Below are 54127 nucleotides of genomic sequence, written 5' to 3' on the forward strand. Positions count from 1 at the left end.
AAAACGGCCTGCGTTTCGCCATCCGCGAAGGCGGCCGCACCGTCGGCGCCGGCGTCGTGTCGAAAATCGTCGAGTAAGTCGGTGGGCCGGGCTTCAGCCCGGCACATCGTCGACCTAAAGAAGGCCGCCCCTAACCGGGGCGGCCTTTTTCTTTTGGAAGAGTTCTAAGCACGCTGTTAAAAGTGAAGTCAACCTTTGGTGGATTGGAATGTCGAATGCTATTCAGGCTAAGTGCAGTTTTTGCATGGATTTTTGCTGCATCAGGAAGTGCTTGTATCGTTGCTGTGCCAATGGAATTGAGCGATGTCTTTCAAGCTGACGCTGTGATTGTAGGGAGCGTCATTAAATACGAGATCGTAGAAGTCGGAGATGGAGGTCCACTGCCAGACTACGCAAGGTTCGTGATTCGGGTAAAAAAACCATAAAAGGAGATGTTTCGTCGAGGTTGAAACTCGGAAATAGACTTACCATTACGTGGGACAACTCTACATTTGGGGAACCGGAAAGATTCAATCGAAGAAAGACCTTTGTATTTGCGCTTCGCGACCCGGCTTCTCCACCTCCGCCACTACGCGGACCAAGTGCAACGATACTTCCGAACCAAGAACCGGAACAACTTACAATTCTACAGGCCCCAGGTGCTGAAGCGTTCATATTTGACGCGCAGGGCCCAAGTGGAACGGCGATTCAGCAAGTTCTAGAAACCAGTCGCAACCCCAACATAGAACTCCAAATCCTTGAAGAGTTTCTGAGTAGGATGGCTGGTGGGGACGGTTCTCGTGGTGGGTTGTATTGATATCTCTCAAGCTTCTAAATTGTTACTTCTCGAGGTCAATTGAAATCCCCCTTGCCAAACCCCACCAACCCCTGTAGATCGCGCGAGTTCTCTATAAGAACATCAAGGCGGGGTGATTCCCGCCTTTTGGGTTCGATGAGGGTTGGCGATGCGCGCTTGTCCTCCTCTCAACCTCAACGCCTGATAAAAGGCTGTTATTATGCAAAGCCAAAACATCCGTATTCGGCTGAAGGCATTTGACTATCGCGTTCTGGATGCCAGCACGCAAGAGATCGTCAATACTGCCAAGCGGACCGGCGCGAACGTGCGCGGCCCGATCCCGCTGCCGAACAAGATCGAAAAGTTCACGGTTCTCCGTGGCCCTCACGTTGACAAGAAATCCCGCGACCAGTTCGAGATCCGCACGCACAAGCGTCTGCTCGACATCGTTGATCCGACCCCCCAGACCGTTGACGCGCTGATGAAGCTCGACCTCGCCGCTGGTGTGGACGTCGAGATCAAGCTGCAGTCGTAAGATCGGAGGGTATAGATTATGCGCTCTGGTATTATCGCAAAAAAAGTAGGCATGACTCGCCTGTTCATGGAAGACGGCAAGCAGATCCCTGTGACCGTTCTTCACCTGGACGGCCTGCAGGTTGTTGCACAGCGTACCGCTGACAAAGACGGCTACACCGCCGTTCAGCTGGGCGCTGGTGCTGCCAAGGCAAAACGCACCTCGAAGGCCATGCGCGGTCACTATGCCGCTGCAAAGGTCGAGCCCAAGCGTAAGCTGGCCGAGTTCCGCGTCTCTGAAGATGGCCTGATCGAAGTGGGCGCCGAGATTTCGGCAGAACACTTCCTGGAAGGTCAGAAGGTTGACGTTTCGGGTACCTCGATCGGTAAAGGCTTTGCCGGTGCAATGAAGCGCCACAACTTCGGTGGTCTTCGCGCCTCGCACGGTGTTTCGATCAGCCACCGTTCGCACGGTTCGACTGGCCAGTGTCAGGATCCGGGCAAGGTTTTCAAAGGCAAGAAGATGGCCGGTCACATGGGTGCTGCCCGCGTAACCACCCAGAACCTGGAAGTCGTCAAAACCGACGCCGACCGTGGTCTGGTCTTCATCAAAGGCGCCGTTCCCGGACCGAAATCGGGCTGGGTTACCGTCAAGGACGCCGTCAAGAAGAAAGCACCGGAAGGCCTGCCTTTCCCGGCAGCCGTAAAAGGTGCTGCAACTGAAGCACCTGCGGAAGAAGCTCCCGCGGAAGGTGGTGAAGCATGAAACTTGATGTAATCAAACTGGACGGCGGCAAAGCCGGCAACATCGAGCTGGACGCCGATCTGTTCGGCCTTGAGCCGCGCGCGGACATCCTGCACCGTGTGGTCCGTTGGCAGCGCAACAACGCGCAGGCTGGCACCCACAAGGTCAAGACCCGTTCGGAAGTGTCCTACTCGACTAAGAAAATCTATCGCCAAAAAGGCACCGGTGGCGCACGCCACGGCGCTCGCTCGGCACCGATCTTCCGGGGTGGTGGCGTTTACAAAGGTCCGGTCGTGCGTTCGCATGGTCATGACCTGCCGAAGAAGTTCCGTAAACTCGGTCTGCGCCACGCGCTGTCTGCCAAAATGGCAGCTGGTGAACTGGTTGTGATCGAAAACGCCGAAGCCGAAGGCAAGACCGCTGCACTGGCCAAACAGGTTGCAAACCTGGGCTGGAAACGCGCTCTGGTCATCGACGGGGCGACCGTGAACGAAGGTTTCCTGAAGGCGTCGCGCAACATCGAAGGTCTGGATATCCTGCCGTCGATGGGTGCAAACGTTTATGACATCCTCAAGCGTGACACTCTGGTGCTCACCAAAGCGGCTGTCGAAGCACTGGAGGCTCGTCTGAAATGAGCGCGAAGGCAGAACACTACGACGTGATCCGCAAGCCGATCATCACTGAAAAGTCGACCATGGCGTCTGAGAACGGCGCGATTGTCTTTGAAGTGGCGATCGACAGCAACAAACCGCAGATCAAAGAAGCGGTTGAATCGCTGTTTGGTGTCAAGGTGAAGGCGGTCAACACCACCATCACCAAAGGCAAGGTCAAGCGGTTCCGCGGCCAGTTGGGCAAGCGGAAAGACGTCAAAAAAGCATATGTGACCCTGGAAGAGGGTAACACCATCGACGTAAGCACCGGTCTCTGATCGGACCCGTCTTTGGGAAAAGAACAAAGGGCCCCTGTTGATGCAGGGGCTCTTTTTTTGTTGGCGCAGCTCATCTGGCCGCGTTGAACTTGGCCCGGACCTGTGCACAGTGACCTCTAGGCAGTGAGACGGGTGATATGCAGGCTGAACAGCAGGTTCGCGATTTCGGGAAAACCCGGGATGGTCAAATCGTCAGAAGCATCGAAATCGGGCAGGGGGCGCTTTCTGCGCGTATCCTGACTTATGGCGCAACGCTGCAGGATCTGCGTTTGCAGGATTTTGAGCATCCTCTGATATTGGGGTGGCCAGAGATTGCAGGCTATGAAGACAGCACGGCTTACCTAGGAGCCATGGTGGGCCGTTGTGCCAATCGGATCGCGCGTGCGTCATACAGTCTGGATGGCGCAGGCTACCAGCTGGATCGCAATTTTTTGGGCATTCATACGTTGCACGGCGGAACGCAGGGTATGGATTGTCTGGTCTGGGAAATTTCCAGCGTTACACCGAGCGCGGCTACTTTACTGCTGACGCTGCCAGATGGCCATATGGGCTTTGGCGGCGACTTGGCAACGACAGTGACCTTCCGAGTCGAGGCAGAGGCTACATTGAGTATCGAAATGGAAGCGCAGACAACGTCGGCAAGCCTCTGCAATCTGACCCCGCATATCTACTTCAACCTCGACGGTGGCGCAGACATCCGCAAACACGAACTAATGGTGCGCGCTGAACGCTACACCCCTGTTGACGGGGACCTCATTCCCATAGGTGAAGCGCTTAGCGTTGAGGGCACGCCCTTTGACCTGCGGTCACCGCGACCTTTGGGCGGTTGGGTATATGACCACAATTTCTGCCTGTCCGATCAGCGTCTGCCTTGTCGTCCTGTGGCGACGCTGACCGGATCGTCCTCAGGTCTTTCGATGCAGCTTGAGACGACCGAGCCGGGTTTGCAGGTCTATTCTGGTTCGTCTTTGGATGAAGGTCCACGCATTGGCTTGGGCGGCCGACCCTACGGCCCCTATTCTGGCGTCGCTTTGGAACCACAGGTCTGGCCCGATTCAATCAACCAGCAAGGGTTTCCAAGTGCGGTATTGCGCAAGGGTCAAACCTATCGCCATGTTTCGCGATACGTGTTTCAGAGCGAGGTTTAAGGTCAGGCGGTTCCATGGCCAGTTGGGTCGCCGGAAAAGGGACAAAAAAGCACTTTTTGATCTAGGCAGAGGGTTACACTATCGATGTGAGCACCTATCTCTGATCGGATCCGCCTACGGATAAGCGTGAGGGTCGCCGCGAAAGCGGAGGTTTTCTTGAGCAACAACACCAGAGAAAATGAGCGCGACACATTCGCCTCAACCAGAATTCGCTTGCTATGCCGGATCGGTAGTCTATGCGGTTTCTATAAACATAAGTGACATGGCAGGCGCATGACAAAACCCTATCTCTCGACCCCGGACAAACCGGATGTGACCGCCGCGCGGGATTGGGTTACGACACTTGCCAAATACCGCGAGCCGAACCAGTGGCGCAGCTCCTTTGAGCTGGGTGTCAGTATTATCCCTTTCTTCGTGCTATGGGCGCTGTCCTGGATGTCGCTTTCGGTCAGCTATTGGTTGGCTTTTGCGATTGCCGTTCTCAACGCGGCCTTCCTGCTGCGCTTGTTCGCGATCCAGCATGATTGTGGGCACGGAGCGTTCTTCAAGAACCGGTCGGTCAGCGACTGGGTTGGGCGGGTCATCGGTGTTTTGACCTTGACGCCGTATGACGTCTGGCGCCGCACGCATTCTAACCATCACAACAGTTCGGGCAATTTGGACAAGCGGGGAATGGGCGATATTCACACTTTGACAGTCGCCGAGTACCGGTCAAAGACGCCCATGAACCGGTTCTGGTATCGTGTTTATCGCAACCCCATTACGCTGTTTGTCCTTGGTCCCGGCTATCTGTTTCTGTTCCAGAATCGCCTCCCGCTGGGTTTGACGGGCAGCGTCAGGTTCTGGATCAGCGCGATGGGCACCAACCTTGCCATTCTGGCTGCGCTCGTGGCCGTATACTATTTTGGCGGCCTGATGCCGGTGCTGCTGATCTTTCTGCCTTCGACCCTGATTGCCGCGACTGCGGGCGTGTGGCTGTTTTACGTACAGCACCAGTTCGAAGACACGCACTGGGATGCTGATAAGGACTGGCAACTGCATGAGGCTGCCTTGCACGGCAGTTCGCATTACATCCTGCCATCTGTGCTGCAGTGGTTCAGCGCCAATATCGGCATCCACCACGTGCACCACCTGTACAGCCGCATTCCGTTCTATCGCCTGACCGAAGTGCTGCGCGATCATGATGAGCTGGCCAACAGCAACAAGATGACCATCCGTGAGAGCCTCGCGAACGCGCGGTTGCACCTGTGGGACGAAAATAACCGCCGTTTGTTGTCCTTCGCTGAGGCGCGTGCGCTGTATGGGTGAGGGGTGTTCCGTCGGGTGGAGCACGCCCGGAAAGACGTCAAGAAATCACATGTGACCCGTGAAAAGGGTAACACTACCGACGTGCCCACCGGCCCCTGATCGGAACTGCCCTTGGGAAAAGATGAAAGCCCCCACGCAAGCGGTGGTTTTTTGTTATTTGAATGTCTGTTCTGAACCTGTTCTGTCAGATTTGCTCCGCTAAGCTGCCGTTGCTTCGAGTGCACAGAGCAGATAGGCATACACCTATGAAACATGTCCCCAAAGAAACAACAGATGAGGCCCTTATTCAGGAGTTCCTGGATAAAGGAGGCAAAGTCAGCGTCGGCAAGACCAAACCCGCGCCTGCAGAGCTGGGTTTGAGCAAGAATGTCTGGAACGCCAAGTTGACCAAGGAAGAGAAGGCCGCGCGCGACAAGAAGTGATTGTGCGAGGCCGGTTGGGCAAGCGGAAAGACTTCAAATAGATATGTGCCCCTCGAAGAGGGGAGCACACATCGACGTGTCCAGCGGTCTCAGGTCGAATTCGTTTTGGGAGCGACAAAGGCCCCAACGCTAGCAGGGGCCTTACTTTGTGAGGATTGGTACCAAGCTGTTTTTGGCACGCTGATCGTGTTTAGTAGAGGTCGCCGTCCGAAGCCTGCAGGATGTTGACCACGCCTTCGTCGATCATCTCTTGCAGAACGCTGAGCCGGTCAAAGTCTTCAGGGCTGTTGTAGTTCTGAACATGAACCATGACGATTCCTTTGACGCCGCTGTCATCTTGTAACTTCTTCATGTCGCTGGGGAACATGTGGTAGGCGCCGATGACCTTCACTTTTTCTTCCTCGGAGTCACCGCCCCAAGGTGCGTACTTGATATTCTTGCGGGTAATGCCCTCGATAAATAGCAAGTCTGCATCTTTGGCTGCATTCACCAGGCCTTCCGAGTAGTGCCCGTCGCCGCCAAAGACGAGAACACGGCCGTCGGGTTTGGTCGTAAACCTGTAGGCGTGGGTATTCTCTAAAAACCCGTGCGCTGTCGGGAAGGCTTCGACCAGAACATTGTCATCTTCAAAAATCTTACGTCCGTTGACGTCAACATGTGGCCAGACCGGCACCCCAACTGCGGTTGCGCCGTCAAATTTCTGCACTGTCGATCCTTGTGCCATTTCGTTGCGGTCAATGCGCCATGCGTCGTTGATGCTGGCCATCATCTCGTCGACACCGGCGGGGCCGTAAACTTTCTTGTCGACGACGGCCAGGTTCGACCCGAATTTGAACGGATTCAAAATGAAAGACGGCAATCCAACGGTATGATCTTCGTGCAGGTGGGTCAGGAACATGTATTTGATGTTCGGGACGTTCATGATCGTTGCCAAATCCATTGCGTCCTGAGACTGAACCGATTTACCCAGCGCGCGCCACCAGCCTTCTCCAGCGTCAATGAAATAGGGATAGTCGTTTACTATTACCGCCAGAGCCGGGCCATAACGATAGGGGTTGGGATTCGGGTCGCCGCTTCCCATGACCAGAACTTTGGACGGCTTGTCGGTAGGCGAGCGATCTAGTGGCCCTCGGTTCTCAAATATTGGCCAGTTTCCGGGCGAACTGAAGGCCGTCTTCATATTCTTCATTTGCGTGAACGGCACATTGAGATGGTTCTGCTCTGTTGTTGCAGCACCGGCCGCAAGATTTTCTTCCCAGGTTTGCGCAGTTGCAGTTGCTGCAATGACGCAAGCTGTCGCGAGCGTTGCTGATAAAAGTTTCTTAGGCATCGTACATCCCCCTTGAGGTCTGAAAACCCTATCCATTCGAATATGTATATTGGGTACCTTTTGGTATGCTACATACCTAATAGTCTGTAAAGTACTTTTTGGTATGTATGTCTTGACGGAACGCAATTTTGGCTTAAAAACAAGGCATGCGCGACACTCAAAAATCACCGCCTCTTCCTCGATATGACCGCGAAAGATGGTTAGAAACAGCCCTTAATGTCCTTGCAACTGAGGGAGGTGCGCGGCTGCGAATCGACTCTCTCGTCAAAAACCTTGGCGTGACGAAGGGCAGTTTTTATCACCACTTCAAAAACCGTGATGAGTTTGTTCGGGCGCTGATCGACTACTGGTCCAAGGAGTTTACGGAGTCGGTCATCAACGATGTCAATACGTCCGAGGCTTCACCGTCAGAGCGCCTGTTGTCGTTAACGCAATATGTCGAGTCTGAAGGACTTGATCAATTTGATATCGCTTTCCGATCCTGGGCGGCTCAGGACCCCGTTGTGGCCGAAGCCCTGAAAGAAGTCGATCGCAGGCGATATGAGTTTGTGAAGGGGGTTTTTGAGGCTATTGGATTTGAGGGTGCCGATCTAGAAATGCGGGTCAGGTTGTTTCTTGTATTTGTAAGCGCGCGCCGGTCTGTGTACACGCCCCAAAGCTCGTACGATTCAGCAAGCGAAACACTCCTGAGGCATGAATTTCTCACTAAAAAACGCTAATTGGTGTAAGAACCAACAAGAGGTTCTAAAGGCGCTCTTTCGATCAGGGAATAAAGGGGGAGTGAGACACATACATAATGTTTTTGATTTCTGTAGACACCCATCCCCAACACTGCTAAATGCACCCAATCTTGCGGCCTCGGATTCGTTCCGGGGCCTATGATATTTGAAACCGGGGACCTTCGGGGCCCTATACCTTTGGCACCTACGGGGGCCTATCACATAGCGGGGAAATCCCTGCACTTGCTAAACGGAAGACAGAAAGCATGGCACTCAAGTCGTACAAGCCGACGACGCCGGGCCAGCGCGGGCTGGTGCTGATCGACCGTTCGGAGCTTTGGAAAGGACGTCCGGTCAAGTCTCTCACTGAGGGTTTGACCAAATCGGGCGGCCGGAACAACACCGGACGGATCACTTCACGCCGCCGCGGCGGTGGCGCAAAGCGTCTCTACCGGATCGTTGACTTCAAACGGAATAAATTTGATGTCGCGGCAACCGTCGAACGGATCGAATATGACCCGAACCGGACCGCATTCATCGCACTGGTAAAATACGAAGACGGCGAGCAGGCATATATCCTAGCTCCGCAGCGTCTGGCTGTTGGTGACAAAGTCGTGGCATCCGCCAAGGCTGACATCAAGCCGGGCAACGCAATGCCGTTCTCGGGCATGCCCATCGGTACCATCGTCCACAACATCGAGATGAAGCCTGGTAAAGGCGGTCAGATCGCACGTGCGGCTGGTACTTACGCTCAGTTCGTTGGTCGCGATGGCGGCTACGCTCAGATCCGTCTGAGCTCGGGCGAGCTGCGCATGGTCCGTCAGGAATGCATGGCCACCGTCGGTGCCGTGTCCAACCCCGACAACAGCAACCAAAACCTCGGTAAAGCCGGTCGTATGCGCCACAAAGGCGTGCGTCCGTCGGTTCGTGGTGTTGCAATGAACCCGATCGATCACCCGCACGGTGGTGGTGAAGGTCGTACCTCGGGTGGCCGTACACCGGTTACTCCATGGGGTAAGGACACCAAGGGTAAGCGTACCCGCAACAAGAACAAAGCGTCCCAGAAGCTGATCATCCGCTCGCGGCACGCCAAGAAGAAGGGACGTTAATCTATGTCTCGCTCTGTTTGGAAGGGTCCTTTCGTCGATGCTTATGTGCTTAAAAAAGCCGAAGCAGCGCGCGAGTCGGGCCGCAACGAAGTCATCAAGATTTGGTCGCGTCGTTCCACCATTCTGCCCCAATTCGTGGGTCTGACCTTTGGTGTGTACAACGGCCATAAGCATATCCCCGTCAACGTCTCGGAAGACATGATCGGTCAGAAGTTCGGTGAATACTCTCCGACTCGTACCTATTACGGTCACGCCGCTGACAAAAAAGCGAAGCGGAAGTAAGTCATGGGCAAGGAAAAGAACCCCCGCCGCGTGGCTGAAAACGAAGCAATGGCGAAAACACGCATGCTTCGCACTAGCCCGCAGAAACTGAACCTGGTTGCGCAAATGATCCGCGGCAAGAAAGTTGAGAAGGCTCTGACCGACCTGACTTTCTCGAACAAGCGTGTCGCGCAGGACGTCAAGAAGTGCCTGCAGTCCGCAATCGCCAACGCCGAGAACAACCACAACCTGGACGTTGACGAGCTAATCGTCGCCGAAGCATGGGTTGGCAAGAACCTGGTCATGAAGCGCGGTCGCCCGCGTGCCCGCGGTCGGTTCGGCAAGATTATGAAGCCGTTCTCGGAGATCACCATCAAGGTGCGTCAAGTTGAGGAGCAAGCCTAATGGGTCATAAAGTAAATCCGATCGGCATGCGCCTGCAGGTGAACCGCACCTGGGACAGCCGCTGGTACGCCGACACCAAGGACTACGGTGATCTTCTGCTGGAAGACCTCAAGATCCGTGAGTTCATCAACAAAGAGTGCAAGCAGGCCGGTATTGCCCGTGTGATCATCGAACGTCCGCACAAGAAGTGCCGCGTTACGATCCACACCGCGCGTCCCGGTGTCATCATCGGCAAGAAAGGTGCAGACATTGAAGTGCTGCGCAAAAAGCTTGCTCACATGACTGACAGCGAACTGCACCTGAACATCGTCGAAGTGCGCAAGCCCGAGCTTGACGCGCAGCTGGTTGCCGAGTCTATCGCTCAGCAGCTGGAGCGCCGGGTTTCGTTCCGTCGCGCGATGAAACGGTCTGTTCAGAACGCCATGCGCATGGGCTCTTTGGGTATCCGGGTGAACGTCGCTGGCCGTCTGGGCGGCGCCGAAATCGCACGGACCGAGTGGTACCGCGAAGGCCGTGTGCCTCTGCACACACTGCGCGCCGACATCGATTACGCACAAGCCGAAGCGATGACCCCCTACGGGATCATCGGGATCAAGGTCTGGATCTTCAAAGGTGAGATCATGGAGCACGATCCGCAGGCACGTGACCGTAAAGCACAGGAACTCCAGGACGGCCCTGCACCTCGTGGTGCTGGTGGCGGTCGTCGCTAAGGAGGGAAAGATATGCTTCAACCAAAGCGTACTAAATTCCGCAAGATGCACAAAGGCCGGATCAAGGGTGAAGCCAAGGGCGGCTCTGATCTGAACTTTGGCACCTATGGTCTGAAAGCTCTTGAGCCTGAGCGTGTAACTGCACGCCAGATCGAAGCTGCACGTCGTGCCATGACGCGTCACATGAAGCGTCAGGGCCGTGTCTGGATCCGCATCTTCCCCGACACTCCGGTCACTGCAAAGCCGATCGAAGTTCGTATGGGTAAAGGTAAAGGTTCGGTCGACCGCTGGGCATGCAAAGTCAAGCCTGGCCGCGTGATGTTCGAGATCGACGGCGTCAATGACGACATCGCCCGTGAGGCCCTGCGCCTTGCCGCGATGAAGCTGCCGATCAAGACCCGCGTCGTGATCCGCGAAGACTGGTAAGCGATTGGGCGAAAGCCCTTCGTAACAAGATTAACCCCCGTCGGGACACCGGCGGGGGTTTTCTTTTTCGTCAGCCTATTGTGATCCATCCCATCGTTTCGTGAAAGAAGTCGACGATTGTCCATGGCCCCCATAGGCTGACAATTGTGAATGGGAGGGTCATATGTTTCAGCTGCGCAAGAAGGTATTCATCAAAGAGGTCATAACCACCGATCAATTGGGGCAACAATGTGCTCCGGTCTGCCGGGTTGCAGCTTTGGCAGTCATACAGAACCCACTCGCCGGTAAATTTTCGGAAGACTTGTCCGAGCTGTTTGAAATAGGTGGTGCGCTCGGCGCTGACCTCGCGGCCGAGGCTGTTTCTCAACTCGACGGTTCTCCGATTTCGTATGGTAAAGCAGCGATTGTTGGCGCGAATGGCGATCTCGAACAAGGCGGCGCACTGATCCACCCGAAACTTGGCGCTCCTATGCGTGCTACAGCGGGTGGGGGTGAAGCTGTCATTCCGTCTAATGCCAAGCTCGGGGCAACGGGATGTTCAATCGATCTGCCGCTTGGGCACAAGGACAACCCGTGGTCCTTTGACCATTTCGATACCATGACTTTGAATATACCGGATGCGCCGAAACCGGACGAGATCGTCATGTGTCTGGCCTACGCAGATGGCGGACGCCCGATCCCGCGCTGCGGTTCGGGACCGGTCAAAAACTGAAGGCTGGCCGGGGCTGGTCTTGGGTCAGGGCTTGGGCTATGCCCGACCCATGGCACAGATTGAATCACTCTTCGTTACCCGTCTTTATCGCGCAGCCCTTTCCGAATTCGATCCCAAGATCGATCCCGAGGAAATGGAAAACTCCTGTCTTGTTATCGCCGAGGATGATGAGGCCGGGCAGGAATGGTGCGAAGAAAACGGCTATCCCGGCTACACCAGCTATGCCTCGCTGACCGATCTGCCCTGGCGGTTCCCGATCTTTGCCGATCTGGTCAAGGCGTTGGATCTGCACGTTTCAGCCTTTGCCAAGGATCTGGAGTTCGATCTGGGCGAGGGCGAACTGAAGCTTGAAGACCTGTGGATCAACATTCTCCCTGAAGGCGGAATGCACTCCAGCCACCTGCACCCGCACAGCGTGATTTCCGGCACGACCTATGTGGCGATGCCCGAAGGGGCGAGCGCGCTGAAACTGGAGGACCCCCGCTCGGCCCGCATGATGGCGGCACCGACGCGGCTAAAGGGCGGGCGGCGGGATTTGCAGCCGTTCATCTATATGAAGCCGCAGGTGGGGGATCTCCTGCTGTGGGAAAGCTGGCTGCGACATGAGGTGCCGATGAATATGGCCGAGGATGAGCGGATCAGTGTCAGCTTTAACTACAAGTGGGAGTGAGCCGCGGGTCACGACACAGCAATTTTACTAATGCAGCGATTGCGGGACGAATGGGCGGCGCCCCCGCCAATCACTTTTCACTTCGAGTTGTCGAAAAACCTTGCAATATGTGTCGTCATGAACCATGTGAGGCACGCTTACGTTTTTCTTTTTCGACCACTGTCTCCCGAATCTTCGGCGTTCAGTCTCTCGATCCAGACCTACAACGCCGCGCTGTCGCAATTCCGCGGACAGCAATTTAATAGGAGACTACGGATATGGCCAATGGCACCGTAAAATGGTTCAACACAACTAAAGGTTTTGGCTTCATCGCACCGGAGACCGGTGGCAAAGACGTGTTTGTACACATCTCTGCTGTTGAGCGCTCGGGTCTGACCGGCCTGGCTGACGACCAGAAAGTAACATTCGACATCGAGCCCGGCCGTGACGGTCGCGAGTCGGCTGTGAACATCGCTCTGGCGTAAGTCACTCAGACTTAGACAGTTGAAGACGCGGTCTCGTGCAAACGAGGCCGCGTTTTGCGTTTGTAGAAGGTAGTGCCGAAATTGCATTGACTGCACTGCGACGAACTGATGAAGATCGCCGCGAAGGAAGTGATCGGTGTTAGCTTGGACAACAAGTGGTATAAACCCGTGCCTCAGGCAGGCCATGGAAACTGCTACTCCAGTATTTTGGGGGGCGTTTCGGTGCTGTTTCTGCTGATACTATACCGAACGGGTTGGAACGTGAGGGAGAGCATTCTGGCGATCATAGGATTACGCGGAATGCGAAATATCACCCCGGTTGAAATGGTTGTTTCTGCGGTGACGATCAGCGCAACGTTTTATGTCCTGCTTCAAGCTTTGGAAGCCTGCAAACAGATATAGTTTTTACTTGGTTTGTTTGCTTGCATTCCTATGCGCCAAACTTTCCCTTGCCACCCACTGCTGAACCCCCTATAGAGCGGCATCTTGCGTTCCCCCGGCCGAGTCGGGGGATTCGTATGTCTATCATTCATCCACCAGGTCAAAGGTGACCCTGTAAGGGGCCTTCTGGTGTTTTGAGCAAAGGAAAAAGGCGATGAACGCCCAAGAACTGCGTGACAAGACCCCGGACCAGCTCCGCGAGGAACTGGCCAACCTGAAGAAAGAAAGCTTTAACCTGCGCTTTCAACAGGCAACCGGTCAGCTGGAAAGCACCGCCGGCATCAAAGCGGCCCGCCGCAACGCTGCCCGCGTCAAAACCATTCTGAACGAAAAGGCCGCTGCTGCGGCATCGGAGGAGTAATCCTATGCCCAAGCGTATCCTGTCCGGCACCGTAACCAGCGATGCCAACGCACAAACCGTAACCGTATCCGTCGAGCGCCGCTTTACGCATCCGGTTCTGAAGAAAACCATCCGTAAGTCCAAGAAATACCGGGCTCACGATGAAAAGAACGCCTTCAAGGTCGGTGACTCTGTTCGCATCATCGAATGCGCGCCGAAATCGAAGACGAAACGTTGGGAAGTTCTGGAAGCGTAAGCTTTCAGGATTTTTCCATTTGTCGAAACCCTGGGGGATCTAACCAGACCAGCCCCCACAGGTCGGGAGAAACCACATGATCCAGATGCAGACCAATCTGGATGTCGCTGACAACTCCGGCGCACGCCGAGTTCAGTGCATCAAGGTCCTGGGTGGTTCCAAGCGTAAATACGCCTCCGTCGGCGACATCATTGTCGTCTCGGTGAAGGAAGCCATCCCGCGCGGCCGCGTAAAGAAAGGTGACGTCCGTAAGGCCGTCGTCGTACGCACCGCCAAAGAAGTCCGTCGCGAAGACGGCACCGCGATCCGTTTTGATCGCAACGCCGCCGTCATCCTGAACAACAACAACGAGCCCGTAGGTACGCGTATCTTTGGCCCGGTTGTTCGTGAACTGCGTGGCAAGAACTTCATGAAAATCATCTCGCTCGCTCCGGAGGTGCTGTAATCATGGCTGCTAAACTCCGCAAAGGCGACAAGGTCGTCGTGCTGGCCGGCAAGGACAAGGGTAAAGAGGGAACTATCACCTCGGTTAACCCATCTGCCGGAAAAGCTGTTGTTGACGGTATCAACATCGCCATCCGTGCCACTCGCCAGACCCAGAACTCTCAGGGTGGTCGTCTGCCTCAGGCAAACCCGATCGAGTTGTCGAACCTGGCTCTGCTGGACAAGAACGGCAAAGCAACTCGCGTTGGCTTCCGCATGGAAGGTGACAAGAAAGTGCGCTTCGCCAAGACCACGGGGGACGTGATCGATGCTTGATACCGCAAACTATACCCCGCGTCTGAAAGCTCAGTACGCTGAAACCATCCGTGCCGCTCTGAAAGAAGAGTTCGGCTACAAGAACGACATGCAGCTGCCCAAGCTGGACAAAATCGTTCTGAACATCGGTTGTGGTGCCGAAGCGGTTAAAGACTCGAAGAAAGCGAAAGCTGCTGTCGAGGATCTGACTGCGATTGCTGGTCAACAGGCTGTTTCCACCAAGGCGAAGAAGTCGATCGCTGGCTTCCGCGTCCGTGAAGACATGCCGCTGGGTGCGAAAGTGACCCTGCGCGGTGACCGGATGTACGAATTCCTGGATCGTCTGATCACCATCGCGATGCCACGTATTCGTGACTTCCGCGGCGTGAAGCCGTCTTTCGATGGTCAGGGCAATTTTGCCATGGGCATGAAAGAGCACATCGTGTTCCCGGAAATCGACTTCGACAAAGTTGACGAAGTCTGGGGCATGGACATCGTAATTGCCACCACAGCGAAAACCGACGCTGAAGCAAAGGCACTGTTGAAAGCTTTCAACATGCCGTTCAACGCGTAAGCGCCGGGAGGATTGAGACATGGCTAAAAAAGCAATGATCGAACGCGAGAAGAAGCGCGAACGCCTGGTGGCCAAATATGCCGCAAAGCGTGCCGAGCTGAAAGAAATCGCGAATGACGAGAGCAAGCCGATGGAAGAGCGCTTCAAAGCGCGTCTGAAACTGGCGAAACTGCCGCGCAACAGCTCGGCTACTCGTCTGCACAACCGCTGTCAGCTGACCGGTCGTCCCCACGCTTACTACCGTAAGCTGAAGGTCAGCCGTATCGCGCTGCGCGAGCTGGGTTCTGCTGGTCAGATCCCCGGCATGGTGAAATCGAGCTGGTAAGGGAGAGAATGATATGAACGATCCTATCGGCGATATGCTCACCCGTATCCGCAACGCGCAAATGCGTGGCAAGTCCACCGTTTCCACCCCGGCTTCCAAGCTGCGTGGTTGGGTTCTGGACGTGCTGGCGGACGAAGGTTACATCCGTGGCTACGAAGCGACGACCGGTGAAAACGGTCATCCGGCCATCGAAATCAGCCTGAAATACTACGAAGGCACCCCTGTCATTCGCGAACTGAAGCGGGTCTCTAAGCCCGGTCGTCGCGTATACATGGGCGTCAATGACATCCCGCAGGTCCGTCAGGGTCTGGGTGTGTCGATTGTCAGCACTCCGAAAGGTGTGATGTCGGACCAGAACGCACGCTCCAACAATGTTGGTGGCGAAGTGCTCTGCACCGTCTTCTAAGGAGGTCTGTCAATGTCTCGTATTGGTAAACGTCCGGTCGAATTGCCCAGCGGCGTAACTGCCTCGGTTTCCGGCCAGACAATCGAAGTCAAAGGCCCAAAAGGCGCCCGCAGCTTCACTGCGACCGACGACGTTACGCTGTCGGTCGAAGATAACGTGGTTCAGATCAACCCTCGCGGTATGTCCAAGCGCGCGCGCCAGCAGTGGGGCATGAGCCGCACAATGGTCGCAAACCTGGTGACCGGTGTGACCGAAGGCTTCAAGAAAGAGCTGGAGATCCAGGGTGTTGGTTACCGGGCTCAGATGCAGGGCAACACCCTGAAGCTGAACCTGGGCTACAGCCATGACGTTGATTTCGTCGCTCCGGAAGGTGTCACCATCACCGCGCCGAAGCAGACCGTGATCATTGTGGAAGGTAACGACCAGCAGCAGGTGGGCGAAGTCGCGGCGAAAATCCGTGAATGGCGCCGTCCCGAGCCCTATAAGGGCAAAGGCATCCGCTATAAGGGCGAGTTCATCTTCCGCAAAGAAGGCAAGAAGAAGTAAGGACGCAAACAATGGCAAACAGCAAAAGAACCCTGTTTCTGAAGCGCCGCCTGCGCGTTCGGAACAAACTTCGCAAGGTCAACGCGGGTCGTCCGCGTTTGTCCGTGCACCGTTCGAACAAGAACATCTCTGTTCAGTTGATCGACGACGTACGTGGCGTGACCCTTGCTTCGGCCTCGACCCTGGAAAAAGATCTGGGTGTTGTTGGCAAGAACAACGTCGAAGCGGCCACCAAAGTGGGCGCGGCCATCGCCGAGCGTGCCAAGAAGGCAGGCGTCGAAGAGGCCTATTTCGATCGTGGCGGCTTCCTGTTCCACGGCAAAGTGAAGGCTGTCGCCGACGCTGCGCGTGAAGGTGGTCTGAAGATCTAAGACTTGCGGGCGGGTTTCGATCCGCCCCGATGATCCGGGGGCCTTGGCAATGCCGGGGCCCACTTGGATTGAACAAACGACGCCGCAAGCGTCACCAAAGAAAAGGGATGCCAAAATGGCAGAACGTGATAACCGCCGGGGCCGTGGACGTGACCGCGACGAAACTCCGGAATTCGCAGATCGTCTGGTTGCGATCAACCGCGTATCGAAAACCGTAAAAGGTGGTAAGCGCTTTGGCTTCGCTGCTCTGGTGGTCGTAGGCGATCAGAAAGGCCGCGTAGGCTTTGGCAAAGGTAAAGCGAAAGAAGTACCTGAAGCCATCCGCAAAGCGACTGAACAAGCCAAGCGTCAGATGATTCGCGTGCAACTGCGCGAAGGTCGTACCCTGCACCACGACATCGAAGGCCGTCATGGCGCCGGTAAAGTGGTTATGCGCAGCGCACCTGAAGGTACCGGTATCATCGCCGGTGGTCCGATGCGTGCCGTGTTCGAAATGCTGGGCGTAAAGGACGTTGTGTCCAAGTCGCTGGGCTCGCAGAACCCGTACAACATGATCCGCGCCACCATCAACGGCCTGCAGAAAGAGCAGAGCCCGCGTTCGGTTGCCCAGCGTCGTGGCAAAAAGGTTGCTGACATCCTGCCCAAGCGGGACGAAGCACCAGCTGCTGCTGAAGCAGAAGCATAAGGAGAGCGACCCATGGCAAAAACCATCGTCGTCAAGCAAATCGGTTCCCCGATCCGTCGCCCCGCTGAACAGCGCGCAACTCTGATCGGCTTGGGCCTGAACAAGATGCACAAAACCCGCGAGCTTGAGGATACCCCCTCGGTCCGCGGCATGGTCAACAAGATCCCGCATCTGGTTGAGATCATCGAAGAGCGCGGCTAAGCGCCTTGCTTCTAAGAGCTAGAAACGCCTCCGATCAGTTCGGGGGCGTTTTTTTTGTTTAAGGGCAGTGTTGGCTGTCGCCTCACCCGATGTGGTTTTAGTTCAACTTGTACGTATTCCGCTTATTACCCGCCGCATATAGTCCATGAACTGCGCCCGCTCAGGCTCAGTCAGAACTTGCAAGGCTTGGGAATTCACGTTCTGGGCCGACTCATAGGCGCTGTTTCTAAGCGCGGCGGCCTTTTCGGTTAACCAGATCAACTGAGCCCTGGCGTCAGCGGGGTTTTTCGTTCTTTTGATCAAGCCGTCGCGCTCCATACGGTTGAGCGTGTTGGCCAGGGTCGCTTGTTCGACGTCAATCTTGGCCAGCAGATCCTTTTGGGTGACCCCGTCTTTGAGCCAAAGCTCCAGTAAGACTGGGAACTGTCCAACAACGATGCCCAAAGGCGCAATGTGGTGCTGCAGCTCTTTCGCGAACAATCGCGCCATGTGATTGACCAGATATCCCGCCGAGTTCTCTTTTTCGAAATCCATGCGTGAGATTTACACTTGAATAGCAAGCTATGCAATAATATATAGCAAGCTATGCAGTAATATATAGCAAGCTATACAAATGAAAAAAAGGAATCGAAATGGCTCATATCGAAGAGATGGATGAGGTCGTCACATTGGCTGATCAGATGCAGGCCGAGGAAGGCCCTGTAGTGCTGATCAACGTGTTTACGGTGGACGCGAAAGACGAAGAGGCACTGTTGAAGGCCTGGGCACATGATGCGGACTTCATGAAATCCCAGCCGGGATATATCTCGACCCAGCTTCATCAGGGGATCGCTGGCAGTTCGACCTTCGTGAACTATGCGATCTGGCAGGACGTCAAAAGCTTTCGCGACGCCTTCACCCACCCAGAGTTCCAGCGTCGAATTGCAGACTATCCCGAAAGCGCCGTGGCGCGTCCACATCTTCTAAGAAAACTCACAGTCGAAAACCACCGCGTCGCCTGATGCCAAAAGCGGAGTAGGCACATGATAAAATCAATTCACCCCATCGCCGGTACAATAGGATTCCTGACAATATTCATGTTCTGGACATCCACTTTGTACAGCGAATTGTTTGCGACCCATGCGACTGTCGCGGCCGTAAAGTCCATGATCGTCAGTGGGCTGTTTATCCTTGTGCCCGCGATGGTGATCGTGGGTGCATCCGGCATGTCCCTTGGGCGTCGACGCAAGGACGCACCGGCGCTAGCCAAGAAGAAGCGAATGCCGATCATCGCGATGAACGGTCTGTTGATCCTTGTTCCCGCTGCAATCTTTCTGAACGCAAAAGCGAGCGCTGGGTCCTTTGATATCAGTTTCTACGCTGTGCAGGTCGTTGAGTTGCTCGCTGGTGCCACTAACCTCACTTTGATGGCGTTGAGTATACGCGACGGCCGGGCGATGACTGCCCGCAGAAGACGCGCGGGAAAGTAGCTGCACCAGTAGCAGCCGCTTACTCCCATGCAATTGGTCTCACAGCTGCGCGACCTGCTGCTCAGCTATTCAACAGATGCATAACGGCTAGACCGAAACTTCGGTTGTTAGCGATATCGCCCGAGCCTATCTCAGCCCTGTCCAAACAAGGAACGCAAACAGTTTCCGGGGAATTCGCCCCGGGCAGAGAAAGGAAATACATCATGGCTCACACAGCTACATATTCCCGCGACGGCTTTGGCCTGAGCGCCCGCATCGCGAACTTTTTCGAGCGCGTCAAAGAGGCAAATGCCCTGCGTGCTCAGTATGATCAGACTTATTCAGAATTGCAGAGTCTGACAGATCGTGAACTGGACGACATCGGTGTTCGCCGCTGCGATATAAAGGACATCGCTCGGGACCACGTTTATTGTTCGTGACCTTACCGACAACCTGATCAAGAGACGCCTGAGGGCGTCTCTTTTGATTCCGGGGTGCTCTTGGCACAGTCGACAGGAATTTCGCCCCAACCGTTGCGACCTAGCAGGAAATGGGCCAAATACGCGATAGGGCACCTGTCGGCGCCGTAACCAGGAACAACACGAAGGGCCGGAGCCGGTGAAAGAGTATCAGGTTGGCATGCTTTGGATTGAAGGCCCACTTAGCTTTCTCGAGCAGTTGTGCATCAAGTCCTTTCTGGATGTCGGCCAACATGTCCGCCTTTATACTTACGGGCCGGTCACAAACATCCCGGAGGGTGTCGAAGTGCGTGACGCGCGGGAAGTACTGGCAGATGATGAGGTGATCCTACACAAGCGCACGGGCAGTCCCGCTCTGCATTCCGACAAGTTTCGCGTCCAGATGTTGGCGAAAGTGCCGGACATAATCTGGGCCGATACCGACGCGTATTGCGTCAAACCCTTTACAACTGAAAACGGTCATTTGCATGGCTGGCTGGCAGCACATGAAATCAACGGTGGAGTGTTGGCTTTGCCTGCGGACAGCGCAACGCTGTATGATTTGATCGACTACACCAATCACCCCTATCGCATTCCGCATTGGCTGTCGCCCAAGCAACGCCGACCTCTTATTGACATGGCTTTGGTTGGTGAAACGCCGCATGCAAGTGATATGCCGTGGGGTATTTGGGGCCCACGCGCCCTGACCTGGCTATTGAGGGAAAATAACGAGGCTCGTTTTTCCCAGCCCCAAGACGTTTTGTACCCTGTAACCTACAGGGATCGGCGGGCAATGGTACGATCCAACGGAAATGCCGAGCGGTTCCTTACCGAGAACACCATGTCGATCCATTTTTATGGCCGTCGCATGCGTTCGTTCATACTCAATCGGTTCAACGGAATCCCACATCCGGAAAGCATGGTTGGCCGGCTGGTCGAAAAGCATGGGATCGACCCGCACGCAGCGCCCTTGCAGAAAAAAGCCGCAACGGAAGACCTTGCCGACGTGTCTGACGAATGACGTATAGGGGCTGCGGGCTTGCCAACTTGTCCCAACAGTCCTATACGCCTGCGGTGGCTTTGCGCCATACGAATCAAAACCAAGAAATGCCGTGTCTGACCCATCACGCTTCGCGGGTCATTTCCGGCTTAGGAGAAGCGAAATGAAACTGAACGAATTGCGCGACAATCCTGGCGCCACACCGAAACGCACCCGCGTTGGCCGTGGTCCGGGTTCCGGCAAAGGTAAAATGGGTGGCCGTGGTATCAAAGGCCAGAAATCCCGTTCGGGTGTGGCCATCAATGGTTATGAAGGCGGCCAGATGCCTTTGTACCAGCGTCTGCCCAAGCGTGGCTTCAACAAGCCGAACCGCAAGGCATTCGCCGTTATCAACCTGGGCCTGATCCAGAAATTCGTCGACGCCGGCAAGCTGGACGCCAAAGCTGCGATCACCGAGGATGCGCTGGTTGCCTCCGGTCTGGTTCGTCGCAAGCTGGACGGTATCCGCGTGCTGGCCAAGGGCGAAATCAGCGCCAAATTGAACCTGGAAGTTACCGGTGCTTCGAAGGCTGCTGTAGAAGCAGTTGAGAAAGCGGGCGGCTCACTTACGGTCACAAAAGCTGCTGCGGCAGAGTAAGCGCTTGTGAGCGGGCCAAGACCCGCTTACATAGACCTCAGAGTTTTCCAAGACGCCGCCCGAGCCGGAAAACGGTTCCGGGCGGTGTTTTCATAAGAGAGACCGATTTATGGTATCAGCAGCAGAACAAATGGCAGCCAACACAAGCTGGTCTGCCCTTGGTAAAGCCACCGATCTGCGCAACCGCATCCTGTTCACGCTTGCATTGCTGATCGTCTATCGTCTGGGCACCTTCATTCCGGTGCCGGGGATTGACGGACAAGCACTGCGCGAGTTCATGGAGCAAGCGGGGCAGGGCATCGGCGGCATGGTTTCGATGTTCACCGGCGGGGCGCTGGGGCGGATGGGTATCTTTGCCCTCGGCATCATGCCTTACATTTCAGCCTCGATCATCGTGCAACTGCTGACATCCATGGTTCCCGCGCTCGAACAGCTCAAGAAAGAGGGCGAGCAGGGGCGCAAGAAAATCAACCAGTACACCCGTTTCGGCACCGTGGCCCTGGCCACTGTTCAGGCCTATGGTCTGGCGGTTTCGCTGGAATCGGGCGATCTGGCCACCGATCCTGGGCTTTTCTTCCGCATGTCGACCATGATTACTCTGGTTGGCGGTACGATGTTCCTGATGTGGCTGGGTGAACAGATCACCGCGCGCGGCATCGGCAACGGTATTTCTCTGATCATCTTCGTCGGCATCATTGCCGAGGTTCCGGCTGCTCTGGCGCAGTTCTTTGCGTCCGGTCGCTCGGGTGCAATCAGCCCCGCCGTGATCATCGGTGTGATCGTCATGGTTATCGTGGTCATTACCTTCGTGGTGTTCATGGAACGCGCGCTGCGTAAGATCCACATTCAATACCCGCGCCGTCAGGCCGGTATGAAGGTATACGAGGGCGGCTCCAGCCACCTGCCGGTCAAAGTGAACCCGGCGGGTGTTATCCCGGCGATCTTTGCCAGCTCGTTGCTGTTGCTGCCGGTGACGATCTCGACCTTCTCGTCGGGTGCCACGAACGGCCCGGTCATGTCGTGGCTGCTGGCCAACTTTGGCCCCGGCCAGCCGCTGTATCTGCTGTTCTTCGCGTCGATGATCGTGTTCTTCGCCTATTTCTACACGTTCAATGTCTCGTTCAAACCGGATGATGTTGCGGACAACCTGAAAAAGCAGAATGGTTTTGTGCCTGGCATTCGCCCCGGCAAGAAAACCGCCGAGTATCTTGAATACGTGGTGAACCGCGTTCTGGTTCTGGGTTCGGCCTATCTGGCGTTGGTATGTTTGCTGCCTGAAATTCTGCGGAACCAATTCGCCATCCCGTTCTACTTCGGCGGCACCTCGGTTCTGATTATCGTCTCTGTGACCATGGACACGATCCAGCAGGTGCAGAGCCATTTGCTGGCGCATCAATACGAAGGGCTTATCGAAAAGTCCCAGCTGCGCGGTAAAAGCAAGAAACGCGGCAGGAAGGGACCCGCTCGTCGATGAACATCATTTTATTGGGCCCGCCGGGTGCGGGCAAAGGAACGCAAGCGCGTCATCTGGTTGAAACGCGTGGTATGGTGCAACTGAGCACCGGTGACATGCTACGAGAAGCCAAGGACAGCGGGACCGAAATGGGCAACCGCGTGGCCGAGGTGATGGCCAAGGGTGAGTTGGTAACCGACGAGATCGTCATCGGCCTGATCCGTGAAAAAATGGAACAGGGTGCCAAGGGCGGTTTCATCTTCGACGGTTTCCCGCGCACGCTGGCGCAGGCTGACGCGTTGGGAGATCTGCTGAACAGCACCGGCGAAACGCTGGACGCGGTCATCGCGATGGAAGTCAACGATGACGCGCTGGTCGAACGGATCACCGCACGCTCGACCTGTGGTGGCTGCGGCGAGGTCTACAATGACGTCACCAAGCCAATCCCGGCGGACAGAAAATGCACCAACTGCGGCAAAGAGAACGACTTCAAACGTCGCGCAGACGATAATGAGGAGAGCCTCAAGACCCGTCTGATGGAGTACTACAAAAAGACCTCGATGCTGATCGGCTATTACTATGCCAAGGGCAACCTGTCCTGGGTTGACGGCCTGGGTGAAATTGACGCTGTTCAAAGCGAGATTTCGCAGGTTTTGGATGGTGGCGTCGGCGTCGGAAACGGCTGATCCATTTCTGCCCTTGACCTGAGCGGGAAAAGCCCATATCGACCCCCATCCCTAACGGGAATCACGACCGCATGCGGGATTCGTTCCCGGATGCCCCGACCACCTCGTATAATACTGGATCCTCTGGCGTCACTGCCAAGATCGAGTGTTGTGAAAAAAGGTTCCGGAGCTACGGAACCGCAACAAAAAAGGAAAGTGACACGTGGCACGTATTGCCGGCGTAAACATCCCGACTGCAAAGCGGGTACCTATCGCCCTCACATATATCACCGGTATCGGAAACACCTCGGCCAAAGCGATCTGCGAAGCCGTAGGCATCGACGCGACCCGTCGCGTCAATGAACTGTCCGACGCCGAAGTTCTGGCCATCCGTGAACATATCGACGCAAACTTCACCGTTGAAGGTGACCTGCGCCGCGAAGTTCAGATGAACGTCAAGCGCCTGATGGACCTGGGCTGCTACCGCGGTCTGCGTCACCGTCGTAACCTGCCCGTTCGCGGTCAGCGTACCCATACCAATGCTCGTACCCGCAAAGGCCCCGCAAAGGCCATTGCTGGTAAGAAGAAATAAGGAGGGTCTGACTGATGGCACGCGAAAAGACTCGTACCAAGAAAAAAGAGCGCAAGAATATCGCATCGGGCGTCGCCCACGTGAATTCGACCTTCAACAACACCAAGATCCTGATCTCGGACGTGCAAGGCAACGCCATTGCATGGTCGTCGGCCGGGACCATGGGTTTCAAAGGTTCGCGTAAATCGACACCTTACGCCGCTCAGATGGCTGCAGAAGATGCAGGCAAGAAGGCGCAGGATCACGGTGTCAAGACGCTGGAAGTCGAAGTTCAGGGCCCCGGCTCTGGTCGTGAATCGGCTCTGCGCGCGCTGGCTGCTGTGGGCTTCAACATCACGTCGATCCGTGACGTGACACCGATTGCTCACAACGGTTGCCGCCCGCCGAAGCGCCGCCGCGTCTAAGCGATTTTGAATTGAGCTGGGGCTGTGTTTTCACGCGGCCCCAGCACGTCATTTTGAACCTCGGGCGTCTGCACCTTGTTGGTCATGGGGCGCGGACAGGAATGGAGGGATTACATGATCCATAAGAATTGGGCTGAATTGATCAAGCCGACACAGCTGGATGGCAAGCCGGGCAACGACCCCGCGCGTCAGGCTACCTTGGTTGCTGAACCGCTGGAGCGTGGCTTTGGTCTGACCTTGGGCAACGCGCTACGCCGCGTCCTGATGAGCTCGCTGCAAGGTGCGGCCATCACCAGCGTCCAGATCGACAACGTATTGCACGAGTTCTCGAGCGTCGCTGGCGTTCGCGAAGACGTCACTGACATCATCCTGAACCTCAAGCAGGTTGCCCTGCGTATGGAAGTCGAAGGCCCCAAGCGCCTGTCGATCAATGCCAAAGGCCCTGCAGTTGTTACCGCCGGTGACATCAGCGAAAGCGCTGGTATCGAGGTTCTGAACCGCGATCACGTCATCTGTCACCTGGACGATGGCGCCGACCTGTTCATGGAACTGACCGTCAACACCGGTAAGGGCTATGTTTCGGCTGAGAAGAACAAGCCGGAAGACGCGCCAATCGGTCTGATCCCGATCGACGCGATCTATTCGCCGGTCAAAAAGGTTGCCTACGACGTTCAGCCAACCCGTGAAGGTCAGGTTCTGGACTATGACAAGCTGACCCTGAAGATCGAAACTGATGGTTCGATCACGCCGGAAGACGCGCTGGCTTTTGCCGCACGCATCCTGCAGGACCAGCTGTCGATCTTCGTCAACTTCGACGAGCCCGAAGCGGCTGGTCGCCAGGACGAAGACGATGGTCTGGAGTTCAACCCGCTGCTGCTGAAAAAAGTAGACGAGCTGGAACTGTCGGTCCGTTCGGCAAACTGCCTGAAGAACGACAACATCGTTTATATCGGCGACCTGATCCAAAAAACCGAAGCCGAGATGCTGCGCACCCCGAACTTCGGCCGCAAGTCGCTGAACGAGATCAAGGAAGTGCTGTCCGGCATGGGTCTGCACCTCGGCATGGATGTCGAGGACTGGCCGCCCGACAACATCGAAGATCTGGCAAAGAAATTCGAAGACGCGTTCTAAACGCGTCTTCCCAAATGCCCGGGTTTCCGGGGACAAAATGGGCACATCCGCCCCAAGGAGAGCCGGTGACACGCATCGCCGGCCAGACAAAGCAAAACGCTGAAGAAGGAACTAGAAAATGCGTCACGCACGTGGTTACCGCCGCCTGAACCGTACTCATGAGCACCGTAAGGCTCTGTTTGCAAACATGGCTGGCTCGCTCATCGAACATGAGCAGATCAAAACAACTCTGCCCAAGGCAAAAGAACTACGCCCGATCATCGAAAAGCTGGTCACTCTTGGCAAGCGCGGCGACCTGCACGCCCGCCGTCAGGCCGCATCGCAGCTGAAAGAAGACAAAGACGTCGCAAAGCTGTTCGAAATCCTGGGCCCCCGCTACGCCGAGCGTCAGGGCGGTTATGTCCGTATCCTGAAAGCAGGCTTCCGCTATGGCGACATGGCCCCAATGGCGATCATCGAATTCGTTGATCGTGATCTGGACGCCAAAGGCGCGGCTGACAAAGCCCGCGTTGCCGCCGAAGAGGCCGCAGACGAAGAATAAGAAAGCCCGGCTTTCTGAATTCAATGCCCCGCGTTTCTGACGCGGGGTTTTTTTCTTTTTGGTCCCTTGGTGTCGCGGTTAGGGCATTTTCGGCGATATCCGTTGATGAATCCCCGAACCTCACGGATCATGCAGCACGATGAGCGTGGAGGACGGATGATGGCAATCCCAACTAAATTACCGAACGAACTCACGGGGCCGTCTGTGTGGACCGGTCGGGACATGCGTGCGCGTCGGAGTGAATGGATCATTGATCTGACGGCGGACGACATCGAGGATCTTGAACAAGCTGCCCGTCACTACCTGAGCCTCGAAAGAGATATCGGTGAGATCACAAAGCCCGCTTTCCCCCTAAAGCGGTTTGACCGGCATCTGGCAAGCCTGCGAGAGAAGCTGATCAACGGGATCGGTTTCGAAGTGATCCGTGGCCTTCCGGTGCAGAATTATACGCAACAGGTCGCAGCCACGATTTTCTGCGGTGTCGGTGCTCATCTGGGCTCGGCCCGGTCACAGAACGCGCAAGGACACATTCTGGGGCATGTGCGCGACATCGGGGCAGATGCGAACGATCCGAATACTCGGATCTATCAAACGCATGAGCGCCAGACATTTCACACCGACAGCGCCGATATCGTCGGCCTGCTGTGCCTGCGCGAGGCTAAGGAGGGCGGAGATTCGCTGCTGGTCAGTGCCGAGACGATCTTTAATAGGATGCGGTCAGAATGCCCGGAATTGCTGGAACGGTTGTTTGACCCAATAGCGACCGACAGACGAGGGGAAGTGCCGGACGGGATGGAACCTTTTATGTCGATCCCGCCGTTCTCCTGGCACGATGGTAAGCTGACGGTGTTCTACCAAAGGCAGTATATCGACAGTGCGCAACGATTTCCTGAAGCGATGCGGCTGACACCGGATCACATTAAGGCGCTGGACCGATTTGATGAGCTGGCGAATGATCCCGACCTCTGTCTTTCTATGCGGTTGCAACCGGGCGACATGCAGTTCGTGTACAACCATTCGCAACTGCACGACCGGACCGGGTTCGTGGACTGGCCTGACCCGGTAGAGCGCCGCCATTTGCTGAGGCTTTGGCTGTCGCCGGAAGGAGATCGCGAATTGCCCGAAGTTTTCAGGCAACGTTACGGCACCATCGAGGTGGGCAAGCGCGGGGGGATCATCACGGAAGGCACGCGGCTGCACGCTCCGTTGGATTGAGGCCTCCAACGCGCAGAACGGATGCTTGCATTACGGCACGTGTAGACGCATATCCGATAGGCGATTAACCGACGGATGGATCATGCGGAAAGTTCTCTGTTCTCTGATGCTGGCGACACTTGCAGTGTCAGCAAATGCTGAAACAAAGGTGCCAACATCGCAGGCCGAAATCAGCCTTGGTTTCGCCCCGGTGGTGAAACAGGCCTCACCCGCAGTCGTCAATATTTATGCCAAGATCGTAAGGCAGGGCGGGGCCAATCCGTTTTTCTCGGACCCATTTTTTGAGGAGTTCTTTGGCAGGGGGTTTGCCGAACCGCGCCCACGGGTTCAGAATTCGCTGGGCTCTGGCGTCATTCTGTCTGCGGACGGCTATGTGGTGTCGAACTACCACGTTGTTGGCACGGCTACCGAAATCCGCGTGGTTACAACCGATCGACGCGAATTTTCAGCGCAAGTGGTGCTGGGCGACAAGGAAAGCGATATTGCCATCCTGCGGTTGGAAGACGCCAAGGACTTACCGCATCTGAACTTCCGCGATTCCGACCAGATCGAGGTAGGGGAACTGGCACTTGCGATCGGTAACCCTTTTGGTGTGGGACAAACCGTATCTTCCGGGATCATCTCCGGATTGGCGCGGACCGGGACGGCCACCGGCAACGCGCGTGGGTACTTTATTCAAACCGATGCCGCTATCAATCCGGGCAACTCCGGCGGAGCGCTGATCGACGTGAATGGTGATCTGATCGGGATTAACACCTCAATCCTGACGCGATCCGGCGGCTCCAACGGCATCGGGTTCGCGATCCCGGCCAATCTGGTTGCCGAATTTCTGCGCCAGGCCAAGGCTGGGAATGACAGTTTCATCAGCCCTTGGGCCGGGGTCGCTGGTCAGCACATGAGCGCAGATATCGCTGAATCTCTGGGGTTGGTATTCCCTATGGGTGTTGTGATCTCGGACCTGCACACCCTGAGTCCGCTGGGTGAGGCAGGGCTGCGCGTGGGAGACGTGGTGACCCATGTGGATGGCGATGAGGTGAATTCCCCAGCCGAGATGAAGTTCCGCATGTCCGTCGCCGGCGTCGGTGGCACTTCGGTGCTGACCCGTCTGCGGGGTCAGGACAGTGCGGATATCGAGGTTGCCTTGATCAAGGCCCCGGAAACTCCACCGGCTGATGAGACCGTTCTGAACGATGACACCGTGATGCCGGGCCTGAAGGTGTCGCGCATCAACCCGGCGATCATTACCCAAATGGGGCTTTTGCTGTCGCAAACTGGCGTGGTGATTGTGGATGCAGGCCGGTACGGTGGACGATCCGGATTGCGCGCGGGTGACGTGGTCCTAAGCATCAACGGAACGGAAGTCCGACATCCTGTGGACGTGGTGGATGCGATGAGCGATCCGGGGCGCAGATTGAATTTGGATGTTCTGCGGGGCGGACGGGCCGTATCTCTGCGGTTCCGGCTGTAACTCCATGAGCGACCTGTTCGATACCGGGGCGAGCGAGCCTGCACCATCCCCGCACCGCCCGTTGGCGGACCGGCTGCGCCCGCAGTCGTTGGCCGAGGTCATCGGACAGCAGCAGGTACTGGGCCCGGATGCTCCGCTGGGGGTCATGCTGGCCTCGGGCAGTCTGTCCAGTTTGGTTTTTTGGGGCCCGCCGGGTGTTGGGAAAACCACCATTGCACGCTTGCTGGCGCAGGAAACCGATCTGCATTTCGTTCAGATCAGTGCGATTTTTACTGGCGTGCCGGACCTGAAGAAAGTGTTTGAGGCGGCCAAGATCCGTCGGCAGAACGGGCAGGGTACGTTGCTGTTTGTCGATGAGATTCACCGCTTCAACAAAGCGCAGCAGGACGGGTTCCTGCCGCACATGGAGGATGGGACGATCCTGCTGGTCGGGGCCACGACCGAGAACCCGTCCTTTGAACTGAACGCCGCTGTGCTTAGCCGAGCACAGGTTCTGGTCCTTGAACGGCTCAGCCTCGCCGACCTTGAACGTCTGACACAGCGCGCAGAGAAAGAGCTGGACCGCGCCCTGCCGCTGACGGGCAATGCCCGCGAAGCTCTGCAAGAGATGGCGGATGGCGACGGGCGCGCTCTGTTGAATCTGATCGAACAGGTTGCGGCTTGGAAGGTGGATGCACCGCTGGACCCTGATGCGTTGTCGAAAAGATTGATGCGCCGCGCGGCCAAATACGACAAATCCGGGGACGAGCATTACAATTTGATCTCGGCACTGCATAAGTCAGTGCGCGGATCTGACCCGGATGCGGCGCTTTACTGGTTTGCGCGGATGCTGACGGGTGGGGAGGATCCGCGCTATCTGGCGCGGCGGATCACGCGGATGGCGGTCGAAGACATTGGTCTCGCCGATCCGCAGGCGCAGACGATTTGCCTGCACGCGTGGGAAACCTATGAACGATTGGGTAGCCCCGAAGGTGAATTGGCCATAGCGCAGGCGCTGGTTTATCTGGCGTTGGCCCCGAAATCGAACGGTGCCTATGTCGGGTACAAGGCGGCGATGCGATTGGCCAAGCAGTCAGGCAGCGAACCCCCGCCAAAACACATCCTGAACGCGCCGACATCGTTGATGAAAGATCAGGGCTATGGCACGGGCTATGCCTATGACCATGACGCCGAAGATGGCTTCTCCGGACAAAACTATTTCCCTGACGGCATGAAGCGACCGGAATTGTATAAGCCCGTGGAGCGTGGGTTCGAGCGTGAGTTGAAGAAGCGTCTGGATTACTTTGCCAAGCTGCGGGCACAGAGGAACGAGTAGAACACCGTTGCGTGATACGCTGAAGAACGAATGCGCAAGAGAGCAAGAGGTGATCCGACGCCGAGACAACGCAGGCGCCTGCGTTTCCCGGGCATTTGACCGGCTTGACTCTTGGCCTTTTGCACGGCACAGACGCGCATGTTTTCTAGGGCACTTACACACTTGTTTGGCGGGCGGATAATCCGCGCGACGCAGAGGATATCGGCATGAGCGGCGTACAGATGATCACCGTAGCAGAGGGTGACGGCGACCAGCGATTGGACCGCTGGCTGCGCCGCCTGTTCCCGCATGTCAGCCACGGCCGCATCGAAAAGATGTGCCGCAAAGGTGAGGTGCGCGTGGAAGGCGGGCGGGTCAAAGCCTCCACCCGGCTTGAGGTCGGGCAGGTTGTACGTGTGCCGCCGTTGCCGGATGCCGATCACAAACCGGTCGCGGTCAAACGTGGCATCTCGGATGCCGACGCCAAGATGATCCAGTCTTGCGTGATCTATCGCGACGATCATGTTCTGGCCCTGAACAAGCCACAAGGTCTTCCAGTGCAGGGCGGCAGCGGCCAGACCCGCCACGTGGACGGCCTGTCCGAGGCGTTGCGCTTTGGCTATGACGAAAATCCGCGCCTCGTGCACCGCTTGGACAAGGACACATCGGGTGTACTGTTGTTGGCCCGCACCCGCGAGGCGGCTAAAGGGCTGACGGCTGCTTTTCGTCACCGCGACACCCGCAAGATTTACTGGGCGCTTGTGGCAGGTGTGCCGACGCCATATCTGGGTGAAATCAAGACCGGGTTGGTAAAGGCCCCCGGTCACGGCAAGCACGGCGAAGGTGAAAAGATGATACCCGTGCATCTAAATGAAATTGATGAAACCCCCGGTGCGAAACGAGCGCATACGCTCTATTCAACGCTTTATCGGGTCGCGGGCCGCGCCTCGTGGGTGGCGATGGAGCCGATTACCGGGCGCACACACCAGTTGCGGGCGCATATGGCGGCAATTGGCCATCCAATTGTCGGGGATGGGAAATACGGTGGCTCGGGGCAAGAAAACTTGGGCGATGGCTGGGGCGCGCAATTGGGCGGGATTATTAGCAAAAAACTGCATTTGCACGCGCGGCAGGCTTCTTTCCAGCATCCGGTCACGCGCAAGACCATTACCGTTAAGGCGCCCTTGCCTGAGCATATGAAACACAGCTGGGACACGTTCGGCTGGACCGAAGATCTGGCCGCGGAAGATCCGTTCGAGGAACTGCAATGAGCGCACCCTTGCGTTTGGTGCTTTTTGATGTGGACGGAACCCTTGTCGACAGCCAGGGCAGCATTGTCGCGGCGATGACCGCCAGTTTTGGGGCCCTGTCCCTGACGGTCCCCGACCGCAAGGCGATTTTGTCCATCGTCGGTCTGTCCTTGCCCAATGCAATGGCCCGGCTTGTGCCCGAGCAGAGCGAAACGGTTCAACACAACCTTGTCGAGGGCTACAAACAGGCCTATCACGCAAATCGTTTGGAGCAGGGGGCTGCAAACTCGCCGCTCTACCCCGGTGCGCGGGACGCAATCGAAACCCTGCATGACATCCCCGAGGTGCTGCTGGGTGTGGCCACCGGAAAATCCCAACGCGGTCTGGATGCCTTGATCGAAGCACATGACCTGGAGCGCTATTTCGTGACCCGGCAGGTTGCGGACCATCACCCCTCGAAACCGCATCCGTCGATGATCGACACGGCCCGTTCTGAAACCGGCGTTGATGCGGCGGATACGGTGATGATTGGCGATACCCGGTTCGACATGGATATGGCGCGGGCTGCCGGAGTAACAGGCATCGGCGTATCCTGGGGATATCATGACCGATCAGCCCTGAACGGCGCGGCCTGTATAATTGAAAATTTTGGCCAGTTGCCCCGTGCGCTGGATAATATCTGGACCTGAAGACATGAGTGACTGGAAGCCCAAGCGATTTTGGACCGCCTGCGCGGTTGTCCAAGCGGAAGACGGATACACCGTCGAATTGGACGGTCGCCGGGTCAAGACCCCGGCCAAGGCCGCATTGATCCTGCCGACGCAGGCAATGGCCGACGCGGTTGCTGCAGAATGGGATGCGCAGAAAAAAGAGGTTGATCCGACCCTGATGCCGTTTACCCGGTCTGCAAATGCGGCCATCGACAAAGTGCGTCATCAGCACGCCGAGGTTGCGGACATGCTGGCCGATTACGGCGATTCGGATTTGTTGTGTTACCGGGCGACACACCCGCAAACGTTGCAGCAGCGACAGGCAGATCAGTGGGACCCGGCCCTGGATTGGGCAGCTGAAACCCTAGCCGCGCGATTGGTTCCTGTGGTTGGTGTGCTGCATCAGCCACAGTCTGCAGAAGCGCTCAGCACACTTCGAGGCCGCGTACACGAATTCAACGACTTCCAGCTCGCCGCCTTTCACGATCTGGTCAGCCTGTCCGGCTCACTGGTACTGGGATTTGCCGCCGCCATGGACTGGCGCGCGGCGGACGAAATCTGGGACATCTCAAGGCTCGACGAAGCCTGGCAAACCGAACAATGGGGCCACGATGACGAGGCGCACGCGGTTGCCGAGATCAAAAAAGCTGCGTTTCTACACGCCAAACGGTTCATTGAAATCTCTATCTGAGCCTATTGGGCATTAATTTTTGACACAGATCCGGTCATCGCTGAGTTGACTCATCGTTTTCCCTGATCCGACCCTTGACGTTTGTTTATGAATGCGAGCAAACTCATGCCCACTAAAGGGGAGACACCTTTGGAGTAACCTTTCTGGTGCCAGAGGTGCCGGACAGAGCCGTCCCGGAATAGGGGCGGGTAAACAGGAAGAGGTAAAAATGAAAAAATCCGTAATTTTGGGCGTGGCCACAGTTGCCGGTCTGGCTGCTGCGGCAGCGACAGCGGGCACTGTTGACGACGTCAAAGCGCGCGGCAAGCTGAACTGTGGCGTGTCCTCGGGACTGGCCGGCTTTTCGCTGCCTGACGCGAATGGCGAATGGCAAGGTTTTGACGTCGCGGTCTGCCGTGCCGTCGCCGCGGCCGTTCTGGGTGATTCCAGCGCTGTTGAGTTTGTACCGACCACCGGTAAGACGCGCTTCACTGCGCTGGCTTCGGGTGAGATCGACATGCTGGCACGTAACACCACATGGACCTTCAGCCGCGATGTCGACCTGAAGTTCGAATTTGCTGGCGTCAACTACTATGACGGTCAGGGTTTCATGGTTCCGAAAGCGCTGGGCGTAAGCTCGGCCAAGGAACTGGACGGCGCGACCGTCTGCATCCAAACCGGCACCACCACCGAGCTGAACCTGGCCGATTTCTTCCGTGCCAACAACATCAGCTACGAGCCGGTTCCGATCGAAACCAACGCCGAAGCGCAACAGCAGTATCTGGCTGGCGCATGTGACGTTTACACCACCGATGCATCGGGCCTGGCTGCAACCCGCGCCACGTTTGAAAACCCCGGTGATCACGTCCTGCTGCCTGAAATCATCTCAAAAGAGCCGCTGGGCCCGCTGGTCCGTCATGGCGATCACGAGTGGGGCGACGTTGTCCGCTGGACTCTGAACGCACTGGTTTCGGCTGAAGAGCTGGGCGTGACCTCGGCAAACATCGACGAGCTGAGCGCTGGCACCGACAATCCGGAAGTGAACCGTCTGCTAGGTACCGAAGGTACTCTGGGCGAGATGCTGGGTCTGAACGCAGATTGGGCAGCAAACGCCATCAAAGCGGGTGGTAACTACGGCGAAGTGTTTGCCAAGAACATCGGTGAAGAAACTCCGATTGGTCTTGCACGCGGCCTGAATGCCCAGTGGACCGATGGTGGTCTGCTGTATTCGCCGCCGTTCCGCTAAAATCCACGGGAAAGGGCGCGGGGCAACCTGCGCCCTTTTTCCATAAATAAGAAACACTCCCGGATGGATTGAGCGAAGATCAACTTCGCCGGCAAAAAACGGGATGCACGGGGAAAAACATAGGTCATGACGACTCTCACTGACCCGCCGAAGGAGCAGTTCCGGCTGTCCATGCTCCTTTACGATACGCGGTACCGATCAGCGACCATTCAGGTCATTGCATTAATCGGTTTCATGCTTCTGGCAGCCTGGATCATCTCAAATACCATTCAAAACCTTGAAGGGTTGGGAAAACCGGTCGAATTCGGTTTTTTTGCAGAATCCGCAAGTTATGACATTAACCAGCGATTGCTGGAATACACCTCACAGGACAGCCATCTTCGCGCCGCGTTCATCGGTTTGCTGAACACGCTTGTCGTTGCGGTTCTCGGGTGTATCACGGCGACGATAGTCGGCGTTTTTGTCGGCGTGCTGCGTCTGTCGAACAACTGGTTGGTCGCGCGCATCATGACCTTCTATGTCGAGATTTTCCGTAACGTGCCCGTCCTGCTTTGGATCGTTCTGGCCATGGCCATTTTGATCGAAGGCTTGCCGGCACCCAATGCGTTCCGAGGTGATAACCCAACGGCAACGATGGATCTGTTCAACACTGTCGCCGTTACCAATCGGGGTGTTTACATCCCTGAGTTTCTGTTCTCGCGTAGCTTGGGTGACATCCACTTGTTCGGTACATCAAGCCTTCGGTTTGATATATCGCTGGATCTGGTCGCGTTTCTGGTCGTTCTGGGTGGCAGCATCTTTACCATGCGCAAAGTGTCCGCCTGGGCCGCCGCCAAACAGGAATCAACCGGCGACCGTCCTAAGATCTGGCATATCCAGCTGGGCATTCTGTTCGTCCCGATGATCATACTGATGACTGCACTGGGCTTACACCTTGGATACCCGGAATTGAAAGGATTCAATTTCAGAGGCGGCACGCATATGCGCAACTCTCTGATCGCGCTATGGCTGGCTTTGTCGCTATATACGGCGGCCTTCATCGCCGAGATCGTACGCGCCGGCATTCTGGCTATTTCCAAGGGACAGACCGAAGCTGCGTCTGCGCTGGGCTTGCGTCCGGGTCGCACCATGCGGCTGGTTATCCTGCCTCAGGCGCTGCGTGTGATCATCCCGCCGATGATCTCGAACTATCTGAACCTGACCAAGAACTCGTCACTGGCGATTGCGGTCGGATACATGGACATCACGGGGACCCTGGGTGGCATCACCATGAACCAGACCGGCCGCGAGCTGGAATGCGTTCTGCTGCTGATGCTGGTCTATCTGGCCATCTCGCTGAGCATTTCAGCGGTGATGAACTGGTACAACAACCGTGTCAAACTGGTGGAGCGGTAATATGAGTGATGTTTCATTTGTCCGCACGGAAATGTTGCCGGAACAAGCCCCGCCAGCGTCCGAAGTCGGAGCAATCGGGTGGATCAGGCACAATCTGTTCTCAGGCTGGTTTAACTCGATCCTGACGTTGGTTTCGCTTTACGCGATCTGGTACGTTTTGTCGGGCGTTCTGCCATGGATCTTTCAGTCTGTCTGGAACGCCAACTCGCTGAACGAATGCCGCGAGATCATGATTGCCACTTGGGGTTCAACCCATGGCCATGCCTGCTGGGCGGTGATCAATGACCGCTGGTTGCAGTTGCTGTTCGGGTTCTACCCGAGCCACCTGTACTGGCGTCCGATTGTATCGCTGATCCTGCTGTTGGTCGCATTGGCCCCGGTTCTGTACTCGGATCGTGTGCCGTCCAAGATGCTGATCGTCACGGCGATCTATCCGTTCCTGATGCCATTCCTGATGTGGGGCGGCACCATTTGGGGACCGATCGCGGCAGCGTTGGGGTTTGTTGTCGGCTGGGGTGCCTACACCCTTGTCAGCAAACAACTGAGCGGTCTGTTTGGCTTGATTGCGGGCGTCGCAGCGTCGGTTATCTGGTGGCTGGTTCTGTCCAGCTATTTCGTCGGTGCCCTGGACTCGATCCTGCCAATCGGTATCGAAGCCGTACAAAGCCGCCAGTTCGGTGGCTTCATGCTGGCGATCCTGCTGGGTGTCGTGGCCATTGGTGTCTCGTTGCCGATCGGAATTGTACTGGCGCTGGGCCGTCAGTCCGACCTGATGATCGTCAAGTACCTGTGCGTGGGCTTTATCGAGTTCATCCGCGGTGTGCCGCTGATCACGCTGTTGTTCGTGGCCTCGCTGCTGCTGAACCTGTTCCTGCCGCCGGGCACCAACTTTGACATCATCCTGCGGGTGATGATCATGATGACCCTGTTCTCAGCCGCCTATATGGCCGAGGTGATCCGGGGTGGTCTGGCTGCCCTGCCACGGGGTCAGTATGAAGGTGCCGACAGTCTCGGCCTGAACTACTGGCAAGCACAGCGACTGATCATCATGCCGCAAGCCCTGAAAATCTCAATTCCGGGCATCGTGAGCACATTCATCGGGATCTTCAAAGATACGACACTGGTGTCGATCATCGGATTGTTCGACGTGATCGGACTGGCATCTGCCATCCGCGCCGACACCGCCTGGAACGGCATCTACTGGGAACTGTTCGCGTTTATCGCTGCGCTGTTCTTCGTCGTCTGCTTCTCCATGTCCCGTTACTCCATGTATCTGGAGCGCAAGCTTCAGACTGGCCACCATTAAGGAGTTCAACATATGTCTGAACTTGCAATTGACCGTCAAATCGATCGCTCGAAGATGCAGGTGAGCGACGAGGTCGCCATCGAAATCAACAACATGAACAAGTGGTACGGATCTTTCCACGTGCTGCGCGACATCAATCTGACCGTCAATCAAGGCGAGCGGATCGTGATCGCGGGGCCTTCCGGTTCCGGAAAGTCCACACTGATCCGTTGCTTGAACGCGCTGGAGGAACACCAGCAGGGCACGATCATGGTGGATGGGACCGAGCTGTCGAATGACCTCAAGAACATCGACAAGATCCGGTCCGAGGTTGGCATGGTGTTCCAGCACTTCAACCTGTTCCCGCATCTGACCATTCTGGAGAACTGCACGCTGGCCCCGATCTGGGTGCGCAAGACGCCCAAGAAAGAGGCGGAAGAGCGCGCGATGCACTTCCTGGAGAAGGTGAAAATCCCCGAGCAGGCGGATAAGTATCCCGGTCAGCTTTCAGGTGGTCAGCAGCAGCGTGTGGCAATTGCCCGCTCGCTCTGCATGATGCCGCGGATCATGTTGTTCGATGAACCGACATCGGCGCTGGACCCCGAGATGATCAAAGAGGTGCTCGACACCATGATCGAGCTGGCCGAGGAAGGCATGACCATGCTGTGCGTCACGCACGAGATGGGCTTTGCCCGTCAGGTTGCCAACCGAGTGATCTTTATGGATGCCGGTCAGATCGTGGAGCAGAACGAACCGGAAGAGTTCTTCAACAACCCGCAGAGCGAGCGGACCAAGCTGTTCCTCAGCCAAATTCTGGGTCACTGAACCCGGTTACCAATTCAGGAGAAGGCGGGGCTTTGGCCTCGCCTTTTTCTATTCCAGCAACTCGCGTGGAATAACAAACCCCTGCACATCGCCGCTGTGCCACCGGACGTCGGACCAATCCCCAATGTCAAAGCGGATCACAGTCGTTGCACAGGTCGGGTAGTCGTAGAACCGGGCGTGATCCGGTGGGTGCTTAACGATTTGGTTGGCAAAAGCGGCAATGCCGGGATTGTGCCCTAGCATCAAAACGGTTTGTTTCGTCGCGCCCGATAATTCAAGCAGCATATCTGCGGAGTCCGCATGATAAAGTGTTCGGTGAAAGCAAACGCTATCTGCCTGCAGACCCATCCTCTCCCACGTCTCGCGGGTTCTGACCGAACTTGAGCTGAGAACTTCATCCGGCAGCCAGTCGTTTTCACGCAGCCACGTCGCAATCGCCGGGGCCGACTTGCGCCCGCGCTTGTTCAGCGGGCGATCATGATCGGCAAGGGCCGGACTGTCCCAACTGGATTTCGCATGGCGTGTCAGGATCAGAGTGCGGGTCATGACGGGTGAAACGCTCTCATGTGATGTGCAGATTGTTCGGGATCACGCGCGGCGCCCGAGCTGAGAGGACAGGACAGCCGCACAAGACAACCGCCGGTCATGCAGGTTTGCCCTTCAGGAGTGGACAGGTGTCCATGGCACGTCGACACATCATAAAAATCCCGACTGTTCAGAGCGCCGACAGGGCATGTCTGGGTGCAGGGGGCGGCGCAGGTGGTGCAGGGGGACGCGTCAGGTGGAGCGGGTATGGGAATTTCGTTGATGAAATGCAACGCACCCCGGAACGAGATCATCATGCCGACCTCATCGTGCACCAAAGCGCCCACCGGGCTGCTGAACGTGCGTCCCGATTTCAATGCCCAGTCGATAAAGGGCGTATAGGGCGGGCCGCCAAACGGAAAATAGGCTGTTGCGGATAAGTCCTGTGCCATCTGCCCCACCACACGCGACGACCAGCGGTCGACCGGGTCCTTGCCTTGCCATTCAGGCGAGGATTTCAGGGCGGGCCAGAAAGCCCCCCCTGCACCCAACAGGATCAGCGTGCCGTCTTCCAACTGCTTGGCGTCTGTAACGCGAGGGTGCAGCACGCCCATGATGATCAGGCCAACGTCCTGTGCAGCCTTTTCGATATCAGCATAGCTAAGCGCTGCCGGGTCAGAGGAGGGGGGATGGCGTTTGGTCATGTCTCCTCCGCCAAAGGCTCAGTCCGGTCGGATCAGCGACCCTGCGCCGTGTTCCGTATAAAGTTCAAGCAAGACGGCATTGGGCGCGCGTCCGTCAAGGATAACCACGGCACGGACCCCGCTGTGCAGCGCGTCCAGAGCCGTTTCGGTCTTGGGTATCATGCCGCCCGCAATGGTGCCGTCCAGCGTCATCTCGCGGATCTGACCCGCCTTTAGTTCGGTCACGACGTCCCCGGCTGCGTTTTTGACGCCCGAGACATCGGTCAACAGCAGCAGTCGATCCGCCTTTAGCGCGGATGCAATAGCACCAGCGGCAGTATCCCCATTGACGTTGAAGGTTTCCCCGTTCCGGCCCGCACCCAGCGGGGCGATGACAGGAATTACATCATGGGCAAACAGGTCATGCAGGATTTTCGGGTTCATCTCTGCGGGACTTCCGACAAAACCCAGGGATTCATCGGTCTGATCACAAGTCATCAACTGCGCATCCTTGCCCGACAAGCCCACGGCCGAGCCGCCCTGGCCATTGATCGCCTGCACGATGCGCTTGTTCACGAGGCCGGACAGCACCATCTCAACTACTTCAACGGTTGCTTTGTCGGTGACACGCTTGCCGTTTACGAATTCGGACTGGATATCCAGCTTATCCAGCATCGCGTTGATCATTGGACCGCCGCCGTGCACGACAACCGGGTTCACCCCGACCTGACGCATCAGGACGACATCGCGGGCGAAGCTTTCCATGGCTTCGTCACTGCCCATGGCGTGGCCGCCAAGTTTAATGACGACAATAGCGCCGTCGTAGCGTTGCAGGTATGGCAGTGCGCTGTTCAGCGTTGCGGCGGTGGCGATCCAGTCCCGGTTCATGTCTCTTGTCTTCATGGCTGCAGTCCCTCTGGGAACCCGTGTTAGGGCCTTTGTACAGCTCTGCCAAGACCGGATCGCGCATAGGGCCGCACCGGTTGCCCGGATGCGGCTGTTTGTGTGTCAGCTTATCGCGCGTTTCATCGCCGGGATGTTGCTGATCAGCAGCAAATCGAAGGCCAGTACGGTCAGCAAGGTGAGGCCCACCAGCGGGAACGCCATCGCGGTGAACAAGCCGATCAGGACGGCCCCTTTCCACAATGGCAGTTCCGCTGGCATCGGCGGCGCGGCCAGACGTCCGGCCCGTTGGGGACGACGCTTTACCCACAACACAACGCCCGAGACGCAGACGAAGATGACAGACAGGCAGAACACCAGGTTCAGGACAAAGTTCCACATGCCCATCAGACCCATGTGAAACGGGATCCCAATGGCCATGGATTTTCCCATCAACGAGTAATCTTCATACCGGACATCCGCCAGAATCTTGCCGGTAAATTGGTCCACGTGGACAGTGCGGTCGTTCACCGGATCGGTCGAGTCGCTGCTCATGCTGTCGCGGTTCAGGGTCCAGACACCGTCCTCGCCGTTGGGATAGGCCACACGGAACCGGCCTGTCATGTCCAAAGCGGTGCCAAGGGCCACAAGCGCGTCGATATCGACCTGCGTGCTTTGTGGGACACCGTCGATCCCGGCCTCGGACCCAGAAGCGGGCATGGGCGTTTGTTCCAACGCCCATGGGACATCATTCTGGTGGCCGTGGTTCATGCTGGCGTGGATGTCATCGGACAGGGGGACATTGTCCCATTTTTCGGCTGGAAAGCTGCTCCATGGCTGAACGATCATACCGCCCCAGACGCCCGCCTAGGACAGGCCCGAGATCAGGAAGACTACCAATAGCCCGGACATCCAAAACCCAATCACAGCGTGCAGCGACCGCCACAATGCGCGGCCGCGTGCGCGCAGATTGGGCACAAAAGCGGCCAAGGTGTTTCCACGCGGCCACCACATGTAAAGACCGGTAATTACCAAAAGCAGGCTCAGCCCCGCTGCGATTTCAATAATGCGGTCTCCGGTCGTGCCAATCAGAAGGGTCGAGTGGATGTTGTCGGCCAGATCATACCATCCGGCGCGACGATCCCAGACCTGCAGAACCTCTCCGGCGTAAGGATCGACGGCGACAAGACGCTGACCTTCTTCGGTTTTGATGCGAAACACAGTGGCCAGATTATCAGCTTTCGGACCAATCCACTCGGCAACCGTGCCAGGCACCTCGTCAAGGGCGATAAGGGCCTGTTGCGAGGCCGGTAACGCTTGCCCGTGGACATCCACGGCGATTTTTTCGCCGTCGCGACCATCGAACTGAGTGATGAACATCATCATTAGTCCGGTTACTGCCAGAATGATCAGGAACGGGATAACGAAGATCCCGGCATAAAAGTGCCACCGCCAGGCGGCGAAATAGAATTTTTGCGCAGCAGTGTTCTGCGCCGGGGTATCCCCCAGGTTTTGGCTATCCAGTGCCATTTTTGTTCTCCGGATTCGATTACTGCCCCGCGCAGAGTGTGCACGGGTTCAAAAGTGTTGAGGTGAATCAGGAAGAGAAGGGTGGCCCCCGCGCATCATAGCGAGCGTAAAACCCGGCACTGCGATGGGTGAAATCACGATGGATCCAGCGTGGCTGGATTTTCGCCGTAAAGGGGACAATCTCGCCGACTGACGGCAGGTGTGTATCCGCCGTTAGGCCCGCGAATGGGCACATCGCGCGCGAATCCGTGTCATCGTGCACAGGATCGCCGGGGTTCAGGTCAACCCATTGTTCGACCGTTCCATCGCCAGTACAGATCACCAGCAGCACTTTCCCATCACTGCCCATCGCGGGCATCCAGCCCTGCGGGATCATGCCGGTCAGCACAACTGCCAGCAATGTAAGGATTGGGAAAATGCGGCCGATCTGGATCATTCCAGATGTGCGATGATCGAACGAAGGGTCGGAATACCGTCACCCTTTTCGGACGACGTCAGCACGATCTCCGGATATGCCGCCGGGTGCTTGGACAATGCGCCGCGAACCTGATCCAACACCTTCTGCCGGTCATTGGCCTTGACCTTGTCCGCCTTGGTCATCACGCACTGAAATGTAACAGCGCTGGAATCCAGCAGCCTCATGATCTCGGCATCGACCGGCTTCACCCCATGGCGCGAGTCAATCAGGACAAAGGCCCGTCGCAGGGTCTGGCGGCCGCTTAGATACTGTTTCAGCAGCCGCTGCCATTTTTCAACAACCTTCACCGGGGCGTTGGCGTAGCCGTACCCGGGCAGGTCAACCAGATAAAGCTCGGGACCTTGCGTGAAAAAGTTGATCTCTTGCGTGCGGCCCGGAGTGTTGGACGCGCGTGCCAGACCTTTGGTGCCGGTCAGTGCATTGATCAGGCTGGACTTGCCTACGTTTGAACGTCCGGCAAAGCAGACCTCAAGCCGGTCAGGGGTCGGCAGGCCGTTCATTGCGACCACGCCTTTGACAAACTCGGATTGTCCCGCGAACAATTTTCGACCACGTTCCAGCGCGAACTTGTCCGGGTCTTCGACCAGTGGGAAGGGAAGGGTGCTCATAACGCGTGAACCTTATCGCCAACTGAAATTGCGCCGCCCCGGACAACCTCGGCATAAACGCCGAAATCCTGATGACCCCAGCTGTTCAATGTGCCCAGCGTATCCGCATCGCGCACGCCGGTTTTCGGATTTGCCGTTGTCGCCAAACAGCGTCGGATTCGTTCTTTGACATGAAACACGGCCTCACCGATCTGTACTTCGCGATCCAGCCAGTCGAATTCTTCCCACAAGGGCAGGCCATCGAACCAGATATTGCCACGCCAGCGCTGGATCGACAGATCGCTGCCAAGCTTTTGCCCGACCGCGCGGTGCGATGCCATGTTGCACAGGCTGATCGAAGGGTAATCGCTGTCAGTCATGCCGCGACCCGGCACTCGGATGATCCGGGCTGACGCCGCCCGATCCGCAGGCATCAACGGCTGGACCCAGTCCAAAAAGACCTGCTGTTCCCCATCTGGATTAAAAGTCAGATCCGGACGATCCGGATGTGTCAGAGTTATCGTGTCGCCGTTCAGCCGGGCCGAGATAGCCATCAGTTGCGGTGCTTTCGCGCCGCGACTGAAATTGGCGCAAGGCACCCATTGAGAACCATCCGCCTTCGACGCCTCATGCGCGACTGCCCAAACGCGATCCCCGGGCATAGTCTGCCCGGGGGTCACTGATACGGTCTGGAGGGCCTCGCGACCATGACTTTTGATCGGATGCCGCCAGATATGGGTTACTTTAGCATTCATTTGTCGTCCGTTTTGGGCGTCCGCTTGAAGCCGGATTTGATATTGCCGAACACGTCAGGCTTATAGCCCTGACTACGCATGATCAGGTATTGCTGCGTAAACGTGATCGTGTTGTTCGCGATCCAGTAAACAACCAGTCCGCTTGCAAAGCTGCCCAACATGAACATGAAAACCCAAGGCATCCAGGCAAAGATCATCGCCTGAGTCGGGTCAGTTGGTGCCGGGTTCAGCTTTTGCTGCAACCACATCGAGATCCCCAACAGCAAAGGCAGGATACCGATGAAGATCAGTGCCATGAAGGTGTCTGGCTGCGGGCCGGCAAAGGGCAGCAAACCAAACAGGTTCATGATCGAAGTCGGATCAGGTGCGCTGAGGTCCTGGAACGGGCCAAACCAGGGAGCCTGACGCAGTTCGATGGTGACGAAGATCACCTTATACAGCGAGAAGAATATCGGGATCTGCATGAGGATCGGCAAACAGCCCGCGGCGGGGTTTACCTTTTCCCTCTTGTACAGCTCCATCATGCCTTGCTGCATCTTTTGGCGATCGTCGCCAGCGGCTTCTTTCATGGCCTCCATCTGCGGCTGAAGCTCTTTCATCTTCGCCATCGAGACATAGGATTTGTACGCCAGCGGGAACAGGATCGCCTTGATGATCAGCGTCAGGCCAATGATCGACCAACCCATGTTGCCGATCAGGGCGTTGATGTTGTGCAGCAGCCAGAAAATCGGCTTGGTCAGGAAGTAGAACCAGCCCCAGTCGATGCTGTCGACGAACTTCTGTACACCGTCAGCCTGATACTCGCGGATGGTTTCCCATTCTTTGGCACCCGCGAACAGTTGGGTGGTGACTTCTTCAGTTGCGCCGGGCGCGACAGTCAGCGTCGGCAGAACCGTTTCGGTCTGATAAATCTTGCGGCGGGCGTCATATTTTGCCGCAGCCTTGAATGCCGACCCCTCTGCAGGGATCAGAGTGGTCATCCAGTAGTGATCGGTAAAGCCGACCCAGCCACCTTCCTTGACCTGAAAGACTTCGGCTTGCGCACGCTCATTCGGGTCAATGTCAAAGTCGCGCACATCGCCATAGTCGATCTCGTCCAGAACGCCGTCAGCCATAACCATAACGCCTTCATGCAGGATGAAGAAGTTTTTCAGATCGGGCAGGTCGCCGTCTTCGCCAATGCCGTGACGGGCCAGGATGCCATATGGGGCCATGCCGATCTCGGCCTGGGTATTATTCTCAACCGACTGGGTGACGGTGAACATGTAGTCCTGGTCAACCTCAATAGTGCGGCGGAAGGTCAGGCCCTTGCTGTTGTCCCATTTCAGAGTGACCGGAGTATCGACCCCCAGGGTTTCGCCGTCTTCGACGGTCCACATCGTATTAGGGCCGGGGACGTCAGCGCCGGCGACGCCTGCGCCCGGTGCCCATCCGTACAAGGCATAGTAAGCCGATTCCGAACCAACGGGCGACAGCAGCTCGACAATGGGTGCGCCTTCTTCGATCGAAACTTTGTAATCTTTCAGGAACAGCTCATCGATACGACCGCCGGACAGGGACAGGCTGCCTTTCAGGCGCGGTGTTTCAATCTCGACCCGAGGTGCTTGGGCGTCGGGCTCGATCTCGGTGGCGTCTGCGGTTGCTTCACCAACTGTATTGGTGCCAGCAGCGCTTGGGGTCTGAACCTCTGTACCATCAGTCGCGCTGATCTCGGCAGATTCCGGTGCGGTCGTCGGCTCGGGCGGTGGAAACAGCACGAACCAAACCAGGATCACGAGAAAGCTGAGCGCGGTTGCGAGGATGAGGTTCTTGTTCTGATCGTCCATCGGGGACAGCCACCTTAAGCAGTGAAAGACACCCGCTGGGTTCAACAGAGTGCGGGCCCAAAGGTCAAGCGGAATCGCCCTGTAATTCATCACCGATTGGGGTTCTGTGGCGTTAATTCGCGCCTAAGGACGTGCCTGACGCCCGATTTTTGGCATTCCGTTGAGTTTGTTTTGATGTGCGGCCATCCAGTCCAACGTCTTTTCAAAGGGCATGGGCTTGCCAATTCCAAACCCCTGCACGTGGTCGCAGCCCAGTTGCGCCATCAGGGCATGCTCGCCTTGTGTCTCGATCCCCTCGGCCAGAGTTTCGACATTCAGCCGTTCCGCCATGGTCAAAATCGCGCTGACCAACTGTTGCTGGCTTGCGTCCCGATCCGCCTTTGCCACGAAGGACCGATCGATTTTAATGCGTGAAACGTCAAAGCGCTTGATCGACGCAATGGAGGCGTGGCCAGTGCCGAAATCATCGAGGTCAATGCAGCAGCCGAGCTTGGACATGCTTATTACGTTGCGGGTGATCACGTCATCGGGCCGCCTGGAAAACACTGTTTCAAGAATCTCGACGGTCAATCTGTCGGGCGTCAGGTCATTTTGATCCAGCTCCCATTTCAGACGGTCGATCAACGCCGGGTCGCGCAGCTCTTCTGACGAGAAATTCACGCCAATCCGGGGCACAACGACACCGGCAAGGTTCCACTGGCGCATGGCGGCGAAAGCGTGATGGCGCATCACCTGACCCAAGCGTTCCATCAGATCGGCTTGTTCTGCAAAAGGCAGGAAAACCGGCGGTCCCAGCACGCCTTTCTGTGGGTGTTCCCAACGGGCAAGCGCCTCGAACCCGGTAACGTGGCCGGTGTCGGTGGAAATCTGCGGCTGAAACCATGGGCGGATTTCACCACTATCCAAGGCCGCAATAAACTCGTTGCGCAGGTTGGCACGCACGCGTGCCCGCCGCTGCGTTTCAGATGAAAAGGCGCGGATGGTTGCAGGACCGTTCCTTTGTGCTTCGGCCAAGGCCGCGTTGGCGGCATCGATCCACTCGGCAAAGGTGATGTCGGGCAAAGTGGATTGCAGACAAAACCCGATTGAACATGACATGTAAACGCTGGTGCCATTTAGCAAGATTGGCTCATCGACGGCGGCCTGAATGCGCCCCGACATCTGAATGCAGGCCTCCAGATCCAGATTCTGCGCGGCGTGCAGGCCGATTGCGATCTTGCCCTGGTCCAGCCCAGTGGCAATGTCATGTGAGCGTATGACCGAAAGTACCCGGCTGCGGAATTGGTCAGCCATTACGTTCCCGGCCGCATTTCCGTGCAGATCAAGACATTCAGAAAACCCGTCCAATTCAACAATCATACAGGAGGCTTCGTGGCCAGTGCGCTGATTTTCCGCAAACAGCGTTTCCATCTGGGCCGCAAACCTGTCGAGAGGAAGGAGGCCGTTACCGTCTTTTTCCCGATTGCTGGCCTTGTGCGCGGTCGATACCGCGGCGAACACAAGCGGCAGGGTAAGTGCCACGACAACCAATGCCCGCTCACCACCAATCCAATACGCGGCCAGACTGATCGCAGGCGCGAAGGCCAAGGCGGGCGGGCCGCTTAGCACCATGGCAAGAGAGTCAAAAATTCTGCTTACTGAGATATGTTTCCACATCGGATCTTCGGGCCTCTACCTTGCGTTTGAAACGCTCAGGTCGACCCTAGGAAACCAATCTGAGTCACTCGTTAACGGAGCTGCGGAATTTCGCCCGAATTTTCGTCTTTTTCATTCGATTTGAGTGCAAGATTTTGAAAATCAAACAATTTTGGGTCCAAAAGATGCGACGGACGCGCATTTGTCAGGGCCCGGAACATCACTTGACGGCGTCCGGGGCTGTTCTTTTCCCACTGATCCAAAATCTGTTTGACCTGCTGACGTTGCAACCCATCCTGACTGCCGCAGAGGTCGCAGGGGATAATCGGATAGTTCATCGAGGTCGCGAATTTCTCGCAATCGGCCTCAGCCACATGGGCGAGGGGGCGGAAGACGAACAAATCGCCTTCTTCGTTCACCAGCTTGGGCGGCATGGTGGCCAAGCGCCCGCCGTGAAACAGGTTCATGAAGAACGTCTCGAGGATATCGTCGCGGTGGTGGCCCAGTACGACGGCCGAGCATCCCTCTTCCCGGGCAATGCGATACAGGTTGCCTCGGCGCAGGCGCGAACACAGGGCGCAAAAGGTGCGGCCCTGCGGAACCTTGTCCATGACGATGGAATAGGTGTCCTGATATTCAATCCGATGCGGAACGCCCATTCGTTCCAGGAACTCAGGCAGGACAGTGGACGGAAACCCGGGCTGGCCTTGGTCCAGGTTGCAGGCCAACAGATCAACCGGCAGCAGACCGCGCCATTTCAGCTCATAGAGAACCGCCAACAGGGTATAGCTGTCTTTGCCGCCCGAAAGACAGACCAGCCAGCGGGGTGGTTTGCCGTCTTTGTCATGCGCCGAAGCGTTCACCATCCCGTACTGCTCAATGGCCTCACGGGTCTGGCGCACGATGCGTTTGCGCAGCTTTTTGAACTCGGTGGTCGAGGGTGCGCCTGCAAAGAGCGGGTGGATATCGTCAGCTTCGTCAAACATGCGCTGCCCCTACAGCAGTTAAGCCAACCGGGCAAGTGGCCGGGTCAGCCCAGTCGGGCAAGCAGGGCGTCCGTGTCCAGCCCGGATACCGATCCGTGAATGCGACCGCTGTTGCCCAAAAGCCTTGTGGCGATGAACCCGTCTGCAACGGCCGCGGGTGCGCAACGCAATAGCTGAGCTGCTGTCAGCAGCAATGCAGTACGTTCGGCAAACCAACGGGCTTCACTCTCAGGCGGCAGCCCGGGCCACCGATCACGATGCGCCTTGAGCGCGGCGTCATAGCCGTGGTCGACACCCGTTGCTATATCCAGTTCGGCCTGCAGGACCCCAGCGGCCAGCTGGTCGCGAGACAGGCTGCGCAGAATGTCGAGACAGATCACATTACCCGACCCCTCCCAAATACCGTTCAGCGGTGCTTCGCGATACAGCAGAGGCAGGGGCGTGTCTTCGACATAGCCCATGCCACCCAGCACCTCCATTGCCTCAACGACTACGGCCGGGCATCGTTTGTTATTCAGGAACTTGGCCAGGGCGACACCGATACGGGCAAAGGCCTTGTTTTCGGGTGACTGGCCGTCGAAGGCCTGCGCGACGCGCATCCCCAGCGTCAACGCGCCCTCCCAGTCCAACACGAGATCCGCCAGAACAGCGCGCATCAGTGGTTGGTCGACCAACCGGCGCTGAAAAGCGCTGCGGTGGGTGACCCAATGATGCGCTTCGCTGAGGGCTGCGCGCATCAGGCCCGCCGGGGCCAAGGCCGTATCCAGCCGGGTGTGATGGACCATCTCGATAATTGTCCGAACACCCGCGCCTTCGTCGCCTAATTGGTAAGCCAGTGCATCGTGATATTCGATCTCGGACGAGGCATTGGATCTGTTGCCCAGCTTGTCCTTGAGCCGCATCAGGTGAATGGCGTTGCGTTCACCGTCCAGCCAGCGTGGTACGAGAAAACAGGTCAGCCCGCCCGGCGCTTGCGCAAGGGTCAGAAATCCGTCCGACATGGGGGCCGAGCAGAACCACTTGTGCCCGCGCAGACGCCAGTGCTCGCCGTCTCGAGTCGCGATGGTGGTATTGGCGCGCACGTCCGAACCGCCCTGTTTTTCGGTCATCGCCATGCCCAAAGTGGCGCTGGATTTTTGTTCGACCGGTTTCGTCGCCGGATCATAGTTGCGCGCCATGAGCTTAGGCCGCCACACGGAGGCGATCTGTTCATTTGCAGCAAGAGCCGGGATTGCTGCGTAGGTCATGGTCAATGGGCAGCAATGGCCGGGCTCAATCTGGCTGGCCAGATACATCATCGCGGCGTGGGTTGTGTGGCCGCCGGACTGACCGTCCCAGGCCAAAGCCGCATAGCCGGCGGATTGGCTGATCTGCATCATCTCATGATAAGCGGGATGAAACCGCACCTCGTCCAAACGCCTACCGCCCTGATCGAACAATCGAAGTTCGGGGAGGTGCCGATTGGCCTCACGCCCCAACTCGCGGGTTTCCACCCGTCCCAAAGTTTCCCCGTAAGCCGCCACAGGCGCTTCGCGACCGCCCGTGAAATGCACGGCGTTTCGCAGAACGGGATCTGAAGACCAGAGATTAGAATCCGCGCGCACAGGCGGCTGATTCAATACGTCATGTGTCGGCAGGGAATGGCGGGCGTCGGATGTCATCTGAACCTCGGGCAGTACGGGTTCAAGTGTTCAGCGCATGTCCGAATGGGTCAAGGCTGACGGAGGGTCATAAAGATCAGCTGTCGTCTTCCTTGCGGTTGGGTACGGGGTCGTACCCATCGCCGCCCCAGGGGTGGCATCGGCCAATCCGCCGCGCAGCCAGCCAGCTTCCCTTGATGGCTCCGTGCTTTTCCAGTGCTTCCAGCGCATAGGCCGAGCAGGTGGGCTGGTATCGGCAATTGAAGCCAACCCAGGGACTGAAGATCAGCCGATAAGCCCTGACAGGCAGTGCCACGATATGAGAGAAGAGGGTCATTTCCGCCCGCTGTGCACTTTGCGAAGCGCATAGCGCAGATCGTCCAAAAGTGCCTCATAGGGACGCGCGGCTGTGGTTTCGGCCCTACCAATCAGGACGTAATCCCACCCGTCATGGCCATTGACGGGCAGAACAGCCCGGGCGGCCTCGCGCAACCTGCGTTTGGCGCGGTTGCGTGCTACGGCATTGCCAACCTTTTTGGAACAGGTAAAGCCAACCCGAATTCCTGCTGCTTCATCCGGGGTACGTTTGCGAGCCTGCACCATCATCGAGGATGTGCCCTGCCTGCGGGCACGCGCTGCCTTAAGGAAATCAGATCGTTTCCTGAGAACGGTCAAAGATTCAGGCGCGCAAACGGACGCCGCCGGGGGCGTTTCCCCGGGCTGGTTCTTACCATCCTCAGGGGCCTCCGGCGGCGTCATGTTCATAACCTGATCGGTGAGCGGTTTACGCGCTCAGCGACTTGCGACCGCGTGCGCGGCGCGAGTTCAGGATTTTGCGGCCGGCCTTAGTGGCCATGCGCGCGCGGAAACCGTGGCGGCGTTTGCGAACCAGGTTCGAAGGCTGATAGGTGCGTTTCATCGCTCCGTCTCCATTAAATGCGGTCGGGTGCAGCGCGGATTCGCCTGCCCGTAGTGTTCGAAGCCCGTCCTCTACTGGGTAGTGGGTGGTAAGTCAAACCCCTAGGTGGGGGTTTTCGCGCCTTTTGCAACAATTCTGTAATCGGGGCGGGCAAAAGGTTTCAAAATGGCAGGTTTATCGCCCCAAACCCTCACATTCCCTACCAAAAACATCAAGGCAGCGTGAGCCCCCTGTTGCGAGGGCCGCAAGCAGCGCATGTTGGGGTCAGAATGAAACGTAGTAAACCGGACAGCCTCATGAGCGAAACGACTCAGGCGCCGCGCAACGGATTGGCGCGGCATATTCCATTGCTGGTGATTCTCACCGTTGCGGCGGTGGGATTTTTCACGCTGGGTGATTATCTGACCTTTGAAACCCTGCGAGACAATCGTGAGGCGCTATTGACCTGGCGCGACGCCAACTATTGGGCAATGGCGGCAGCTTTCGTTGGTATTTACATTGTCATCGTCGCGTTTTCGCTGCCGGGTGCCGCAGTGGCGTCAATGACCGGCGGGTTTCTTTTCGGCCTGTTCGCCGGAACCGTGTTCAACGTGTTTGCGGCAACCATCGGAGCCTCTGCAATCTTTCTGGCGGCGCGCTGGGGGTTGGGCGAATCCTTGACCAAACGGCTTGAGTCCTCGGAAGGGACGATCAAGAAACTGAAAGACGGGTTACGCGAGAATGAGATCTCGGTGCTGTTTCTATTGCGTCTTGTTCCCGTTGTGCCGTTTTTTGTGGCCAACTTGGTGCCTGCACTGGTTGGCGTGAGGTTCCGCAATTTCCTGATCACCACCGCGCTGGGCATTATCCCGGGCGGTATCGTCTACACGTGGATCGGTGTCGGGCTGGGTGGTGTGTTCGATCGGGGCGAAACACCTGATGTATCGCTGTTATGGGAACCATTTGTGATTGGCCCGATCATCGGTTTGTGTGTGCTGGCCACGTTGCCAATTGTCATCAAATCCTTGCGTGGCCGAAAGGACGGCTAAAATCATGCGAGAATTGAAAACCGATATCCTGGTGATTGGCGCCGGGTCCGGGGGGCTGTCAGTCGCTGCGGGCGCCAGCCAGATGGGGGCCGATGTGATCTTGCTGGAAGGTCACAAGATGGGTGGCGATTGCCTCAACTTCGGCTGTGTCCCTTCCAAGGCCCTGATTGCCAGCGGCAAGGCAGCTTACGGCCAGGCACATTCTGCCGCGCTGGGCGTGGCTGACGTGGTACCGCACGTCGACTACGCCGCCGCCAAGGACCACGTTCACGATGTGATCGCTCAGATCGAGCCGATGGACAGCCAGGAACGGTTTGAAGGTTTTGGCGTGAATGTGATCCGGGAATTCGGCAGCTTCGTCTCTCCGACACAGGTGCAGGCGGGCGACAACATGATCACCGCACGGCGCGTGGTGATCGCGACGGGCTCGTCACCGTTGGTACCGCCGATTCCGGGATTGAATCAGGTGCCATTCTATACCAATGAGACGATCTTTGACCTGCGCGACAAGCCTGAACATCTTTTGATTATTGGTGGCGGACCGATCGGGATGGAGATGGCGCAAGCGCATGTCCGGCTGGGCTGTAAGGTCACGGTTGTCGAAGGCCTGAAGGCGCTAGGCAAGGATGACCCCGAGGCCGCCGCGGTCGTTTTGGACAGCTTGCGCGCCGAAGGGGTGGTTGTCCATGAAGAGGCTATGGTCGCCCAGATTCGCGACAACAAAGGGGCCATAGAAATTGTGACCGAGACGGGTGAGATCTATTCGGGGTCTCATTTGTTGTTGGCCGCCGGGCGTAAGGCCAACACAGACCGTTTGAACTTAAAGGCTGCCGGGATTGAACCAACCCGCAACGGGATCAAGGTCGATGACGCGCTGCGCACGACGAATCGCAGAGTTTACGCCATTGGCGACGTCGCTGGTGGTCTGCAATTCACTCATGTCGCTGGATATCACGCAGGGATCATCATCCGTTCTGCGTTGTTTGGCCTGCCCTCGAAGGCAAAAGCCGCACATATCCCTTGGGCGACCTACACCGACCCGGAATTGGCGCAGGTGGGCCTGACCGAGGCTCAGGCCCGTGAACAACATGGTGACAAGGTCGAAATCGCGCGCTTTGACTATCACCATAACGACCGGGCAATCTCTGAGCGGAAAACCAAAGGGTTCATTAAGGTCATGGTCGTAAAGGGTCGGCCTGTGGGGGCCACAATCGTAGGGCATCAGGCCGGAGAGCTGATCAACTTGTGGTCGCTTGCGTTGGCCAATAACCTGAAGATGGGTCAGATTGCTGCGATGGTTTCGCCCTATCCGACGATCGGAGAGCTTAACAAACGGGTGGCGGGTGCCTATTTCTCGCCAAGGCTGTTTGAGAATCAGATGGTTAAACAAGTGGTCAGGTTCGTCCAACGCTGGATGCCCTAGCCAAGAAGGGAGAGCAGATTGAATTCGCTGTCGGGCCGATTTCTGATCCTGACGACGGTCTTCGTGATGTTGGCCGAGATTTTGATCTTTGTTCCTTCAATCGCGCGCTTTCGCGAAGACTTTCTGCTGAACCGGCTTGAGCGCGCGCAGATCGCGTCATTGGCGCTGCTGGCTGACGATATGCTGGCCGAAGACCTTGAGGCCGAACTGCTGGCCAACGCTGGTGTCTATAACGTCGTGCTACGCCGCGACGAGGTGCGCCAGCTTATGCTGTCTTCGCCGATTCCAGAACAGATCACCAAGACCTACGATCTGCGCGACGCAGGGCCTTGGGTGTTGATCCGCGACGCGCTGGCGCGACTGTTCACTACTGAGAACGAAGTTATCCGCGTTATTGGCGAACCCGTCAAAGGGGCAGGTCTGCTGATTGAAGTCACCATAGAAAGCATGCCGCTGCGAATGGCGATGACCGACTATGGTCTGCGAATTCTGGGGCTGTCTTTTGTCATCTCCATTATCACCGCGTTCTTTTTGTTTTTGGCTGTGCGCGTCGTTTTGGTGAAACCGATCAAAAGTGTTGTTGGTTATATGCAGCGCTATGCAGGGGCGCCCGAAGACGCACGAGGAATCATCTCGCCGAACTCCAAAGTGACCGAACTTCGCGAGGCCGAGGAAGCATTACAGCAATTGCAGACCGAGCTGACGCAGGCCTTGAAGCAACGTGAACGGCTGGCGCAGCTGGGCGGCGCGGTGGCCAAGGTCAGCCACGATTTGCGGAACATACTGACTTCGGCACAGTTGTTCACCGACCGGATTGAGACCAGCGATGATCCCTTGGTGCGGCGTATGGCGCCCAAGCTGGTGAACTCGATCACACGGGCAGTGTCGTTGTGCGAAAGCACGCTGGCCTTCGGACGCGCAGAAGAACCCGCGCCGACACTGACCATGGTGCGCATGCACGATGTCGCCGCAGATGTCGTCGCCAGCGAACAGCTGGCTGTTGCAGATGCCTGCGTCGAGATCGTGAACGACGTACCCAAAGACCTTGTGGCCCGGGCAGACCCAGAGCAGATATTCCGTGTCATGATGAACCTTGTGCGCAATGCGCGTCAGGCCTTAGTGGCATCCGGGAAGCCGGGAAGCATCACGATCGCCGGCTGCGAGTATAAAGACGACTGGTGCGTCGAGATCAGGGATGACGGCCCCGGATTACCGCCCAAAGCACGTGAGAACCTGTTCACTCCATTTCAGGGTGGGGTGCGTAAGGGAGGCTCTGGGCTGGGGCTTGCCATCTCGCAGGAGCTGGTGCGTGGGCATGGCGGAGACCTGATACTGGCGCATACCGGGCCCGAGGGGACAACCTTTGAAATCAGGCTTCCGCGGGGCGATGGGACTTTTTGAAAACTTTTTGAAGAATCGACTTGCGTGTCCCGAACACCGGGTCTAAATACCGCCTCACCAACGCGGACCGATAGCTCAGCTGGATAGAGTACTTGACTACGAATCAAGGGGTCGGGGGTTCGAATCCTCCTCGGTCCGCCACTTGGTGATTTCCTCGAATTATGATGAACCACACTAGGTTGTTTAAACCTTTGAGATTTATAGGTGTAGCAGCACTGGCGGGTTTCATTGGATTTTACCCGATTGCGTCAGTATACTCTCATTGAGTGGTATATTTTGTGGTATTTTCATGGCTGCGCTCAGCGGGAAGCTGACAAAGAAGCTGGTAGAGAATCTGGGCTCGGGTCGGCATGGCGACGGTTCTGGTCTGTACCTAGTTGTCGATCCCTCGGGCGCACGACGCTGGATCGTGCGCGTAACGGTCAAAGGGCAGAAAAACCGCAAGGGCGCACCGCTGAGAACGGATTTTGGTTTGGGTGGCGCAGATGTTGTCACTTTGAACCAGGCTCGAGAAAGAGCCCTCGAATATCGTCGGATTGAGCCTCCCCAACTGAACTGGTCCACCGTTATGTTTAGGAAACGGAGGACCACGAATGGCAAACAAGCGACCGAAG

The 54127-nt window shown here is 56.9% G+C and carries 69 protein-coding genes, 1 tRNA gene and 1 pseudogene; 55 read left to right on the plus strand and 16 right to left on the minus strand.

All coding sequences use genetic code 11. The features are described from left to right. The 8 genes from AC2FIB_RS20575 to AC2FIB_RS20610 form a co-directional block, all read left to right on the plus strand. The coding region (locus tag AC2FIB_RS20575) for an EF-Tu C-terminal domain-related protein (RefSeq protein WP_211198660.1) at positions 1-77 on the plus strand (77 nt) is incomplete at its 5' end. Positions 78-995: 918 nt separating this feature from the next. Next, a complete protein-coding gene (gene rpsJ / locus AC2FIB_RS20580) occupies positions 996-1310 on the plus strand; it encodes a 30S ribosomal protein S10 (RefSeq protein ID WP_008756422.1) in 315 nt (104 codons plus the stop codon). Positions 1311-1328: 18 nt separating this feature from the next. Then, on the plus strand, positions 1329-2054 hold the full coding sequence (gene rplC, locus AC2FIB_RS20585; RefSeq protein WP_058272361.1) for a 50S ribosomal protein L3: 726 nt from the start codon (positions 1329-1331) through the stop codon (positions 2052-2054). Continuing rightward, a complete protein-coding gene (gene rplD, locus AC2FIB_RS20590; protein ID WP_050605826.1) occupies positions 2051-2668 on the plus strand; it encodes a 50S ribosomal protein L4 in 618 nt (205 codons plus the stop codon). Before rplC ends, rplD begins: the two co-directional genes overlap by 4 nt. Then, positions 2665-2961, plus strand: a complete 297-nt coding sequence (locus AC2FIB_RS20595) for a 50S ribosomal protein L23 (protein ID WP_058272362.1) — start codon at positions 2665-2667, stop codon at positions 2959-2961. The genes rplD and AC2FIB_RS20595 overlap by 4 nt, the downstream gene beginning before the upstream one ends. Positions 2962-3098: 137 nt before the next feature. After that, positions 3099-4109, plus strand: a complete 1011-nt coding sequence (locus tag AC2FIB_RS20600; protein WP_496737486.1) for an aldose epimerase family protein — start codon at positions 3099-3101, stop codon at positions 4107-4109. A 273-nt stretch (positions 4110-4382) separates the two neighbouring features. Next, on the plus strand, positions 4383-5417 hold the full coding sequence (locus AC2FIB_RS20605) for a fatty acid desaturase (RefSeq protein ID WP_058276169.1): 1035 nt from the start codon (positions 4383-4385) through the stop codon (positions 5415-5417). 245 nt (positions 5418-5662) lie between these two features. Beyond that, positions 5663-5839, plus strand: coding sequence for a hypothetical protein (locus AC2FIB_RS20610; protein ID WP_050605905.1), 177 nt, complete (start codon positions 5663-5665; stop codon positions 5837-5839). 190 nt (positions 5840-6029) lie between these two features. On the opposite strand, the gene AC2FIB_RS20615 is transcribed toward AC2FIB_RS20610, so the two are convergent. Further along, positions 6030-7169 (minus strand): MBL fold metallo-hydrolase, encoded by a 1140-nt coding sequence (locus AC2FIB_RS20615; protein ID WP_282153869.1) that lies wholly within the window; start codon positions 7167-7169, stop codon positions 6030-6032. A 146-nt stretch (positions 7170-7315) separates the two neighbouring features. On the opposite strand from AC2FIB_RS20615, the gene AC2FIB_RS20620 reads away from it, so the two are divergent. The 21 genes from AC2FIB_RS20620 to rpmD all read left to right on the plus strand — a co-directional run bounded on the left by AC2FIB_RS20620 (position 7316) and on the right by rpmD (position 17528). Beyond that, on the plus strand, positions 7316-7888 hold the full coding sequence (locus AC2FIB_RS20620; RefSeq protein WP_496737488.1) for a TetR/AcrR family transcriptional regulator: 573 nt from the start codon (positions 7316-7318) through the stop codon (positions 7886-7888). Between the two features lie 266 nt (positions 7889-8154). After that, the gene (gene rplB / locus AC2FIB_RS20625; RefSeq protein ID WP_008757664.1) at positions 8155-8997 is read left to right on the plus strand and encodes a 50S ribosomal protein L2; all 843 of its coding nucleotides are present in this window, start codon (positions 8155-8157) and stop codon (positions 8995-8997) included. A gap of 3 nt (positions 8998-9000) precedes the next feature. After that, positions 9001-9279 (plus strand): 30S ribosomal protein S19, encoded by a 279-nt coding sequence (rpsS, locus tag AC2FIB_RS20630; RefSeq protein WP_010437056.1) that lies wholly within the window; start codon positions 9001-9003, stop codon positions 9277-9279. 3 nt (positions 9280-9282) lie between these two features. Further along, a complete protein-coding gene (gene rplV, locus AC2FIB_RS20635; protein WP_039538267.1) occupies positions 9283-9663 on the plus strand; it encodes a 50S ribosomal protein L22 in 381 nt (126 codons plus the stop codon). Next, positions 9663-10373, plus strand: a complete 711-nt coding sequence (rpsC, locus tag AC2FIB_RS20640) for a 30S ribosomal protein S3 (protein WP_058272367.1) — start codon at positions 9663-9665, stop codon at positions 10371-10373. The genes rplV and rpsC overlap by 1 nt, the downstream gene beginning before the upstream one ends. 12 nt (positions 10374-10385) lie before the next feature. Continuing rightward, positions 10386-10799, plus strand: coding sequence for a 50S ribosomal protein L16 (rplP, locus tag AC2FIB_RS20645; RefSeq protein WP_058272368.1), 414 nt, complete (start codon positions 10386-10388; stop codon positions 10797-10799). A 163-nt stretch (positions 10800-10962) separates the two neighbouring features. After that, positions 10963-11511 carry an amino acid synthesis family protein gene (locus tag AC2FIB_RS20650; RefSeq protein WP_496842675.1) on the plus strand — a complete coding sequence of 183 codons (549 nt, stop codon included), beginning with the start codon at positions 10963-10965 and terminating at the stop codon, positions 11509-11511. A gap of 49 nt (positions 11512-11560) precedes the next feature. After that, a complete protein-coding gene (locus AC2FIB_RS20655; RefSeq protein WP_496842682.1) occupies positions 11561-12181 on the plus strand; it encodes a 2OG-Fe(II) oxygenase family protein in 621 nt (206 codons plus the stop codon). 257 nt (positions 12182-12438) lie between these two features. Next, the gene (locus AC2FIB_RS20660) at positions 12439-12645 is read left to right on the plus strand and encodes a cold-shock protein (protein ID WP_010437077.1); all 207 of its coding nucleotides are present in this window, start codon (positions 12439-12441) and stop codon (positions 12643-12645) included. A 108-nt stretch (positions 12646-12753) separates the two neighbouring features. After that, positions 12754-13047 (plus strand): hypothetical protein, encoded by a 294-nt coding sequence (locus AC2FIB_RS20665; RefSeq protein WP_496842676.1) that lies wholly within the window; start codon positions 12754-12756, stop codon positions 13045-13047. A 193-nt stretch (positions 13048-13240) separates the two neighbouring features. Next, positions 13241-13447, plus strand: coding sequence for a 50S ribosomal protein L29 (gene rpmC, locus AC2FIB_RS20670; protein WP_037311745.1), 207 nt, complete (start codon positions 13241-13243; stop codon positions 13445-13447). Between the two features lie 4 nt (positions 13448-13451). Beyond that, a complete protein-coding gene (gene rpsQ / locus AC2FIB_RS20675; protein ID WP_058272371.1) occupies positions 13452-13682 on the plus strand; it encodes a 30S ribosomal protein S17 in 231 nt (76 codons plus the stop codon). A gap of 76 nt (positions 13683-13758) precedes the next feature. Then, entirely contained in the window at positions 13759-14127 is a 369-nt protein-coding gene (rplN, locus tag AC2FIB_RS20680) for a 50S ribosomal protein L14 (RefSeq protein ID WP_008757934.1), read from the plus strand. A gap of 2 nt (positions 14128-14129) precedes the next feature. Beyond that, positions 14130-14441 carry a 50S ribosomal protein L24 gene (gene rplX / locus AC2FIB_RS20685; RefSeq protein ID WP_058272372.1) on the plus strand — a complete coding sequence of 104 codons (312 nt, stop codon included), beginning with the start codon at positions 14130-14132 and terminating at the stop codon, positions 14439-14441. Then, positions 14434-14994, plus strand: coding sequence for a 50S ribosomal protein L5 (gene rplE, locus AC2FIB_RS20690; RefSeq protein ID WP_472724504.1), 561 nt, complete (start codon positions 14434-14436; stop codon positions 14992-14994). Before rplX ends, rplE begins: the two co-directional genes overlap by 8 nt. A gap of 19 nt (positions 14995-15013) precedes the next feature. Beyond that, on the plus strand, positions 15014-15319 hold the full coding sequence (gene rpsN, locus AC2FIB_RS20695; RefSeq protein ID WP_010437098.1) for a 30S ribosomal protein S14: 306 nt from the start codon (positions 15014-15016) through the stop codon (positions 15317-15319). 13 nt (positions 15320-15332) lie between these two features. Beyond that, positions 15333-15725, plus strand: coding sequence for a 30S ribosomal protein S8 (rpsH, locus tag AC2FIB_RS20700; RefSeq protein WP_008757119.1), 393 nt, complete (start codon positions 15333-15335; stop codon positions 15723-15725). 12 nt (positions 15726-15737) lie between these two features. Continuing rightward, a complete protein-coding gene (gene rplF / locus AC2FIB_RS20705; RefSeq protein ID WP_058272374.1) occupies positions 15738-16271 on the plus strand; it encodes a 50S ribosomal protein L6 in 534 nt (177 codons plus the stop codon). A gap of 11 nt (positions 16272-16282) precedes the next feature. Then, positions 16283-16642, plus strand: a complete 360-nt coding sequence (gene rplR, locus AC2FIB_RS20710; RefSeq protein ID WP_010437103.1) for a 50S ribosomal protein L18 — start codon at positions 16283-16285, stop codon at positions 16640-16642. Between the two features lie 115 nt (positions 16643-16757). Further along, a complete protein-coding gene (gene rpsE / locus AC2FIB_RS20715) occupies positions 16758-17327 on the plus strand; it encodes a 30S ribosomal protein S5 (protein ID WP_058272455.1) in 570 nt (189 codons plus the stop codon). Between the two features lie 12 nt (positions 17328-17339). Next, complete coding sequence (gene rpmD / locus AC2FIB_RS20720; RefSeq protein ID WP_008757946.1) at positions 17340-17528, plus strand: 50S ribosomal protein L30; 189 nt, start codon at positions 17340-17342, stop codon at positions 17526-17528. 102 nt (positions 17529-17630) lie between these two features. Here the strand turns inward: rpmD and AC2FIB_RS20725 are convergent, their stop codons facing one another. After that, positions 17631-18062, minus strand: a complete 432-nt coding sequence (locus AC2FIB_RS20725; protein WP_496737490.1) for a MarR family winged helix-turn-helix transcriptional regulator — start codon at positions 18060-18062, stop codon at positions 17631-17633. A 98-nt stretch (positions 18063-18160) separates the two neighbouring features. Between AC2FIB_RS20725 and AC2FIB_RS20730 the strand changes: the two genes are divergently transcribed. The 21 genes from AC2FIB_RS20730 to AC2FIB_RS20830 all read left to right on the plus strand — a co-directional run bounded on the left by AC2FIB_RS20730 (position 18161) and on the right by AC2FIB_RS20830 (position 37215). Next, the gene (locus tag AC2FIB_RS20730; RefSeq protein ID WP_496737492.1) at positions 18161-18529 is read left to right on the plus strand and encodes an antibiotic biosynthesis monooxygenase family protein; all 369 of its coding nucleotides are present in this window, start codon (positions 18161-18163) and stop codon (positions 18527-18529) included. 21 nt (positions 18530-18550) lie between these two features. Beyond that, positions 18551-18997, plus strand: a complete 447-nt coding sequence (locus AC2FIB_RS20735) for a hypothetical protein (protein ID WP_496737494.1) — start codon at positions 18551-18553, stop codon at positions 18995-18997. 203 nt (positions 18998-19200) lie between these two features. Next, positions 19201-19416 (plus strand): DUF1127 domain-containing protein, encoded by a 216-nt coding sequence (locus AC2FIB_RS20740; RefSeq protein WP_108861242.1) that lies wholly within the window; start codon positions 19201-19203, stop codon positions 19414-19416. 178 nt (positions 19417-19594) lie between these two features. Continuing rightward, on the plus strand, positions 19595-20455 hold the full coding sequence (locus AC2FIB_RS20745; protein ID WP_496737496.1) for a hypothetical protein: 861 nt from the start codon (positions 19595-19597) through the stop codon (positions 20453-20455). Between the two features lie 142 nt (positions 20456-20597). After that, the gene (gene rplO, locus AC2FIB_RS20750) at positions 20598-21071 is read left to right on the plus strand and encodes a 50S ribosomal protein L15 (RefSeq protein WP_058272380.1); all 474 of its coding nucleotides are present in this window, start codon (positions 20598-20600) and stop codon (positions 21069-21071) included. Positions 21072-21180: 109 nt separating this feature from the next. After that, complete coding sequence (gene secY, locus AC2FIB_RS20755; RefSeq protein ID WP_058276180.1) at positions 21181-22545, plus strand: preprotein translocase subunit SecY; 1365 nt, start codon at positions 21181-21183, stop codon at positions 22543-22545. Beyond that, positions 22542-23210 carry an adenylate kinase gene (locus AC2FIB_RS20760; protein ID WP_496842677.1) on the plus strand — a complete coding sequence of 223 codons (669 nt, stop codon included), beginning with the start codon at positions 22542-22544 and terminating at the stop codon, positions 23208-23210. Before secY ends, AC2FIB_RS20760 begins: the two co-directional genes overlap by 4 nt. A gap of 202 nt (positions 23211-23412) precedes the next feature. Then, positions 23413-23781, plus strand: coding sequence for a 30S ribosomal protein S13 (rpsM, locus tag AC2FIB_RS20765; protein ID WP_058272383.1), 369 nt, complete (start codon positions 23413-23415; stop codon positions 23779-23781). 14 nt (positions 23782-23795) lie between these two features. Next, positions 23796-24185 carry a 30S ribosomal protein S11 gene (rpsK, locus tag AC2FIB_RS20770; RefSeq protein ID WP_037311698.1) on the plus strand — a complete coding sequence of 130 codons (390 nt, stop codon included), beginning with the start codon at positions 23796-23798 and terminating at the stop codon, positions 24183-24185. Positions 24186-24299: 114 nt separating this feature from the next. Beyond that, positions 24300-25316, plus strand: coding sequence for a DNA-directed RNA polymerase subunit alpha (locus AC2FIB_RS20775; protein ID WP_058272456.1), 1017 nt, complete (start codon positions 24300-24302; stop codon positions 25314-25316). 118 nt (positions 25317-25434) lie between these two features. Next, complete coding sequence (gene rplQ, locus AC2FIB_RS20780; protein WP_058272384.1) at positions 25435-25857, plus strand: 50S ribosomal protein L17; 423 nt, start codon at positions 25435-25437, stop codon at positions 25855-25857. 159 nt (positions 25858-26016) lie between these two features. Further along, positions 26017-27072: a TauD/TfdA family dioxygenase gene (locus AC2FIB_RS20785; RefSeq protein ID WP_496737499.1), complete on the plus strand. Its 1056-nt coding sequence runs from the start codon at positions 26017-26019 to the stop codon at positions 27070-27072. A 79-nt stretch (positions 27073-27151) separates the two neighbouring features. After that, a complete protein-coding gene (locus AC2FIB_RS20790) occupies positions 27152-28540 on the plus strand; it encodes a trypsin-like peptidase domain-containing protein (RefSeq protein ID WP_496737535.1) in 1389 nt (462 codons plus the stop codon). Positions 28541-28544: 4 nt separating this feature from the next. Further along, positions 28545-29855 (plus strand): replication-associated recombination protein A, encoded by a 1311-nt coding sequence (locus tag AC2FIB_RS20795; RefSeq protein ID WP_496737501.1) that lies wholly within the window; start codon positions 28545-28547, stop codon positions 29853-29855. A gap of 206 nt (positions 29856-30061) precedes the next feature. Then, positions 30062-31105, plus strand: a complete 1044-nt coding sequence (locus tag AC2FIB_RS20800) for an RluA family pseudouridine synthase (RefSeq protein ID WP_496737502.1) — start codon at positions 30062-30064, stop codon at positions 31103-31105. After that, a complete protein-coding gene (locus AC2FIB_RS20805; protein WP_496737504.1) occupies positions 31102-31773 on the plus strand; it encodes an HAD-IA family hydrolase in 672 nt (223 codons plus the stop codon). Before AC2FIB_RS20800 ends, AC2FIB_RS20805 begins: the two co-directional genes overlap by 4 nt. 4 nt (positions 31774-31777) lie before the next feature. Further along, positions 31778-32485, plus strand: a complete 708-nt coding sequence (locus tag AC2FIB_RS20810) for an ATP12 family chaperone protein (RefSeq protein WP_496737506.1) — start codon at positions 31778-31780, stop codon at positions 32483-32485. 208 nt (positions 32486-32693) lie between these two features. Next, positions 32694-33710, plus strand: a complete 1017-nt coding sequence (locus AC2FIB_RS20815; protein WP_282153884.1) for an amino acid ABC transporter substrate-binding protein — start codon at positions 32694-32696, stop codon at positions 33708-33710. A 126-nt stretch (positions 33711-33836) separates the two neighbouring features. After that, positions 33837-35105: an amino acid ABC transporter permease gene (locus AC2FIB_RS20820; protein WP_282120551.1), complete on the plus strand. Its 1269-nt coding sequence runs from the start codon at positions 33837-33839 to the stop codon at positions 35103-35105. 1 nt (position 35106) lies between these two features. Continuing rightward, positions 35107-36411 carry an amino acid ABC transporter permease gene (locus AC2FIB_RS20825; protein WP_282171066.1) on the plus strand — a complete coding sequence of 435 codons (1305 nt, stop codon included), beginning with the start codon at positions 35107-35109 and terminating at the stop codon, positions 36409-36411. A 12-nt stretch (positions 36412-36423) separates the two neighbouring features. Next, positions 36424-37215: an amino acid ABC transporter ATP-binding protein gene (locus tag AC2FIB_RS20830; protein ID WP_058272392.1), complete on the plus strand. Its 792-nt coding sequence runs from the start codon at positions 36424-36426 to the stop codon at positions 37213-37215. A 48-nt stretch (positions 37216-37263) separates the two neighbouring features. Here the strand turns inward: AC2FIB_RS20830 and AC2FIB_RS20835 are convergent, their stop codons facing one another. The 14 genes and pseudogenes from AC2FIB_RS20835 to rpmH all read right to left on the minus strand — a co-directional run bounded on the left by AC2FIB_RS20835 (position 37264) and on the right by rpmH (position 49661). Then, a complete protein-coding gene (locus AC2FIB_RS20835; protein ID WP_496737508.1) occupies positions 37264-37761 on the minus strand; it encodes a SixA phosphatase family protein in 498 nt (165 codons plus the stop codon). Beyond that, positions 37758-38444, minus strand: coding sequence for a ferredoxin (locus AC2FIB_RS20840; protein ID WP_496737509.1), 687 nt, complete (start codon positions 38442-38444; stop codon positions 37758-37760). The genes AC2FIB_RS20835 and AC2FIB_RS20840 overlap by 4 nt, the downstream gene beginning before the upstream one ends. Before the next feature lie 18 nt (positions 38445-38462). Then, entirely contained in the window at positions 38463-39326 is an 864-nt protein-coding gene (gene argB / locus AC2FIB_RS20845; protein WP_058272395.1) for an acetylglutamate kinase, read from the minus strand. A 105-nt stretch (positions 39327-39431) separates the two neighbouring features. Then, positions 39432-40835: pseudogene (locus AC2FIB_RS20850) on the minus strand (PepSY-associated TM helix domain-containing protein). Positions 40836-40902: 67 nt separating this feature from the next. Then, positions 40903-41271: a DUF2946 family protein gene (locus AC2FIB_RS20855; protein WP_496737513.1), complete on the minus strand. Its 369-nt coding sequence runs from the start codon at positions 41269-41271 to the stop codon at positions 40903-40905. Beyond that, complete coding sequence (gene yihA, locus AC2FIB_RS20860) at positions 41268-41921, minus strand: ribosome biogenesis GTP-binding protein YihA/YsxC (RefSeq protein WP_496842678.1); 654 nt, start codon at positions 41919-41921, stop codon at positions 41268-41270. Before yihA ends, AC2FIB_RS20855 begins: the two co-directional genes overlap by 4 nt. Then, positions 41918-42655 (minus strand): MOSC domain-containing protein, encoded by a 738-nt coding sequence (locus AC2FIB_RS20865; RefSeq protein WP_496842679.1) that lies wholly within the window; start codon positions 42653-42655, stop codon positions 41918-41920. The genes yihA and AC2FIB_RS20865 overlap by 4 nt, the downstream gene beginning before the upstream one ends. After that, positions 42652-44481: a membrane protein insertase YidC gene (gene yidC / locus AC2FIB_RS20870; protein WP_496842680.1), complete on the minus strand. Its 1830-nt coding sequence runs from the start codon at positions 44479-44481 to the stop codon at positions 42652-42654. Before yidC ends, AC2FIB_RS20865 begins: the two co-directional genes overlap by 4 nt. A 123-nt stretch (positions 44482-44604) precedes the next feature. Further along, positions 44605-46137: an EAL domain-containing protein gene (locus AC2FIB_RS20875; RefSeq protein WP_496737517.1), complete on the minus strand. Its 1533-nt coding sequence runs from the start codon at positions 46135-46137 to the stop codon at positions 44605-44607. A gap of 71 nt (positions 46138-46208) precedes the next feature. Beyond that, complete coding sequence (ttcA, locus tag AC2FIB_RS20880; RefSeq protein ID WP_496737519.1) at positions 46209-47102, minus strand: tRNA 2-thiocytidine(32) synthetase TtcA; 894 nt, start codon at positions 47100-47102, stop codon at positions 46209-46211. 44 nt (positions 47103-47146) lie between these two features. Continuing rightward, complete coding sequence (locus AC2FIB_RS20885; protein WP_496842681.1) at positions 47147-48763, minus strand: acyl-CoA dehydrogenase family protein; 1617 nt, start codon at positions 48761-48763, stop codon at positions 47147-47149. A 76-nt stretch (positions 48764-48839) separates the two neighbouring features. Next, positions 48840-49079, minus strand: coding sequence for a membrane protein insertion efficiency factor YidD (gene yidD / locus AC2FIB_RS20890; RefSeq protein WP_496737523.1), 240 nt, complete (start codon positions 49077-49079; stop codon positions 48840-48842). Further along, entirely contained in the window at positions 49076-49501 is a 426-nt protein-coding gene (rnpA, locus tag AC2FIB_RS20895; protein WP_496737525.1) for a ribonuclease P protein component, read from the minus strand. Before rnpA ends, yidD begins: the two co-directional genes overlap by 4 nt. Positions 49502-49526: 25 nt before the next feature. After that, positions 49527-49661: a 50S ribosomal protein L34 gene (gene rpmH, locus AC2FIB_RS20900; protein ID WP_005632162.1), complete on the minus strand. Its 135-nt coding sequence runs from the start codon at positions 49659-49661 to the stop codon at positions 49527-49529. Positions 49662-49957: 296 nt separating this feature from the next. On the opposite strand from rpmH, the gene AC2FIB_RS20905 reads away from it, so the two are divergent. The 5 genes from AC2FIB_RS20905 to AC2FIB_RS20925 form a co-directional block, all read left to right on the plus strand. Continuing rightward, positions 49958-50689, plus strand: coding sequence for a TVP38/TMEM64 family protein (locus AC2FIB_RS20905; RefSeq protein ID WP_496737527.1), 732 nt, complete (start codon positions 49958-49960; stop codon positions 50687-50689). Between the two features lie 4 nt (positions 50690-50693). Continuing rightward, complete coding sequence (locus tag AC2FIB_RS20910; protein ID WP_496737529.1) at positions 50694-52112, plus strand: dihydrolipoyl dehydrogenase family protein; 1419 nt, start codon at positions 50694-50696, stop codon at positions 52110-52112. Between the two features lie 18 nt (positions 52113-52130). Then, the gene (locus tag AC2FIB_RS20915; protein ID WP_282120566.1) at positions 52131-53513 is read left to right on the plus strand and encodes an ATP-binding protein; all 1383 of its coding nucleotides are present in this window, start codon (positions 52131-52133) and stop codon (positions 53511-53513) included. A gap of 64 nt (positions 53514-53577) precedes the next feature. After that, positions 53578-53654, plus strand: a tRNA-Arg gene (locus AC2FIB_RS20920). 148 nt (positions 53655-53802) lie between these two features. Then, a partial coding sequence (locus tag AC2FIB_RS20925; RefSeq protein ID WP_496739767.1) for an Arm DNA-binding domain-containing protein occupies positions 53803-54127 on the plus strand: 325 nt, incomplete at its 3' end.

Source organism: Ruegeria sp. YTSA072 (genome assembly GCF_059610285.1).

What these genes read in the sequence shown, in the direction of transcription:
- rpmC (WP_037311745.1), top strand. Translation starts at nt 13,241, where the DNA reads ATGAACGCCCAAGAACTGCGTGACAAGACCCCGGACCAGCTCCGCGAG.
- rpmD (WP_008757946.1), top strand. Translation starts at nt 17,340, where the DNA reads ATGGCAAAAACCATCGTCGTCAAGCAAATCGGTTCCCCGATCCGTCGC.
- yihA (WP_496842678.1), bottom strand. Translation starts at nt 41,921, where the DNA reads ATGAGCACCCTTCCCTTCCCACTGGTCGAAGACCCGGACAAGTTCGCG.
- rplQ (WP_058272384.1), top strand. Translation starts at nt 25,435, where the DNA reads ATGCGTCACGCACGTGGTTACCGCCGCCTGAACCGTACTCATGAGCAC.
- AC2FIB_RS20830 (WP_058272392.1), top strand. Translation starts at nt 36,424, where the DNA reads ATGTCTGAACTTGCAATTGACCGTCAAATCGATCGCTCGAAGATGCAG.
- AC2FIB_RS20595 (WP_058272362.1), top strand. Translation starts at nt 2,665, where the DNA reads ATGAGCGCGAAGGCAGAACACTACGACGTGATCCGCAAGCCGATCATC.
- AC2FIB_RS20605 (WP_058276169.1), top strand. Translation starts at nt 4,383, where the DNA reads ATGACAAAACCCTATCTCTCGACCCCGGACAAACCGGATGTGACCGCC.
- AC2FIB_RS20660 (WP_010437077.1), top strand. Translation starts at nt 12,439, where the DNA reads ATGGCCAATGGCACCGTAAAATGGTTCAACACAACTAAAGGTTTTGGC.
- AC2FIB_RS20865 (WP_496842679.1), bottom strand. Translation starts at nt 42,655, where the DNA reads ATGAATGCTAAAGTAACCCATATCTGGCGGCATCCGATCAAAAGTCAT.
- rpsJ (WP_008756422.1), top strand. Translation starts at nt 996, where the DNA reads ATGCAAAGCCAAAACATCCGTATTCGGCTGAAGGCATTTGACTATCGC.
- rplV (WP_039538267.1), top strand. Translation starts at nt 9,283, where the DNA reads ATGGGCAAGGAAAAGAACCCCCGCCGCGTGGCTGAAAACGAAGCAATG.
- AC2FIB_RS20760 (WP_496842677.1), top strand. Translation starts at nt 22,542, where the DNA reads ATGAACATCATTTTATTGGGCCCGCCGGGTGCGGGCAAAGGAACGCAA.
- secY (WP_058276180.1), top strand. Translation starts at nt 21,181, where the DNA reads ATGGTATCAGCAGCAGAACAAATGGCAGCCAACACAAGCTGGTCTGCC.
- rplN (WP_008757934.1), top strand. Translation starts at nt 13,759, where the DNA reads ATGATCCAGATGCAGACCAATCTGGATGTCGCTGACAACTCCGGCGCA.
- rpsH (WP_008757119.1), top strand. Translation starts at nt 15,333, where the DNA reads ATGAACGATCCTATCGGCGATATGCTCACCCGTATCCGCAACGCGCAA.
- rplX (WP_058272372.1), top strand. Translation starts at nt 14,130, where the DNA reads ATGGCTGCTAAACTCCGCAAAGGCGACAAGGTCGTCGTGCTGGCCGGC.
- rplE (WP_472724504.1), top strand. Translation starts at nt 14,434, where the DNA reads ATGCTTGATACCGCAAACTATACCCCGCGTCTGAAAGCTCAGTACGCT.
- AC2FIB_RS20665 (WP_496842676.1), top strand. Translation starts at nt 12,754, where the DNA reads ATGAAGATCGCCGCGAAGGAAGTGATCGGTGTTAGCTTGGACAACAAG.
- AC2FIB_RS20910 (WP_496737529.1), top strand. Translation starts at nt 50,694, where the DNA reads ATGCGAGAATTGAAAACCGATATCCTGGTGATTGGCGCCGGGTCCGGG.
- AC2FIB_RS20810 (WP_496737506.1), top strand. Translation starts at nt 31,778, where the DNA reads ATGAGTGACTGGAAGCCCAAGCGATTTTGGACCGCCTGCGCGGTTGTC.
- rplF (WP_058272374.1), top strand. Translation starts at nt 15,738, where the DNA reads ATGTCTCGTATTGGTAAACGTCCGGTCGAATTGCCCAGCGGCGTAACT.
- AC2FIB_RS20725 (WP_496737490.1), bottom strand. Translation starts at nt 18,062, where the DNA reads ATGGATTTCGAAAAAGAGAACTCGGCGGGATATCTGGTCAATCACATG.
- rplR (WP_010437103.1), top strand. Translation starts at nt 16,283, where the DNA reads ATGGCAAACAGCAAAAGAACCCTGTTTCTGAAGCGCCGCCTGCGCGTT.
- rpmH (WP_005632162.1), bottom strand. Translation starts at nt 49,661, where the DNA reads ATGAAACGCACCTATCAGCCTTCGAACCTGGTTCGCAAACGCCGCCAC.
- AC2FIB_RS20615 (WP_282153869.1), bottom strand. Translation starts at nt 7,169, where the DNA reads ATGCCTAAGAAACTTTTATCAGCAACGCTCGCGACAGCTTGCGTCATT.
- rplB (WP_008757664.1), top strand. Translation starts at nt 8,155, where the DNA reads ATGGCACTCAAGTCGTACAAGCCGACGACGCCGGGCCAGCGCGGGCTG.
- rnpA (WP_496737525.1), bottom strand. Translation starts at nt 49,501, where the DNA reads ATGACGCCGCCGGAGGCCCCTGAGGATGGTAAGAACCAGCCCGGGGAA.
- AC2FIB_RS20825 (WP_282171066.1), top strand. Translation starts at nt 35,107, where the DNA reads ATGAGTGATGTTTCATTTGTCCGCACGGAAATGTTGCCGGAACAAGCC.
- AC2FIB_RS20815 (WP_282153884.1), top strand. Translation starts at nt 32,694, where the DNA reads ATGAAAAAATCCGTAATTTTGGGCGTGGCCACAGTTGCCGGTCTGGCT.
- rplP (WP_058272368.1), top strand. Translation starts at nt 10,386, where the DNA reads ATGCTTCAACCAAAGCGTACTAAATTCCGCAAGATGCACAAAGGCCGG.
- AC2FIB_RS20735 (WP_496737494.1), top strand. Translation starts at nt 18,551, where the DNA reads ATGATAAAATCAATTCACCCCATCGCCGGTACAATAGGATTCCTGACA.
- AC2FIB_RS20785 (WP_496737499.1), top strand. Translation starts at nt 26,017, where the DNA reads ATGGCAATCCCAACTAAATTACCGAACGAACTCACGGGGCCGTCTGTG.
- rplC (WP_058272361.1), top strand. Translation starts at nt 1,329, where the DNA reads ATGCGCTCTGGTATTATCGCAAAAAAAGTAGGCATGACTCGCCTGTTC.
- argB (WP_058272395.1), bottom strand. Translation starts at nt 39,326, where the DNA reads ATGAAGACAAGAGACATGAACCGGGACTGGATCGCCACCGCCGCAACG.
- rpsE (WP_058272455.1), top strand. Translation starts at nt 16,758, where the DNA reads ATGGCAGAACGTGATAACCGCCGGGGCCGTGGACGTGACCGCGACGAA.
- AC2FIB_RS20655 (WP_496842682.1), top strand. Translation starts at nt 11,561, where the DNA reads ATGGCACAGATTGAATCACTCTTCGTTACCCGTCTTTATCGCGCAGCC.
- AC2FIB_RS20610 (WP_050605905.1), top strand. Translation starts at nt 5,663, where the DNA reads ATGAAACATGTCCCCAAAGAAACAACAGATGAGGCCCTTATTCAGGAG.
- AC2FIB_RS20885 (WP_496842681.1), bottom strand. Translation starts at nt 48,763, where the DNA reads ATGACATCCGACGCCCGCCATTCCCTGCCGACACATGACGTATTGAAT.
- AC2FIB_RS20835 (WP_496737508.1), bottom strand. Translation starts at nt 37,761, where the DNA reads ATGACCCGCACTCTGATCCTGACACGCCATGCGAAATCCAGTTGGGAC.
- rpsQ (WP_058272371.1), top strand. Translation starts at nt 13,452, where the DNA reads ATGCCCAAGCGTATCCTGTCCGGCACCGTAACCAGCGATGCCAACGCA.
- rpsS (WP_010437056.1), top strand. Translation starts at nt 9,001, where the DNA reads ATGTCTCGCTCTGTTTGGAAGGGTCCTTTCGTCGATGCTTATGTGCTT.
- rpsC (WP_058272367.1), top strand. Translation starts at nt 9,663, where the DNA reads ATGGGTCATAAAGTAAATCCGATCGGCATGCGCCTGCAGGTGAACCGC.
- AC2FIB_RS20795 (WP_496737501.1), top strand. Translation starts at nt 28,545, where the DNA reads ATGAGCGACCTGTTCGATACCGGGGCGAGCGAGCCTGCACCATCCCCG.
- AC2FIB_RS20600 (WP_496737486.1), top strand. Translation starts at nt 3,099, where the DNA reads ATGCAGGCTGAACAGCAGGTTCGCGATTTCGGGAAAACCCGGGATGGT.
- ttcA (WP_496737519.1), bottom strand. Translation starts at nt 47,102, where the DNA reads ATGTTTGACGAAGCTGACGATATCCACCCGCTCTTTGCAGGCGCACCC.
- AC2FIB_RS20730 (WP_496737492.1), top strand. Translation starts at nt 18,161, where the DNA reads ATGGCTCATATCGAAGAGATGGATGAGGTCGTCACATTGGCTGATCAG.
- AC2FIB_RS20775 (WP_058272456.1), top strand. Translation starts at nt 24,300, where the DNA reads ATGATCCATAAGAATTGGGCTGAATTGATCAAGCCGACACAGCTGGAT.
- rpsK (WP_037311698.1), top strand. Translation starts at nt 23,796, where the DNA reads ATGGCACGCGAAAAGACTCGTACCAAGAAAAAAGAGCGCAAGAATATC.
- AC2FIB_RS20875 (WP_496737517.1), bottom strand. Translation starts at nt 46,137, where the DNA reads ATGTGGAAACATATCTCAGTAAGCAGAATTTTTGACTCTCTTGCCATG.
- AC2FIB_RS20620 (WP_496737488.1), top strand. Translation starts at nt 7,316, where the DNA reads ATGCGCGACACTCAAAAATCACCGCCTCTTCCTCGATATGACCGCGAA.
- AC2FIB_RS20840 (WP_496737509.1), bottom strand. Translation starts at nt 38,444, where the DNA reads ATGACCAAACGCCATCCCCCCTCCTCTGACCCGGCAGCGCTTAGCTAT.
- rplD (WP_050605826.1), top strand. Translation starts at nt 2,051, where the DNA reads ATGAAACTTGATGTAATCAAACTGGACGGCGGCAAAGCCGGCAACATC.
- AC2FIB_RS20740 (WP_108861242.1), top strand. Translation starts at nt 19,201, where the DNA reads ATGGCTCACACAGCTACATATTCCCGCGACGGCTTTGGCCTGAGCGCC.
- AC2FIB_RS20855 (WP_496737513.1), bottom strand. Translation starts at nt 41,271, where the DNA reads ATGATCCAGATCGGCCGCATTTTCCCAATCCTTACATTGCTGGCAGTT.
- AC2FIB_RS20805 (WP_496737504.1), top strand. Translation starts at nt 31,102, where the DNA reads ATGAGCGCACCCTTGCGTTTGGTGCTTTTTGATGTGGACGGAACCCTT.
- AC2FIB_RS20650 (WP_496842675.1), top strand. Translation starts at nt 10,963, where the DNA reads ATGTTTCAGCTGCGCAAGAAGGTATTCATCAAAGAGGTCATAACCACC.
- AC2FIB_RS20905 (WP_496737527.1), top strand. Translation starts at nt 49,958, where the DNA reads ATGAGCGAAACGACTCAGGCGCCGCGCAACGGATTGGCGCGGCATATT.
- rpsN (WP_010437098.1), top strand. Translation starts at nt 15,014, where the DNA reads ATGGCTAAAAAAGCAATGATCGAACGCGAGAAGAAGCGCGAACGCCTG.
- AC2FIB_RS20820 (WP_282120551.1), top strand. Translation starts at nt 33,837, where the DNA reads ATGACGACTCTCACTGACCCGCCGAAGGAGCAGTTCCGGCTGTCCATG.
- yidD (WP_496737523.1), bottom strand. Translation starts at nt 49,079, where the DNA reads ATGACCCTCTTCTCTCATATCGTGGCACTGCCTGTCAGGGCTTATCGG.
- rplO (WP_058272380.1), top strand. Translation starts at nt 20,598, where the DNA reads ATGAAACTGAACGAATTGCGCGACAATCCTGGCGCCACACCGAAACGC.
- yidC (WP_496842680.1), bottom strand. Translation starts at nt 44,481, where the DNA reads ATGGACGATCAGAACAAGAACCTCATCCTCGCAACCGCGCTCAGCTTT.
- AC2FIB_RS20800 (WP_496737502.1), top strand. Translation starts at nt 30,062, where the DNA reads ATGAGCGGCGTACAGATGATCACCGTAGCAGAGGGTGACGGCGACCAG.